Raw genomic sequence first — 57,671 nt, 5'->3', positions numbered from 1 at the left:
ATTTACTAAAATAGTATCTATTTTTTCACTTTTTATCCCATAATAATTACATAATATATTTAATATCCTTATATACTTTACCAATTTAACACTCCTTGATAATAATTATTATCTAAAGTATTGTCCAATACTTTACTTTTTATCCCATTTATAAAAAAATATCTACCAAACTTAGAGTTTAGTAGATATAAAAAAAATATTAATTTATATTTTATTTCTAATTATCTATATTTTGAGCTTTTATATTAATCTTAAGTTCAGTATATTGAGGTTCTTGTCCTGCTACGCTTAAATTATATCTTATAGCTACATCTCCACCTTCTTTATCAACATTCACTTGAAGATCTTTTGTATTAATTTTAAGTTCTAACATTCCATAAGGTGTGTTATAAAGACTTACAGAACTACTATCTCTTTCAAAACTCATTTCTGTAGAAGTAGTACCTTCTCTTTGAAGCTTTACAAAATCTTTACATATTAATAATTTTGTTTTAGTTCCTTCCATGCCAGATATTTCTGTTTCATCATAGCAAGCTTCAAAGCCTTCCTCTGTTATATGAAACTCTCCTGGAGTAACAACTTCTATTGAATCTTGTGAATCATCATTTTGACAACTACTTATAGATATTAATGCTTTCTTTTTCATAAAACTTCTCTCCCATTAATCAACCTTTATCATTAACTTAACTAATTCTTCGTCCTTAGCAGGTTGTACAATTATGGTTTTATCAAATCCACTTTCTTTTCTACCATATTTTATCTCTACCTGTTCTTCATCTTTACCTTTACTATATCTTGCTGAAATTTTTGCAGCAAGTTCTATATCTGATTCTTTAGGCTCTCCCCTTAATATAACCATTGCACCCATATATTTATTAGGGAAAAATACTAAATCATCTTCTTTTAATAATTTTTTTATTTCAGAAGCTTCCACTTCCGTTCTTGCAACTATTATTTTACAATTATCATTCTCTCTTATATGTCTACCATATTTTAATATTTCTAAATCATCTTCTTCTATTTCTTCTACTTTATTCACTAAATCCTTTAGCCTTGCAGCATAATTAGGTTCTGTAAGTTTACATCCACCTGCTGGTGATGGATAATCCTTTATTCCCCATTTTTTAGCTAAATCCATTTGTTCAGTTCTTGATCTACCAGATATTCCTAGTAACCTTTCTCTATCCACTATTCCATCTAACTCCATTTGTGTTGGTTCTAATACCTTTGCACAAAGAGGTCTTAATATCTTATCACTAAATCCTGATTCTTTCTTAACTTCTTCTAAGGCTCTTTTGTTTTGAGACATTGGTCTTTGATTTAAAATTTCTCCAGTTATTATAAAATCAGCATTAAACTTCTTTAATAATTCTCCTGTATATTTCATCATCATAGCATGACAATCTATACAAGGATTCATATTCTTTCCATATCCGTGCTTTGGATTTCTTACCATACCAAAATGTTCTTCTGAAAAATCTACTACCTCTAAAGGTACATCTATTTGAGCGCACATTCTTTTTGCATTTTCTTCATTAAAAAAATATGATTTAAAACATATTGCTATTACTTCTATTCCTTGATCTTTAACAAGCTTTGCTGCTAATATACTATCTAATCCACCTGATACCATGGCTAATGCTCTAGTCATACTATTTCCTCCTAAAATTAGTTATTAAAATAATTATTTTTGCATACAATAACAAAAAGGATATTGTCTATTTAGACATTATCCTTATGGACTAATTAATATTATAACTTTTTGAACCTATCAATACAAGAAAGTATTTTTACCTATAAAGGATTATTTATTATTTTCAATAAGTCCTGATAGTACTTCTCCTATTTTAAATTTAATTTTAATTTTTCCTTTCTTATTTTCTTTATTATCAATCTTCTTTAACTTACCATCGTCTTTTTCTTTTAAATTATTTATTTTAGAATATTCATTTTCAGATAAAACTTTCTTCATAGTTTTTTCTGTTTCATCTATAGCTACTTGTCCATTAGTTACATCTACAAAACATAACGGTGGAAACATAACACACCACCAATTTTGCCCTTGTCCACTTCCTATTATCACTCTATAAGCTTCATATTCTCCTTGTGGTAAAGTTATGTTACCATAATTTTTTACCGGGAAATTTGCCATACCTAAACTACTTTCTACTTTATAGTCATAACCATTATCTTTTATACATTTTTTTGCAATATCCTTTATTTTTTCATCTTCACTTAATAATAAGTTTCTGGATTCAGCTAAAGATTTAGAATTTTTTAATTTAGGTGATATATATTTTATGATTTCATCTCTAACTTTAAGCTTTAAATCTTGGTCTTTATCACTATCACTATTAGCTATTACATGAAATCTTATTAACTTTTCTTTTAATTCTTCTGAAGTAATTATTGACTCTTCTTCTATAAAATTATTTTTAAAATTCTTCAATGGATTAATTATTATAAACAATAATAATATTATTAAACCTATAAATAAAATATACTTTTTTTTCAAAACTAAAACCCCCTTGATATTTTAATTATTAACAAGAAGGTCTTAGTATATTCATATATATTAAAATTTTTAAATAGTTCTAGTTATAAAAACATCTTTATATTTTTTTTTCATATTATCATAACATCTTTGAGCCTTTACCATATCTTCAAAGAAAGCAAAGACAGTAGGCCCACTACCACTCATCATAACCCCTACTGATCCGTTAATCCACATATTTTTTTTGATTCCTCTTATAGTAGGATAATTTCTTAATGTTACATTCTCCAAAATATTTTTCATATTTTCACAGACACCTTTTAAATCATCTTTATCTATATAGTCTATTATTTTTTCAACTTCTACATGCTTGAATACCTTATTTAAATCCAAATCACCATAAACTTCTTTAGTAGAGACCCCAAAAGGAGGTTTTACTAAGACCACTATATTGTCTTTAAAAGATTTCAATGGAGTTATAACTTCTCCTATACCTTCACATAAAGCTGTCCCACCTTTAATACAATAAGGTACATCCGCGCCTATCTTTACTCCTAATTCCATAAGTTTATGTTCATCTATATTCATATCAAATATTTTATTCATCCCTTTTAAAACTGCTGCTGCATCTGTACTGCCACCTGCTAGTCCTGCTGACATAGGTATATTTTTTTCTATATTTATAAAAACACCTTTATTTATATTATATGTTTCTTTAAAAAGCTTGGCTGCTTTATATGCTAAATTTCTTTCATCTGTTGGGACATACGGTTTATTGCATTTTATTATTATTTTATCTTCTCTTATAGGCTTTATGTCTAAAGAATCATAAAGATCTATTGTTTGCATTATCATTTTTAAAAGATGATAGCCATCTTCTTTTCTTTTTCCAATTACGTCTAAAGCTATATTAATTTTTCCATAAGCCTTTATCCTCATTTTATTCTACCTCTCTTTAGCATCTTCTTTGCTATATAATTATATTATGTATTTTTGCTAATTTCAAAACAATACTTTTACTTAATTATAAATACAAAAATATAAAATAAAAACTCTTTTTTATAATATATAACTTTTATAAAAAGAGTTTTTATTTTATGAGAATAAAGGTTACATTAATCACTTATAAACTTTCAATATTTTTATCTTTTATTAAATTTAAAGCCTCTAAATTCTTTAGATATTTTGATAAAGGTTTAAAATCTTCAAAGAATACTATTATAGTATCTCCTTCACTAGCTTTTTTTATTGCATAATCTAAAGCTTCTAATTCATCTAATATTATCTTATATTTACTCTTACTTATTTTTTTACAAAGTCCTAATTCTAATAATCTAGCTACTTCTCCACACTTTCGGCCTCTTTTTTCTCTATCTTCTTTTATATATACATAATCAAAATAATCCCCACTTAATGTTCCTATGCTTTTTATAAAATTATCTTTTCTATCTCCTGGGACTCCTATTACCCCAATTAAATTATTATGATTTAATTTTTTAACTCCATCTAATACCGCTCTATATCCTTCATAGTTATGACCATAATCCAATATTATATTTATTCCATTAATATAGTATTGATTAAACCTTCCCGGATTATCTTTCTCATCACAGGTAAACTCCTTAAGTCCTTTAGCTATTAAACAATAATCTACATTTAAAGCTACTAATGCTGCACAAGCTGCCATAGCATTATATAAATTATAAGTAAGCGCTCCTTTTAAACTTATTTTCACATCATTTATATTACATATCTTGTATATCTTTTTATTATTTTCAACATATATTGCCTCTCCATCTATATATACACCTGGATTTCCACTTTCTATATTTTCTCTTAAGAATTTATTGTTTTTATTTTGTGAAAAGAAAATTTTTTTTGATTTTACTCTATCTAATATACTTAAACTATAAGGATCATCTCCATTTATAACAGCATACCCATCTTTCTTTACCGCTTCTAATACTAAAGATTTTACGAAAGCTAAATCCTCTATATTTTCAATTTCATCTATTCCTAAGTGATCTTCTGTTATATTAGTTATTATCCCAACATCTGCCAAATCATAAGCTAATCCTTTTTTTATCATGCCACCTCTTGCAGTCTCTAAAACTGCAATATCTACATCTTTATTTAAAAGAATTGTTTTTGCACTATCTGCTCCAGTATCATCACCATAATCTATATATTTATTATCTATAGAAATTCCTGAGGTACTTGTCATTCCCACTTTATATCCTTTTTTAGATAATACAAAATTTATAAGCCTTGTAGTTGTAGTTTTTCCATTTGTACCAGTAACAGATATTACAGGTATATTATATGGATTATTATCATACATCATATCAACAATAGATAAAGCTACATCTCTTTTTTCACCCTTACTAGGATACTGATGCATTCTAATTCCTGGTGCCGCATTTACCTCTACAATTATTCCATTTTCTTTTAATGATTTTGAAATATCATTTGTAGATATATCTATTCCACATATATCTAGACCTATAGTTTTTGCAGCTCTAATACATATTTCTTTATTTTCATCACTTATTACATCTGTATAATCTTCTGCAATACCTCCAGTAGATAAATTAGCATTATATCTTAATTTAATTTTTTCACCTTTCAAAGGTACACTAAATATATTTAGCTCTTGCTGTTCTAATATTTTTAGTAGCTCCTCATCTATCTTTACTTTAGTTAAGGGCTTTTCATGATTTTCTCCTCTTTTATCATCTGAATTAAGCTCTTTAATAAGTTCTTTAATAGTTTTTTCACCATCTCCTATTATAAATGGAGGTATTCTTTTTGAAACTGCTACAACTTCATAATTAACTACTAAAACCCTATAGTCTTCCCCAATAAAATATTTTTCTATCATTATATCCTTATATTCTTTTAAAGCCTTATTATAGGCTTTTAAAAGTTCTTTTTGATTTTTTATATTTAATATTACCCCTTTGCCTTTACTTCCAAATTGAGGCTTTAATACTACCGGATATCCTATTTTTTCTGCTATATTTAAAAGATTAATGCTACTATACACCTTTCCACCTTCTGCAACAGGTATACATTGACACTTAAGTAATGATTTTGTAAGCACCTTATCACAAGCTATATCTGCCCCTATGCACTTTGTTTCATAACCTATAGTAGCTCCAAAAACTCTTCCCATCTTTCCATATCCAATTTGATACATACCACTATCGCCTAATTTTAAAACTGGAAGATTTCTTTTCTTAGCTGCTTCACAAATAGCTCTAGTACTAGGTCCTAGTATTTCTTCATTTTTTATTTTCTTTAATATACTAATTCTATCTTCTATATTTATTGGTATATTAGATATTAAACTATTTATAATATCTATAGCTAAATTAGCACAAGCAATACCTAATCTTTCATATTCATATTGGAATATTATATAGTAAATATCACCTTGAATCTCCCTAGCTTTTCCATAAACCACATCTATATCTAAAGAATTTTGTAATCCAATTATTATATGCTCACATACATGTGCTAAATAGGTACCTTCATTTAATCTTTTTACAAATCCACCTTCTTCATCTATTCCACATCTATGTTTTTTAAGCTCTGGTACTATTTTCAAAATATTATAATTAAAATTAGGAATATCCTTTGTTGGTATATCAGAGTATCCTTCTAAATCTATATCTATTCTTATAACTTTTTTGTGAGAATAAATGTTTCTACCTTCAAAGATTTTCTCATTTAATAACCTCATTTATAATCTTTCCTCCTTAAAAGGTCTCTTTTTTAGCAAATCAAATTTATCTCCATTTGTTAATACATGAAGTTTTACATTATGTATACTTAATATGTTTTCTTGATATTGCTCAGAAACATTAGTATAGTTTATACAAGTACCATCTAATATATAAACAGCTCCATTTCCTATAACTTGAACAAACCCCTGTTTATTAACAACTATTGCAGTATCTTCATCTATTCCAATTCCTAATACCTGAGGATTTTGAGCTATACCTGCAAGTAATCTTCCTATTCTTCCTCTTTGAGAAAAATGTTGGTCTATAATAACATTTTTTATCATACCTAGACCAGGTGCCATCTTTAAGGTGCACTTCCTAGGAGATTCATCATCTGGCCCATTTACTATCATAGTATCGCTCATGACAGATGCACCTGCTGATGTTCCAACAAAGTAACATCCCTTTTCACAAACATTAATTATTTCTTCTCCTAAAGGAGTTCCACCTAAAATACTTGTTATCCTTAATTGATCGCCTCCGGTAAAAAATATTATTGAAGCTTCTTTTACCATTTTTATATTTTCTTCTAAGGATCCCTCATCTCTATTTAAAACATCTAATATTTTTATATTCTTTACCCCTAGTTCTGAAAAGATCTTTCTATAACTTTCTCCTACTTCTTTAGGTAATTCAGTAGCTATTGTAGCAATTAAAAAAAGTCCCTTTTCTTTATTAAACTTAGAGCATATAAATTTTAAAATTTCTTTATCTTTTTCTTTATCTTCTGCACCACCTATTATTATTAAATTTCCCTCTGCTTTAGTTTCCAAAATTAATCACCTCTAATCATGCATTTTCTATTTTATCCATAAATGATATTATTATTCACAAACTTTTCCACAGGAATATAATTTAAAATAAAAAAAGCTTAATCCTAAGAAAAAAATATATTTTCTTTCTATAAGATTAAGCTTTATATTTATAATTTTATATTTTTTTGCCTTACAATATAGCTCTACCTGGTATTATTAATTTTTCCCCAGCCTCTATAACATCAGGGTTATCTATATTATTTATATTAACTAAATCTTCTACCGTCGTATTATATTTCTTAGCTAAATTCCATAAAGTATCTCCTTTTTGTACTATATATATAGTTAAAGATGCATTTTTAGTAGGAGATTCTCCCTCCTTTTCCTCTACAAAGGTAACACAAGATTTTTTAGCCATATCAAATATTCTAGCCTTTGCCGCAATAATTGCTTTAATTGCAATTGTATTAGCCTCTATATTGGCTTCCATTGTCTCAATCCAAGCCTTTAAAGTATACTTCATACCTATATTAGCTTCTTTAATATCAATAGTATTACTAAAAGGTATTTCTCCCTCAACTGTACCTATACCTTTTTCTTCATCTGTTGTTTTATAAATAACATTAACCCTAACCATGCCATTAAGGATAACTTTTCCTCTTTCTATTTTCTTATCTAGTGATAATAAGTTGCCACTTACACTAACTATTTGAACTATAGATCCTTCTTCTGGAGGAATAGAAAGATTATCTTTTGCAATACTTTCACTATTACCCTCACCAATCAAAAGACTTATATTTTTGCTATCCTTTTTTAATTCTAATAATCTTGTTGGAGAATAAGCATCTTCTATAAGTTCTATATGTTCTTTAGAAATTACCTTTAAGTCTCCTTCTATAACGGACTCTATATCTATTATTCTATCTTCTCCTAAGTCATCCTTATCTAAAGCATAATTAACTTCATTTTCCCTAAAATTTATTATAGGAATAACATCTAGCTCCGGAGATAACAATTCTTCTTCTTGTGTTAAATATATATCCTCCTCTAAAGACAATATATCTCTTGAATCTGAAGCCCTATATACTATTTCTATTTTACAATAACAAGATATGTTTACTTTTCCATCTATAATCTTAACTTCTTTATTATGAGGTGTCATCATGCATTTAAGGATACTTCCAATTTGAGGTTTATCCATAGGAACTTGCATTTTGCATTTTCCAGACATCTCAATATTTTTTTTATAAATAACTTTATCAAAAACCTCTGTCTTTTTTCTCATCTCAATATCAGCAGAGCCTTCTATTTCCTTTACATATTCAAATTCTTCTGCCTTATAAATATCACATTTAATACTTGGAATAATCTCTATACCTATCTTTCTTTCATTTATTATATTTGAATTAATATGTTCAATTTCACATTCAGCATCGCATATCATTCTATGTTCTGCCCCAACTAAGTCAATATAGTTAGTAAATTTATCATTCCACCCTACACAATGAACTCCTAATCCTTCCTCTTCTCTTGCTAAATAAATTATATTATAGTCAACTTTTCCCTCTACTAAAATTCTATCTTGTTGAACCTCTTTATGAGTCGGTATAACTTTTCCTTGAACATTTAAGATTTCTACTACATCTGGATGAGTATCTGGAATTAAATATTCCCCTCTTATAACAGGATTATTTTCAATTTGTTCAAACAATTGTTCATATTCAATGGTTTCTTTTAACACATCTATATCTGCCAAGCCTATCCCTCCTATACATATATCTACTAATATTTATATAGGACAATTACTAAAAATATGATTACATATTTAAAATATTAATTTTTAAAACTAATCATTGTCGAAAATACTCATTTATTTTTTTATATTATTAAAATTAAATATCTTTTTTTGAAAAAAACTGTTGACACTTATTAAAATTTGTCGTATTATAATATTGGTTATTGACCATATAACCTCTCATAAATTCTCAATACCCTTTTATACCATAGTTGAAAGATGGAAACCCACCATCTTTCTTTTTTTATATAAAAATATAAAAAGAATGGATATTTTAAATATCCATTCTTTTTATTTATCCGATAAAATCTAATTGTACAGTTTTTGTTAATACATCTGAATAACTATATGTCACAGTCCTTTGGGTGTCAGTTTCTAGTCTAACAACAAAAATACTTGGGTAAACACTCTCTAATACTCCATTGTTAACTAGCACCTTTCTTCTACCACCATTAGCTTTAAGAGTAACCTTTTGTCCTAAATGGCTTTCTATGTCTCTCTTTATGGTGGTTAAAGTTTTCATTTTCTCCATTTGAAACACCCTCTTTCCAATTATAATTATATAATCAATTGTCGGTTTTGTCAAATAACTTATTATTTTATCACTTCTAACTATATTTTGTCAATGTTAAGTTTGTATTAATTTTTTGTTAACATAATACTTCTATTTTATTTTTCTCAATAAAAATATATTTATGCATATAAAATTTATCTTTTTATTTATTATTTATAATATAAATTTATCTTTTTATAAATTTATATTATAAATCTTTCTTTAATATTTAAATTAACTTATTTTAATTTCTAAAAAATAAGTTAAAAAGGTATAAAATTTAGAAAAAATGTCTAAATTTTATACCTTTTTAACTTAACTTTTGTAAACTTATCAGAAATCTTATAAATACATTATTTTAAGTTACATAAGGCGATTTAGGATACCCTTCTCTATATTTTCCTCTAGTTTGAAGTCCTCCTATTCCCTTTATTCCAGTTATAGTGTTTTCTATAACCTCAGTTATAGAAACTAACTTATCTATTGTTGTATAAGCTACCTTCTCACAAACAAAAACAGGATCTAAACAATGTATTAATACTCTATTAGGAGAACTTGCATAATTTGCTCCTGCATCTAATATGCTCTCATAACAGGACTGACATGCCCCTGCAAATATTACAAGCTCATCATAACTTGAATTATAATTTCTTAAATTTTTAACTGCTTCTATAAAATATTTAGAATTTCTATAATTATTTAAATTTAAATAATCTCTAGCATTTTTTAAAAGACCATCATGACCTGTTAAAACTACTATATCAGGTTTTATTTCCTTTACTAAATCTACTATCTTATTAGGCTGTTCCTTTTCTACAACAGCCTTACCAACTGCATTAAGATTCATTTGTTTATAAGTTTTTATACATGCATCTAAATATTGTGCATCTCCATCTACATGAAGAATTTTTCCGGGTCTTCCAAATGTCAATTCCTTATCTGCAATTATTTTTTGTCCTTTGGTGTATTTTAATCTTCCCACTTCTCTACTTATCATTACTTTTTTTATTGCCTCATTAACCCTTGCATTAAATATCTTATCCTTAGCACCATTAAATCCTTCATCTACTTCTTCTAAATCATCTACTGTTGAATCTGCTATTATTCTTATATTTATACCTTTCAAAACATAATATACATTATCTTCTTCTTCTCTAATATCAATTATTCTAAAAGTTATATCTTTATCATAAGATTTTCTAACAACTAAGTCTCCAACTTTCATCTTATCCCTCTTAAAATTAAGTAATTCAATATATTATATGTTTTTTTTTCTAAAAAGTTAAAGATATATATATAATTATAAATATATACTAATAACAAATTATAGTTAAAAAAAATAGGTATTTTAAAGAATCCTTTAAAATACCTATATTCTATACTTTTAAGTAAAATTTAAAATGAATTATTATTTTGAGAAATATCTATTTAATAATCCTTTAAATGCCATTCCATGTCTAGCTTCATCTTTACACATTTCATGAACTGTATCATGGATTGCATCTAAATTTAATTGTTTTGCAAGTGTTGCTAATTCTTTTTTACCATTACATGCACCATATTCTGCATCTACTCTCTTTTGTAGATTAATTTTAGTATCAGCATCTACAACTTCTCCTAACATTTCAGCAAATTTAGCTGCATGTTCTGCTTCTTCAAAAGCTATTCTCTTATAAGCTTCAGCTACTTCTGGGTATCCTTCTCTATCAGCTTGTCTTGACATTGCAAGATACATTCCAACTTCTGTACATTCTCCCATAAAGTTAGCTCTTAAGCCTTCTATTACTCTTTCATCTATATCTTTTGCAACTCCGATTCTATGTTCATCAGCCCATACTAAATCAGATGATTGCTCTATAAACTTTTCGCTACCTACTCCACAAACTGGACACTTTTCTGGAGCTTTTTCTCCTTCATAAACATAACCACATACTGAACAAACAAATTTTTTCATAATTAAGCCCTCCTCAAATTTCTGCTTTTAAATTTATCTTTCTTTGAATAAATGTTTATTTTACTTTATGTAATATTTTTAAGGGACTTTATTACTTGTCCCTCATTACATATATTATTATATAATAATTATTATTTGTTATCAAGTATTTTTTTAAAAAAATTAAAAAAAATTAAGGAGTTCTCAAAATCCATAAAAATTTTGAGTAAACTCCTTATTAAAAATTTCTATTTTTCCACATATTTTTTATTAAACTCATCTATAAATGCTAAATAATTATCTTTTTCCTCTATAATCCCCTCTAACTTCTTAACAAAAGTTCCTTGAGCCCAATTTACTTCATTATAATAATATCTATTAGCTAACCTCCAGTATCTTTGCGGAAATAATAAATATGCAAAAATTATCTTATATTCATCATCTCTTAGTTTAGATACATTATTGTAAGAATCTATAATAGCCTTAGCATATTCTAAATTCCAATCCACTCTTTTTAAAACCTTAATCATAAAATTAGAAATATCATAAGATCTTATTTCCCTTTTGCAATAATCAAAATCTATAACATAAACATCTTCATCACTTAAAATTATGTTATGATATGTGAAATCATGATGACAGAAACTCTTATCATTTTCTGTTATATCACATACTTCTAAATATGATGAACTATTTAGTGTTTCTAAAGCTTTTTTACCTAATCCTTTATAAAAATCAACAGATTTTATATAAGCTAAATCGAAATCACTTTTATTAGATTTTTTTCTAATCATATCTCGCATTTTATCTAAAGCCTTTATTCTTTTCTCCATAAGATGAGGCCATCTTCCTAAATCGCTTTTAAGCTTACTATTTTCTGGAGGATTATATCCCTTTGAAGCTTCATGTAATTTAGCCAAAACCTCTGACGCTATTTTAACTTCCTCTATGTTATGAAAATCACATTCTCTTCCATCTATCCATTTAGATAAAGTATATAAATCTTCATTAACTATTGCATAAGGTTCACCATCAGTATTTAATTCAAATCTATCTAAATTCTTAAATCCATTATTTATCAAATGTTCTTTAGCGCCATAAACAAAAAGTAATTTTTGAGCTCCATAATTTAGTCTCTTCAAACACTTTTCTCCATTATTACACTTTATCCAATATACTCCCTTATTAGGTTTTATTGATTCAATCTTTATATTAAATTGTCTTTCTATTTCAAATTCTCTCATCATAGAAATCACCTCCTATATATTTATATGTACAAGCCACTTAAAATATTAACAATTTTTACCTATTGTAAATATAATAAAATATACTTATTTTGAAAGGATTTTATTATGAATATTGCAATTGATGGAAGAGCTGCTGAATTATATAGAGGAACCGGCATAGGCACATATACTTATCAACTATTAAACAATTTAAACCAATTAGATTTTTTAAATGATTATATGATTTTTACCCCTAAAACTTCCTCATTAAATATTAACTTTAAAAAAAATTTCTCTTTATCAAAAGCTAATGAAAATCCCTCATCTAATTTTTGGGAAAAAATAAAGGTTCCAAATATACTTAATAATAATAATGTTGAACTATATCATGTTCCTCAAAACGGTGTAGGACTATCTGAAAATATAGACTGTTTATCAGCTATAACTCTTCATGATATAATCCCTCTTAGAATGCCTGAAACTTGCAGTAATAGGTATTTAAAAATATTTAATGAGGAAATGCCAAAAATAATTGAAAAATGTGATGGAATAATTACAGTTTCACAATTTTCAAAAAATGATATATCAAAAGAATTTAACTTTCCAGAAAATAAAATTTTCGTAACACCCCTAGCGCCTGAAGATATATATAAACCATTAAACAAACAAGATTGTCGTAAAACTTTAAAATCCAAATACGGCATATCCAATGATTTTATACTATATGTTGGTGGATTTAGTCCTAGAAAAAATATATTAGGCTTAATTGAATCCTTTTCACTTTTATTAAAAAAACATAAAAATCATAACCTAAATTTAATTATTTTAGGTTCTCATGGAATCTCATATGAAATATACAAAAAAAGAACAGAAGAATTAAAGGTTTCTGATAAAGTTCTTTTTCCCGGTTTCATTCCTCTTTCAGATATGCCTATATTTTATAACGCCGCAAAAATATTTGTTTATCCTTCATTTTATGAAGGATTTGGTTTACCGCCTTTAGAGGCTATGGCTTGTGGCACCCCCGTTATAACCTCCTCTTTAACTTCTATTCCAGAAGTTGTTGGTGATTGTGCTGTAACAATAGATCCAAATAATATATATGAATTAAAAAATAATATAGAAAGACTTTTAGAAGATAAAAACTTATATAAAGATTTAGTTTTTAAAAGCATTCAACACTCTTCATATTTTAATTGGAAAAATACTGCCTGTTATACAATTGATGCTTATAATTCAATTATTAATTCTTAATAAAAAAAGGTATAAGATTAAATCTTATACCTTTTATTATAGCCCTTCTTATTATATATTTACAATTTTGTATATTATATATATTCATAGAAAAATCTGTCTAAGAATTCTTTTCTACTTTCTTTATGCTGTACTTTATTAAAAAATCTCCAATAATAAACTTCTTCCTCCCAATTTTTTTCTTTTAAATAATAATTTTTTGCTGCCATATAAAAATCTTTTGGATATCTCATAAGTAAATATAATAATTTATATTCTTCTTTATTTAACTTATTAATACTTTCATAGCTACTTAATATATTATAAAATTTTTCATAATCATAATCATAGTTTTTTATACTTTTTATTATCATATTGCTAAGATCTTTAACTCTAAAATCAACTTTACAATAATCAAAATCTATAAAATATACTTCATCTTGTCTAATTAAAATATTATGATGAGCTAAGTCATTATGGCAAAGAACTATTTTCTTATTATCATTTACTATTTTATTTATATCTATAATTTTTAAATAATCAATACAATAGTTTATCTCATCTATATAATAATCAACATTTTCATAAAAAAGATTATCAAATTCATTTTTATAGCTATATCTACTAACTTGCTTTTTAAAATCATTTAAATCTTTTAATGATTCTTTTAAATTAACTTCTAAATTATAGATATCTATATAATCCTTAAAATCTTCATTTCCCTTTATCATATCAAAGAATCCTATAGAACTATTATGAAGATTAGCTAGAGCCTTTGATGAAGCCTCTATATCAACGGGATTTGAAGTAGTACATTCTCTTCCCTCTATTAAATCAATAAGTATATATCTACTACCATTTCTACAAACAAAGTTTTCATCATTTATATTTTTATTTATTTTCATTATGTTTTTATAACTTTTTTCTATAAAATCTAAAGCACAACAAATAAAATTTAATCTTTTACTTCCATAATTAAGTTTTTTCAATATTTTTTTTCCTTTATTAGTTTGAAGTACATAAACACTTCTCACTGGAACTAAATCCTTAACTTCTATATTAAATTCCTTAAATAAATCTGTATTTAGATCATATTCACAAAGATATCTCTTATCTCCATATTTAACCCTTAACAATATATCTCCTCCTTATATTAAACACCTGAAATATTATCTTTCTTTAAGGAAGCCTTAATCTTTTTTATACTTTCATCTTCAGTCCATTTTTTTCTACCCTGTCTTATTTTTTCAAATACTTTCATAGATTCTGAAGGATATACAGTCATTGCTTTAATATAATTTTTACTAATACTATTTAAATTTTCTTTTATTATATAATCATTTATTAAATTATCTAAATTATAATTTATTTTCTTTTTCTTTAATTTATTTATAAGTAAAATTAAGTCTTCCTCTAAACTATTAAAAGAAATTGATTCTATATCCCTTATATATATTTTATTGTTTATCTTATATATGTTATCTAAACTACAATTCCCTAAAATCAGTTCATTTCTTCTCATAGCCCTTTTTATTATTTCTATATAATCAGAATAATTAATAGATTTTATAGCTCCTTCAGCAACTTCTATAACTTTAGGAAATATCTCTAAGTACATTTCTTCTATTCTATTTAAATCCTTTTTATATAATATATTTTTATGTTCTCTTTTTATTCTTCTTATCATTACATTACACCACTCATAATACTTACCTATTGTACTTCCTATACTTAAAGATAATATCTCATCTTCTTCTCTTAACCTTTTATGAAAATCATTTAATATATCTAAATAATCTTCTATATTACAATCCTTTATTAAGTTCCCTCTTACCCCATTATTTTTGATTAAATAAATATCTTTTTTTCTAAAAAAATTTTCAATTATCACATCATTTCACCACCTTAAAATGCTTAAATTCTTCCACAAATTCTTGTCTATATTCAATATCTTCTTTATATTTAATAAGTCTTCTCATAAAATTTTCTTCTTCCCATGGTTGCCTCTCCCAATAATATTGAAGACCTACTTGCCAAAATCCTTGAGAAAATTCCATAAATGCAGACATTAAAGGTATTTCTTCATTAGTAAGCCATCCTGCTTTTAAGTATCCTTCTATTATTAAATTTGCTTTTTTTAAATCCCATTTTCCATCCTTCATAGCTCTTATCATTAAAGAACTTAAATCATGTATATGAGTGTCTAAAATACAATAATCAAAATCAATAATATTTATTTCATCATTTTTATCCACCAAAACATTATGATAAGCATAATCATGATGACAAAAGTTCAGTTTAGTAACTTCTTTATTCATAACTTCATAATAATTATTATTTTTTAAATTTTCTAAAGTTTTATTTATTGAATTTATCTCTCTTGGAATCATAGATAAAAATAATTTATCAAAATCAGACTTGAAAATCTTTTGATGAGCTCTTTTCTCAAAATCTAAAATTTCCTCTCCTCTAACCCTAAAAGTATTAATCCAAGTAAACCATCCAATTCTAGGATTCATATCTTTATTTATTATAAAATTACTACTAAATTTATGAAACTCGCCAAGTTTTTTAGCTGCCCTATATAAATCTATAGGATTATCGTAATTACTTTCTCTTGAATCTATCCAAGGCATTAGATAAGCAAATTTATCATTTATTCTTATAAAATATTCTTCATTAATTGTTTTCATTATTTTAGGTATTTTTTGAAATCCTCTTTTTTGAAGATGTAAAATAGCAGATAAAATAAAATAAAAATGAGGATAATTGTATTTAATAACTTTCAAACAATATTCCTCACCTTTATCATCTCTTAATTTATATATATTTTTCATAGGTTTACTGTCTAAGATTCGTATATTGTAATTATTTTCCACTAGATAAAGTACGTCTTCCACTATCTACCCTCCATCTATTTATTCATTTTATTATATGTTGAATAATGTATTACTGTTACATTCACAATTTCATATAGATTTTAATATTAATAATATATATATAATTTTTTAGGAGTGAATTTTTAATGAAAGTAGCCTTAGATGGAAGAGGCATTAATTGGTATAGAGGTACCGGTATAGGAACTTATACTTTTAACGTATTTAAAAGAATTATAGATAAGGATACAAAGAATTTCTATAATATTTTTTGGTCTGGAGAAAATTATAATAAATTTAAAAGAGATAATACTTCTATATACCTAGCTTCAAATAGACATCAACGTTTTTTTGAAAATAATTATATACCTAGTTTTATAAAAGAAAATAATATAGATTTATATCATATTCCTCAAAACGGTATAGGATTATCTAATAATATAGATTGTAAAAAGATTGTTACTATTCATGATTTAATTCCTTATATTCTTCCAGAAACAGTAGGAAAAGGATATTTAAAAAAGTTCTTAGATTTTATGCCTAAAATTATTGAAAATTCTTCAGCTATAATAACTGTATCAGAGTATTCAAAAAAAGATATAATAAAGTTTTTTCCTAATTTCCCTAAGGATAAAATATTCGTTACACCTCTAGCAGCTGATAAAAAATTTATTCCTTTAGATAAGGATATCTGTAGATTAGATATACAAAAAAAATATAACTTCTCAACACCTTATTTGCTATACATAGGAGGTTTTAGTGCTAGAAAAAATGTTTGTGGTTTAATAAAAGGATTTAAAAATTCTTTAAAATCTCTTAATAAAAAAATCTCTTTAGTTATAGCGGGTTCACTAAAAGATGATGCTAAATCTATAATAGATTTAATAAACAGTTTAGATTTAAAAGACAAAGTTATACTTACAGGATTTATCGAAGATGAATACTTACCTATACTTTATAACGGTTCAGAAGGTTTTATATATCCCTCTTATTATGAAGGATTTGGATTACCACCCTTAGAAGCTATGAGCTGTAAAATACCAGTAATAACATCTAACGTTACATCTATCCCAGAAGTGGTTAAAGATTGTGGAATTTTAATAGATCCTTCTAAAGAGGATTCATTAAGTGAAGCTATAGAAACTATTATAAATAATGAAGATTTTAGAAACTTTATCGCTGAAAAAGGATATAAAAGAAGTAAAGATTTTTCTTGGGATAAAACTGCTGAAAATACATTGTCAGTTTATAAAAATATATTAAAATAAAAAAATATAAATATATTAAAAGGAGAGGTATTTTCAAAGTTATTTTAAATTAATTTTGAAAATACCTCTCATTAAATAATATAATATTTTTCTTAAGTAGATTCTTTATTTATTTCTTCCTCTAATAAAGTAATAAGAGTTTTATAATTTTCATCTTTATTGGTTAGATTCTCCTGAAAGTTTTGCTTTTTATTTATACTTGATGTAATATTAGCAAAACTTTGCCAAAGCTTTCTATACCCTAAAAGTTCTTCTCTATTTTCAATTATTGAATGTTTATAACATTGAGTATTTGCTGGAAAAATACCATACTTAAACATACTCTCAAGTAATACCACTTTATTATTTGTACAGAATTTAAAAAATTCTTTTAATGGCTCATTATTTTTTTTATTATTAATTGAAACAAAATTTACACCTTCTAAATTTACAAATCTATTACCACCAGGCTCAAAAGCTGGTAAAGTCATATAATCCCAATTAACACCTGAGTACTGATCTTTTATTTTTATATAAAATTCTGGAGAACTTATTATAGTTGCGGTATTATTTATATCTTCTTTATTAGTTACTAACTTTTCATCACCTAATGTTTTTATTAATTCTGTTATTTTCCTTACTTTTTCTTTCTTTTCTTCATTAGCTTCTTGTCCTATATTAATTTGATACATTAATGTTGATATAAAATCTCTCTTTTTATCTTCAGGAACATAAAGCATATTGGATTCTCCCTTTGATTTTTCTAATATCTCCTTTCCCTTATTTAAATAGTCATTCCAAGTTACTATATCTTGAGGGTCTATACCATATTTATTAAAAATATCTTTGTTATAGTAAACAATTATAGGATTTGTATCTAATGGATATCCATAATACCCATCATCAAATTTACATTCACTTTTTCTCCATCCATAAATACTATTATCATCACCATTATAAAGTTCAGATAAATTAGAAAAAACCTCTTTATTTTTTTCTCTTAAATTTAAAATTTCATATCCTTTTAAAGTTAATCCATCGTAATTCACTTGCCCATTATTTATATTATTTGTTATTTCTTTTAAATAACTTTCTTTGTCCGTATCCTTTATTTCTATTTTCACCCTAGGATTATTTTCACAAAATATTTGAGCTCTTTCTTTTAAAAACTTACTATAATTTCCATAAGAACAAATTGTATATTCTCCGATTAATCTTTTATTTTTATCATAACCATTACATCCTAATGCAGCAAATAAGACAAAGATAGTAATCATTACTATGCTAAATTTTTTAATCAATATATCACTCCTATAATTTCTATACTTAGTTATTTATTATATCATATTAGCAAAAAATATAGGATAGGCTTATAGCCTATCCTATATAATAAGTTATATTCTTTATGTATATTATCCTCTTGAAAATTTATCATTTCCTTTAGAGTTAAAGTCTTCTTTCCAAGCTTCTTCAGCATATGGTGTAAAATCCTTTGCAAGCTTTTCCAACTTTTCATGGAAATCATCATCCTTTAGCATAGCCTTACCACTTTCATCTGTTGGGTAAGCATTGACCTTCTCTGATATTTCTCTTATTACATCAGGATTATCTATCATCATACAAGGCAATAACATATTTTTATTATATGGTTGTCTTGATCTTAATTCTTTAAATAAAGGGCCTCTAAATATATCTATTAAATCTTTATCTTTTGCATTATCTTTAGCAATATGCGCAAATATACAAGGTTCCACATCCCCATTAGAATTTATATGACAATAAAACTTTCCTGCTATACATCCCCCTACGTAAGGTGCATCATTAAAGAAATCTATTGTAAAATATGGCTTAGTAGTTCTTATTTTTCTTGTTCTTCTTCCAAGTTCAATTCTTTGTTTTGGAGTTAACATATCCTTAACATCTGGTTTATCTCCAACAGGCATATATATAAAATACCAGCTCATCTTTGAACCTTTTTCTATTAACATATCTATAAAATCATCTGATGTTACTGTATCAATATTATGAGTTGAGGTTGCACTTGAAACTCCAAAAGGAATTCCTCTACTTTTTAATAGTTCCATTCCTTCCATTACTTTTTTAAAAGTTCCTTTTCCTCTTCTAGCATCAGTTTCCTTTTCAAATCCTTCTAATGAAAACATAGGCATTATATTACCTAACTTAACTAACTTATCAGCAACTTCCTCTGTAAATAATGATCCATTGGTAAAGGGAACAAACTCTATATCATTATATTTTTCATATATCCTCCACATATAGTCTACAAAGAAAGGTTCACCACCTAATACTATTATAAAATGTATTCCTAAATCCCTTGCTTGTCCTACTATTTTATCTACCTCTTCATACTTTAATCCTTGATCCTTAGGATATGTAGCTGCATAACAACCTTTACATCTTAAATTACATCTCATTGATGGACTTATAAGCAAAACAAATGGTATTTTAGTATCTTCCTTTTCCATCCATTTTGCTCTCTTTGGTATTCCATTCCACACTGCGTTACCAATAAAATTTTGATAAAACATCTTTAAACAATTAGGATTAGTATTTTTTAATACTCCTTGTATAAATTCCTTCACAGAAGGCATTTCATGGTAATACCTTTCTACATCTTCAACCCCTTTTTTAGAATCTTCATCTGTAACTAACTTTTTTGCTAAATAAAATATCCTATCAACATTTTTCTCTGGGTCTTTATCAATTAAGTCATAGATTTTTCTCATAGTTGCCTCTTTTGCAGATTTCTCTAAACTTTCTACAAATTTCATTTTTACTACCCCCCTATAATAGTTATAATTCTTTTGACCTATTATATTTATGTTAACCCTTTAAATTTATTAAGAATAAAGAACTTTATCTTTATTCAAAGCTAACTTATTGGATATTAAGGGTATAGGATTAAAAATAAGATTTAACTATAACCTAACAGTAACCATTCTTAAAATTATTACAATTATTAACTTCTCTAATATTAGCTATATATATGTGCTATTTAAAATATATCTTTTTCTATAACCTTATCCTTAAATCCATTTATTATATTGAAAGAGGCTACTGTTTAGTATGAATAATTGTAATTTTTTGAATAATTATAATATAATTTTATACCAATGAGTCTAAATTTTCCAGTAGTAAAAAATTTTAAGCTATATTATTAACATTTTTTTAATATATGATTATTTAAGTTTTATATTTTTATTTTACAAAATATGTACTATTAATCTATAATAAATTAATATTAACTATGGAAATTGGGAGGAACCTATGCATATTGATTGCTTAAAATCCTTTTATAAGATTGCAACTATAAAAAGCATTTCAAAGGTAGCACTTACATCTCATATATCTCAATCTGCACTAAGTCAGCAAATTTTAAAGCTTGAAAATGAATTGGGTGTAAAATTATTAAAGAGAAGTAATAAAGGTGTAGAACCTACTGATGAAGGTACTATTGTACTTAAATATTGTGAAATAATATTAAAAAATTATGATAAAATGCTAGATAATCTTAATAATATAAGATTAAATAAAAATAAATTTATAATATGCTCTCCATCTACATCTATAAGCTATAATTTATCTTCCATAATAATGGATATTAATTTCAAATATCCTAATTTTTCTTTTGAATTAACAAATTGTAATGATAATAATATTGAATATTTATTATTAAATAATCTTTGCGATATATCATTGTCTTTTAATAATATAAAAAATCCAAATATTATTTGTAAAAAACTTGGAGAAGATAAGCTTATATTTGTATCGAATTCTAACTTAAATTTAACTGAAAATCTAAAAATAGATTTTTTATTTTTGAATAAATTTATACTTCTTTCTGATAATCAAAACTTATTAGATCCTTTAAAAACTTATTTAGAAAATTTAAATTACAATGTTAAAAACTTAAACATAGCCTTTATTGCTAATTCAATAGATGTTGCAAAAAAGGCTTTACAAAATTCTTCTTATATAAGCTTATTACCAAGGATAGGAATAACAGATATTCTTAATGATAAAATCAAAGAAATTTTAATAGATAATATTTCCTTTAAATATGAGCTATATTTATGTTATAAAACAGATTTTTATAAACATAATAAACTACTCATAGATACCTTAGAAGATAAAATTATAAAAGGTATAAAAGACTCTAGATTATAATAATCTAGAGTCCTTTATACTTTTATTATCAATTAGAAGCTTTAAAGTATGGAAGCTTTAAGAGATGTTTTACCAAATAATTAGCTGTTATCCCTATAAAAATACCAGTAATTATTCCCACAGAAGACAATACTGGTAAATATAGCATTACTCCTATATTTTTAACTATTAAAGATGATATTAATAGTTGACCTATATTGTGAAACACAGATCCTGCAGCACTAACCCCTATTATACTTACTTTATTTTTACCTATTTCTTTAACTAATATCATTGCAATAAAACTTAATATTGCTCCTGATGCACTATACATAAGAGAAGATAAATTGCCTCCAAACATAGTTGATAATAATAGTCTTAAAAGTATCACTAAAAATACTTCTCTTTTACTTTCTAAAGTATATAAAGCAACAACCGTTACTAAATTTGCAAGACCTAATTTAGCTCCCGGCGTTACAAAAGGTACTGGAATCATTCCTTCAAAAATATATAAAACTAATGCTTGTGCTACTAATAGTCCTATATAAACCATTTTTGATGTCTTTTTCATTTTTTCACCTCTAATAAGCATTTATTATATCATCATCTTCATTTTGATCACCTTTAATTTCTATCATCAACCTATGAGGAAGACATACCAAGCTATCTCCTCTTTTAGATATGTATCCTGGTGCCATACAAACTTTATCTGGACAATCTGATTCGCTTATAGATATAGATTGATCTTTTACTATAACTTTGTTATATCCAAACTTAGTCTTAATATCAATTATATCTTCTCCTCTATGCTCTGATAAAGGAATCTTTTTATAAACCTTTCCTGCCACTGTTATTTCAGCATAGGTTCTATTATAATTTTTTTTCATTCCAAATCCAAAGATTATTTCTGGAATAAAAGAAATTACCAGTAATGCAATAATAATTATAATATCCCATTTTTTAAACATTTATCTGCCTCACTTTATTAAAATTATTAATTTAATTGTTTTATGTTAACTTAGAAAGTCTATTTTAAATTTTATATGTATTTTTTGTTAATGTCCATAATTAAATATAAATAATAGATAGTTAATAGATATTTATAAAAAATAATTATTTAAATAAAATATTATGCAAATTATCTTTATTGTTATATAATAATGGTAATAAGTTTTTTTAATGTAGTATTAATAATATGATTATCTTAATACATTATTAACATTGTATAATTTTAATGGATAGTTAACAAATTATTAACTTTATTGTAAATTTTAATAATTTATTATTTAAATCGAACAATTTTCTAAGGGGGATTAATTAAAATGAAAAAAAGATTAATATCAGTTATATTACTATCTTCATTAGCTTTTGCAACTATATTAAGTGGTTGTGGTAATAAAGATGCAGCTTCATCAAACAGTTCAGAACTTAAAAACGGTACTTATAAAGTAGAAGCTAAAGATTTCGATGATAAAGGTTGGAAACAATTTGCAGAAATCGAAGTTAAAGATGGAAAAATAGTTAAAGCTGAATATGACTCAGTTAATAAAAAAGATTCAAAACTTCTTAAAAGTCAAGATAAAAGCTATGAAGAAATGATGAAATCAAAGACTGGTACTTCTCCTTCTGAATTTTCAAAAACTTTATCAGAAGAATTAGTTAAAACACAAGAAGTTTCAAAGGTTGAAGCTGTATCAGGAGCAACTCACTCAAGTGACGACTTCAAAAAGTTAGCTCAACAAGCTATTGATAATGCTAAAAAAGGTGATACTGCTGTAACTACTATAGAGTTAAATAAATAGTAAATACTATTATAAAAACCTTAGGTTATCCTAAGGTTTTATTTATATATATTAAAAATATTATTATACTATTTTTTATAAAGTTAATATTAATTTTTTCCTTTTTTTAATATATAATAGACTAATGTAATTTATTAATCTTTAATAATTTTACTTGGGAGGATACTAAATGAAAAAACTTAATAAAATTGCTTCTTTAATGATAATACTAATATTACTATTAAGTTCCACACTTATAAGTTGTAATAAAAAAGAAGATGCAAAAACAAATGAACCACTAAAGAAAACTGACTTTTTTATGGGAACAGTAGTTACTGTATCCTTATATGATAAAAAAGATGAAAAAGTTATAAATGAAGCTTTTGACAGAGTAAAACAAATCGAAAATGAAGTAAGCATTAATAAAGATGGAACAGAACTTGATAAAGTTAATTCCTCTTCTGGATTAAACCCTATAAAAGTAAAAGACGATACCTTCCAAATTACTAAAAAAGGACTTGAATATTCTAAGTTATCTGAAGGTTCTTTTGATATAACAATAGGTCCTATTGTTAAGCTTTGGAGTATAGGTCTTCCAGAAGCTAAGGTTCCTACTGATGAAGAAATAAAAAATAATTTAAATTTAGTAGGCTATAAAGATCTTGATATAAACGAATCTGATAAATCAATATTCTTAAAAAGAAAGGGAATGATGATAGACCTTGGTGGTATTGCTAAAGGTTATACTGCTGATGAAATAGCAAAGGTTCTAACTAATCATGGTGTAAAAGATGCAATAATAGATCTTGGTGGTAATATATATGCCTTAGGAAATAATCCAAATGGCGCTGACTGGAAAATAGGAATACAAAATCCTATAGCATCTCGTGGAGATATTGTTGGCTATATAAAGGTTTCTAATAAGTCTGTCGTTACCTCAGGAATATATGAAAGATTTATAGAAAAAGATGGCAAAAAATATCATCATATTTTAAGTCCTTTTAATGGCTATCCTTATGAAAATGAATTAGCTGGGATTACTATTGTAAGTGATAAGTCAATTGATGGAGATGCTCTTTCAACTACTGTTTTCTCTAAAGGTTTAAAAGAAGGATTATCATTTGTTGAAAGTATGCCAAATATAGATGCAATATTTATAACTAAAAATAATGAAATTTATATAACTAGTGGTTTAAAAGAAAACTTTGTTATTAAAAATGAAGATTTTAAACTTATGAATTAAAACTAAAACACTATAGAATCTTTAAATTATAATTAAATTCTATAGTGTTTTTAATATTTTCTTTTATTAAGATATTCTACTAGTTAAGCTTTCTTTATTTTTTTCTGTTTCAAATAAAAAATTGGCTAATATTATGCTTGTAATACCTGAAATAAATTTCGATATTATATAAATAACTAATATATCCTTTGCCTGTGAAGAAACAAATCCCATCTGTCCTCCTAATACAAATGCTCCACTAACACTAAAAGCTGTACATATTAATTTTCCCTTTTCATTCATTGAAGAAAATTCACCAAAAACTATAATATTTGATGCTAAACTTCCTATTAAAGCTCCTATAGAACAAGTATCAAGCCCTACAACACTACCTATTTTTTCAAATTGTTTTTTAAATATCTTTTTTAATACTTCTAACATAGGATAAGCACCTGCCATTACAAGGGCGATTCTACCTACAACTGCTAAAGATTCATTAATAGGCATTAATCCATTAACGCTTTCAATTCCTACAATTGATGAAACACCTTGAATTATAAGTCCTATAATACTTAAAATCACAATTAACTTTCCAAAGATTGAAAAACCTAATATAAGCTTTTCTGGAATTTTTATTATCCCTATTGATAATAAAATTGAAATAAGAATTATAGGAATTAGATTTAACATTAATGTATTAAGGTTTATATCCATTAAAATTCCTGCTACTAATGCTCCTATTGGAATAGTAATTATTCCACACATAATTCCTTTTGCAAATATATTATGGTCATCTTTTTTAATTATTCCAATAGCTAAGGGAATAGAAAAACTTATAGTAGCTCCTAATGTAGATGCAATTATAACTCCTGTAAACTTAGCCATTTGAGGAGATAAAGCTAGAGATTGTGAGAGCTGAAAAGCACCCATATCTATTGCTAATATCATAGATGAAAATATTGATGGATCTAAATTTAATGCTATTCCTATAGGAGTTAAAACAAATGATAGTATCTTTGCTAAGAGAGGAGATATTGAAAATATTCCAACCATGGCTATAGCTAATGGCCCCATGGCTTTAAGCCCCTCTTCAAACTTATTTCCTAAATTAAATTTATTTCCTATTATATAGTCTATTGCACCTATTACAAAGAAAAAGGCTATAATTCCTAATATTATTTTGTCCATTTTGTCCTCCTAATTTAAATTCCCATAAATATTTTATAATATATTTAATTTATATGATATATTTTAATAATCATATTTAAGTTATTTTTACAATATATTAATTGTAACAAGTAGTTTTAGAGGTATAATTATGTTTAAAAATGATATTGAAATAATTGGAATATCCTCTCAAGAAAAAATTAATAAACTTAATTATGATTTTTCTTTCATAAACTATGAAAACAATCATATTTTTATAAATAAAAAATATCACTCAATAGATAAACTAGTAAAAGTTTCTATATCATTAGAACCTTATCTAGAAAACTCCATATATATAAAAGATAAGACTATTATATTAATAGAAGGGAATAAAATATATAATATTGAATATCGAGATCAGAAACATAAAAAATTAAATTTTAGTATTTCTTTACCGCTTTCAATTTCATTTCAAATACCATTAAGTAAATTTAAATTAGATACTTACAATATTAACTTAGTAGATGCTTTATATAAACCTTTATCTGGAAGAATTATTTTTGAAAATTTAACTTACTTAGTTACCTTAAATGATAAAAACAGTTCATTTAAGAAAAAAATATCAGATAAACCAATACATAAAAATCAAGAGGATACAAAAGTCTCTAAGGAGATAATGAAAATAACAACTAAAAGCGAAAATGAATTATTAAAGAATGTAGATCTTTTTGAAGAATTTTTATAATAGGAGGTTTTCTATGAAACTTTGTATTGATGGTTTCGCTGCTTCTAATCTTCCAGGAACTAATATTTTTTCTTACTCTAAAGAAATAATAACTCTTATAAACTCTAAAGATACAATTAATCCTTATATATTATGGGATAGATTTCCCTTAAGTTTTTATTGGGATAGGTTAGAAAACACAAAGTTTGTTCCATTAAAATTAGATAGACTTTCAAATGATTATTCTTCCATTGAAAAATTTATAGAATCTAATAATATAGATATTTTTCATTCACCTAATGATGGATTTAGTATACCAAAAAATAAATGCTGTCAATATATAACTACAATTCATTCTTTATATCCAATAATTTATAAAGATAATGTAGATGAAAAGTACCTTAATAAATTTACTAAAATGGTACCTTATGCTATAGAAAAAAGCGATAAAGTAATTGCAATTTCCCCTATTGTAAAAAGAGATTTAATAAAACATTTTAATGTTCCAGAAGATAAAATAAAAATAGTATATCCAAAATGTAGTGAGATTTTTGTTCCTAAAGAAGATAAATTTTGCAAAGGATTTATTAAACGTCACTATAATATTGATTATCCTTATATTTTATATGTAGGAAGCATAATCTCAAAAAAGAAATTAGATAGTGTAATTAATATCTTAAAAGAAAGTAAGAAAAAAATTAAAGATTTAAAACTTGTAGTTATTGGTGATATATCTGGCAAAAGAGAATCTTATTATTTGAAAATTAAAGAACTAATTGCATCCTATAATTTAGAAGACTCAGTAAATTTTTTAGGAATAATAAAACAAACTCATTTACCTATTTTTTATAAATCATCTGTGTGTGTAATTGATCTTGATGAATACAATTCTTATCCTCTTTCAGCTGTGGAAGCTATTAACTCTGGTGCAATTGTTGTAGTTAATAAAACAGAAATAAATGTTAAAGTATTAAACAAGTGCGCTGTATACTGTGATTTATCACAAATTAATATATTAGCAGATTTTATAGAAGGAATTTATTCTAATTATGATTATAGAGAAAAGATTTTATCAATGATAGAAAAGCCTATTTCCTCCTCTGATGAAAATATTTTATCTATTTATGATTAAAAATGAATATAATTTTCTTATTTATAAATTAATAAGCTATGAATTTAAATTTTTAAATTCATAGCTATTTTTTTATAATTATAGTTTCTATTAATCTCTTATAAACTTCATTTCATAATTAATAGAACTATATTTCATGAAAATCTAAATTTATTGCATTATGATTTATAATATGTCTTTGGACTTCTACTATTTTTGTATTAATATTAGTTCCTTCCACATTTATAATAAGTTTTGCATAATCTCCATTTCTTCTAAGAAACTTGTCCACTTCATTTCCCTTTAAATATATAGGAGTAAAATTTCCATCTAATCTTCTAACCATGCCTGTACATAATCCTTTGTTTCTAAACTTTCTAGTTTTTATTTTTAAATCTCTTAACTTTGCATCTAAACTTCTCATTTTACCTCTCCTTAGATTATTTTTATATTACATTATATTTTTATTTTTTAAATTTATTCTTTATTTATTTTTATTTTTTAAATACATTAATAGGAATATTTTATATAATTTTCATTTATATTTTTCAATTCAAAGAATTTAATTAATTTTCTGTCAATTGTAAACAAACTGTTAAAATTAGCCTTTAAAGCCCTTAAACACTTTAATTTACTTTTCTTTAAGCTAAAATAGTATTAAGAGTTATAAAAGGAGATGATGCATATTATGTGGGAGAAAGCCTCTATTCCTTAGCTTATTTAAGAATTACTAATATAATATGTATATGTTTATCTTAAATGCTATGGGATAAATAAATAATGATTTTAAAGAAAAGAGGGATTTATATGTCACAATTAGCAGTTGAGATACAAGAAAGAAAATCAAATGAAACAGGAAAAAAAGTAAGAAAACATGGAGAAATACCAGGTATAGTATATGGAGAATTTTTAAAAGAAAATATTCCTGTAAAGGTTGAACCTAGAAACTTTTATAAACTATTAAAAAAATCCTCTAAAGGTGAAATAATTCAATTAAAATTTAAACATAAAATGGCTCCATGCGTTATTAAGCAAATTCAAAAGAATAACATTACCGGAGAAGTAATTCATGTAGATTTTCAATATGTTAAGAAAAATGAAGTTATAAAATTAAGTATTCCTATAACTTATTTAGGTTGTGATAATCTTGAGCTAAAGAGATTAATTTTAACAACTTCTTTTAACGATATTGAGGTTGAAGGTGTAGTAGAAAACATACCAGAAGGTATAGAAATTAATGTTGGTACTCTAAATTATGATGATAAAATATTAGCCAAAGATATAAAGCTTCCTGAAGGAGTAAAACTAATAACCGATCCTGAAACTATTTTAGCTGTTATAGGAGCTTAGTTTTAAAATTATCATTCTTTATTGTTTAAAGAAGAAAAATTCCTACAATTTATTTTTAGAAATTTTTGTAGGAATTTTTATTTTATGCTATTAATATATTAATATATATTATTTACCTAAATTTATAAATTTATTAAGAGGTGATATTATGAGTAACAATTTAGGAATAAAGCTAAATAAGCAATATGGAAAAGTTATGAAAAAATTTAGAAAATATGAAACTAAAAGGTCAAAAGAAGATAATAATGACTTTTATTTAGATGATGATGAATTTACAGTTTCAAATTTAGAAGATGAAGATTTACAAGAAAAATCATGTCCATTAAAATCCTTTGTTTTAAAAGCTAAATCCATAAAATTTAATAAAAAGGCTTGTATGTTTGGTTTAGGTGTAATTACTGGGGTTATAATTAGTAATCTTTTAACAAAAGATAAATAAAATTTTTCATAAAAAATTCCTACAAAGCTATTGCAGGAATTTTTTTATTTTATTAAAAGTTTTTATACTATAAAAATTTTATTTATTATTATATCATTTATATTTATCACCTAAAAATTTAACATCCAAATCTTAATTATCTCTCTCATTAAATTCTTAATTTTATCATAGTCAAATATTTAATTATTTCTCTTTTAATAAATATGATGTATACATAAAACTGAATATGAAATACTAAAATTGAGGTGATATTTATGAATGGAAATGCTGGAATAAGATTAAAAAAAGATTATGATTCTATTATGAAAAAATTTAGAAGATATGAAACTAGAAAAAATTTTAAGAAAAATCTAAACTCTAATGATTTTTTTGATATTTTTAATAATTGTTGTGAATCAAATAATGAAAATAACCACTTTGATTCATCCGATGATTATATAAAAGATAAAAATATTTTCTATCCTAAAACTAAATGTCATTCTTCTAAAACTTTTTCTAAAAAATTGTTTATGTTAGGAATGGGAATGACTTTAGGTTTTATAGCTTCTAAATATTATTATAAAAACAAATATTATTTTAAAATAAATCATTAAAAGCTTCATTTGTAAATAATATTTTTTAAATTAAAAAACACTATCAAAAATTTTATTTTAATATATGTTTTGATAGTGTTTGTTTCAATCTTAATAATATTAATCATTAAATATAAATTAATTATATTCTTACTAGTATACTATTTATTTCATTACTTATATTTAATCTTTCTTCATATATCCATTGAAAGTCAAATTCTAAATTAAATACTTTACAAAAAGAATAATAAATATTTATTCTTTGATAGTAATTTTCTAAATCTTCAAGATTTCCAGTATAGCATATAGGTTTTGATATATTATCTTGTTTAACTATAAAAAGTTCATCTATATACTCCAAAAATTGTTCCATTAATTCATCCTTAGATACATCAAAAGGTATTTTTAATAAATCCCATTGAATATCTTGATTAAGTTTATATCCCTTTATCCTATCTAAAATTATTAAATATTCACTTATATCCATTTTTCTATAATAATCTAACTTTTCTTTTCTAGCACTCCATAAAGCTAATTTCTCCCTTAAACTAAGACTTTCTATTTTTAGTATAGCTTCAGATGGACCTATTACAGCTTCTTTTATAACTTCATCATCATCTTCTAATTTTTCTCTTATAAAATTGCTATTATTACCTAAAGCTTTAACATATCCTGTATCATATATTCCTTTTCTTCCAGCTCTTCCTGCTATTTGTTTAACTTCTTGTGACTTTAAAAACCTAACTTCATTTCCATCAAATTTTTTAATATCCAAAAATATAATTCTTTTAATAGGTAAATTTACTCCCATACCTATAGCATCTGTAGTTATTAGTATTTTATTTTCTTTATTTATGAAAGCTTCATATTGCTTTTTTCTAACCTCTGGAGGTAAATCTCCATATATGATGCTAGTTTTTATATTCATGTTTGAATAGTCCTTGGCAAGTTCTAAAACCTTTTTCTTAGAAAATACCACTAATGCATCGCCCTCTGAAGCATCCTTATAATTAAATCCTTTATCTTCTATTTCTAGAGGAATACTTCTTTTATATATTTCAATTTCATACTCTTCCTTGCAATCTTCTAAGATTTTTATTAAAAGATTCTTTGCATTTAAAGCTCCACATATATGGATTTCATTACATCTTAAACCTAAAAGTGCTCTACTCCAAGCAGCACCTCTTTGATCATCATCAATCATTTGAATCTCATCAATAACTGCAATATCATATTCCTTATTTATATTTAATCTTTCTATTGTACAAGAAGTATGAGTTGCATTATTCTTTATTATTTCCTCTTCACCTGTTAAAAGATCACATACTATTCCTTCATTATTAAGCTTTTCAAAATTCTCTAAGGCTAAAATTCTTAAAGGTGATAGATAAATACCTTCCCTAGCTTTTTTTAATCTTTCTATGGCATTATAGGTTTTCCCTGTGTTTGTATCTCCTAAATGTATATAAAATTTTCTTTTTATAGCTCTTGCCATTTTATATTCATCCTTAGGATTATCAGGAAAAACTCTCTTAAATTCTTTTGCTATTAATTTAGGAATGTGCTTTGTTATAAGTAAACTTAAAATTCCAGAGTTTAAAAGTACGTTATAGTTTCTTCTCACTACATCATAATAATCAAAATCTGTATTATTTTTTTTATTATAATCATCTAAAAGTTTTTTTCCTATATATTCTAAAAGATCATTATATCTTTCATAAATCATTGAAAAATCTTTAAATCCTTCTTTATCCATGTCCTTTAAAATAATTATTTTCTTTCTAACTGAAGATTCATGTTCATGCAATGCTGAAACCTTAGAATTATAAACAATTTCTTCTATTTGATTTATTTGCCCCTTTAATTTTTTAAACTCTCTTTGCATAACATTCTTCTTCATCTACATACCTCCAAATATTTTCTCTTTTATTTAAATTAAGCCCATAATATCATATTATAAAAACTAATTCATTAAAAATTTAGTTTAAATTAAATATAATATTATGAGCTTTAAATCTCTTTCTTTTAATTTAATGATTTTTTATAGATATAATAAGCTCCTTTTGCAGCTGAAACCTCTTCATCTATAAAACCGTCTACATTTATATTATTTTTTAAACATTCCTCAAAAGTTTCCCTTAAAACCTTTGCCTTTTTTATTACCCCACCAACTAAACCTATGTAACAACTATTAAAATTAAGTTTTTTGTATACATTTTCAGTAGTTTTTGCTAAGTCTTTTCCTTCTTTAATAAGAATCTCCTTTGCAATAGGATCTCCCTCTTCTCCAAGCTTTGCTATTATAGGAGTTATCTTAGCAATTTCATCTTTGCTCGAAGAATATACAAATTCTACTATTTCATCTACAGAATTAATATTTAAATCTTTCATTATTAGTTTAGACATATTAGACTTTTCCAAGGAATTATCTTGCTCAAAAATCATTCTTTTTATACCATCTATTGCTATTTTATATCCACTTCCTTCATCACCTAAAAGATGACCCCAGCCTCCACATCTAAAGCTTTTATTTTCTCTTATTCCAAAAGCAATAGATCCAGTTCCTGCAATAGTTAATATTCCATCTTCACCTTTTAAAATAGCTCGTAAAGCTAATTCTCCATCATTCATAACTACAGAATCTAAGGAAAGTTTATTTTTTATTTCTTCTCCTATTATGTTTGCATTATTTCCTACTTCTGATCCTGCTATACCTAAATATAGACCCTCTACTCCTTCTATACCAAATTTATCTGTTAAGTCACTAATTGAACTTAAGATATTTTTTAATGCCTCTTCTCTTCCATTAAGTAAATTTGCATAACCTTTTAAGGATACCCCTAATTTTTCACCGTTTAAATTATATGCTACAGCTTCAGTTTTTGTACCTCCGCCATCTACTCCAATAATGTACTTCATATAAATTCTCCTTATCCCCTAAATTTAATAAAACTTTATAGTTATATAAAACTTATTATTTTACTTATATTTTACCATATATTATTTCTTTATTTAAGATAGTCTAAATACATTTCTAATATAATATACTACATATATTACATTTAATTATAATACTTTTTAATTACTCTTAAATATTAATATAATAAATATTAACTTTTGGTAAAAAATAATATGTTTTACTAAAAAAGCACCTGCACATTAAATAATGTACAGGTGCTTTAAAATATATATACTCTTAATATCTTTATTACTAAACCTAAATCTATTCATATTACTCTTCAAGTTTTACATTTATATCAACATATTTTTTATTTCTATAAACTTGTAATTTTAATGTATCTCCAGCGTTATGTTCTTCTTTTATCTTATTTAATTCTTCAGTAGTTTTAACTCTCTTTCCATCTACTTTAGTAATTAAATCTCCAGCTTGTAGACCTGCTTTTTCTGCTGGACTAAATTCTGATACAGCTACTACATATACTCCCTCTACTAAATCGTTAGCTTTAGCTGTATTTTCATCAACATTTCTTACACTTATTCCTAATTTTAATATTGGTTTTGAAAGATCTCCTAATCTTTCTTTTACCTCATCAATAGGAATTGCAAATCCAATACCTTCAACATCTTGTCCTGTCTTCTTCGCAGTATTTATTCCAATTACTTGTCCTTTACTATTAACTAATGGTCCACCACTATTTCCTGGGTTAATAGCTGCATCTGTTTGAATAAATGTAACTTTTTTACCATTCATATCTATAACTCTATTAGGTGAACTTACAATACCTTTTGTTACTGAACCTGCAAATTCTTTTCCTAAAGGATTTCCAATAGCTATAACTTCATCACCAGCTTGAAGTGTTGATGAATCGCCAAGTTCTGCAACTCCTGGTACCTCAACATCATCAGTTATTTTAATTACTGCTAAATCTTGTTCCGCATCATAATTTACTATTTTAGCATTAACTTCTTTTCCGTTATCAAAAGTTACTTTTACTTGATTTGCACCTTTTATAACATGATAATTAGTTACTATATATCCTTTATCATTAATTATAAATCCAGTTCCTACACCTTCTTGTTCTTGTATTGAAAAATTTCCTTGTACTAAACTTTTAGTTGATACTGTAACTACTGCAGGTTCAACTTTTTTTACTACCTCTGGTATAGTTAATGCGCCTTCTGTTGATGACATAAATTTTGGTGGGTTTGATTGTACATTGCTATTAGAAGTTATATTATTTTGTTGTAGTTTATCTTTATTAAAATAATATATTCCAGCAGCTCCTACTCCACCACCAATCATGGCACAGATTAATCCTGCTGCAACAAATGATGCTACTTTTTTCATTCCATTACTCCTTTTCTTATTATTTTTTCTTTGTGGCTCTTTAGTTGTCCATACTCCCTCTTCATTTTCATCTTTGCTTTCTTCTACTATAATAAAATCTGGTTGTTTTTCTTCTTTAATGTTTTCATCCTTTGAAGCTTGATTATTTATATTATCATTTATGTTATTATTTTCATTATTCATAATTAGTACCTCCTAAACATTACTCTATAAAAAATTTATTTTGTTTTCTTTCTACATTTTCTATATTATTCTTAGATTGTTACAGTTCAATGTCAAAAAGTAAACATATTTGTATATTTTATGTTAATAAAATTAAATAAAATTTAATTATACAAATTAAATCAGAATAAATCTCATTTAATATAATAAAATTAATATTTATTAACAAATAGTTAATTAAAGAATTTATTTAAAATTTACTTTAATTCATAATATCTTATATATAATCTACTAAAAAAATAAACTATCTCAAAAATGAGATAGTCGTAATATCTAAAATATATTATATTAAATTTTAAGTAGCCTTTTTAGAATTTATATATTTTTTGCACATCTGTCTTATTGCAGTAGATATATCTTCACTTTTTTCTAAAGAAACTATATCACTACTACTATCAATATCTACTATGTCTAAATCATCTTTGTTAGTAGTTAAATTCTCAAGGTCTTTTTGCTTAGATGAAAATTTACTATTATTAATTATAGTTAAATATTTATCTCCTATTAATCCTTCCTGTTGAGACTTGCTATTACCATTTATGACATTAAATAATTCATTTTTATATGCTGAAATATAGTTATTTCTTGTTCTTAATATTTTAAATTCTTTTTTATCATCTTCATTTATATTGTTTAGATAACCTGTTGGATCTTTTATTAAATTCATATTATATAAAAGTTTTGTTAAGCCCACATAAGAACCCGCTTTTAATATTCCCTGTCCAAAAGCTTTATTTTTATATTCTTTTATAAAATCTGAATCTTTAAATTGATTTTCATTTATAGGATTTATAAGAACCATTCCCTCTACATATTTAGGGAAAATCTTAGCAAAGTTAGTCATAACTAAAGTGCCGTATCCTTCTCCAACTAAAATCACTTGACTATTAATACCAAGCTTTTTTAATACCATTCTTAAATCTCTAGCCTGCTGCTCTGGGGATTTATTTTTATCTAAATCATTTAATCCATAGCCTGTTCTATTATAGAAAAACATTCTACAGTTACCCTCTTTTTCCAATATATCTGCTACCTTTTTCCACTGATTAAAAGGGACTCCCATATCTCCATCAAAAATAACAGTTATATCTCCTTTGCCCATTACTTTATAATGATATTTGTTACCATCAACTCTTACAAATTTATTTTTATCAATAATTCTTCCATCTTCTATCTTACAAGATATAAATTCATATAAAAACCCTATAATTAGTATAGAACCTATAACTAATAAAATATATTTAATAATATCAAAAGGTTTTATATCTCTTTTAATCTTTGTTTTGTGAAAACTATTAGAATACGGTAGTAACTTCATTTAATCCTCCTTAGCGTTCACCTAATTTAAGATTTGGCTTAGCATTTAAATCTAGAGAAGATATATTACCCTTTACAAGTTCAAAATACCCTGCACTTCCAATCATTGCTGCATTATCTGTACAAAGTATTGGTGACGGGAATAGTACCTTAATTCCATTTTTCCCAGCCTCTACTGTTAACTTCTCTCTTAAAGCAGAATTAGAAGCTACTCCTCCTGCTATAGCTATTTTATCAAGATTTCTTCTTTTACAAGTAGTTAAGACATTCTCTGTTAACACATCAATAACTGCTTCTTGAAAAGATGCTGCTACATCTGCTTTATTTATAATTTCACCTGTCATATTCATTTTATTTAAATAGTTTAATACTGATGATTTAACTCCACTAAAAGAAAAATCTAAAGTATTATCATGAAAATTAGCTCTTGGAAACTTAATAGCATTTTTATTTCCCTCTTTTGAAAGTTTATCTATTTTAGGCCCACCTGGATATCCAAGTCCTATAGCTCTTGCTACTTTATCAAAAGCTTCTCCTGCCGCGTCATCTCTTGTTTCTCCTAAAACTTCAAATTTTCCATAATCCATTACATGAACTATAAAAGTATGACCACCTGAAACAACTAAACATACAAAAGGTGGTTTTAAATCTTTATGTTCTATAAAGTTAGCACAGATATGTCCTTCTATATGATTAACTCCTATTAAAGGTTTGTTTAAAGAATAAGCTAATCCTTTTGCATATTGAAGTCCTACTAAAAGTGCTCCTACAAGTCCTGGGCCATATGTAACTGCTACAGCATCTATATCATCTAAAGTTATTCCAGCCTCTAAAATAGCCTCTTCTACTACTGGATTTATAGCCTCTATATGTTTCCTAGATGCTACCTCTGGCACTACTCCACCAAATTTTGTATGTATATCAATTTGTGATGAAATTATATTAGAAAGAACTTTTCTACCATTAACCACTACAGCTGCAGAAGTTTCATCACAACTACTTTCTATCGCTAATATTATTTTATCCTTCATTTATATCCCTCATTCTAATGTTTTAATCATAAGTTATTATACTTTATACGAAAATGTTAATCAATGCAAATTAATATATAATAGTGTAAAATTAAAGTATTATTACATTATAAATCTTATAGTTGTTAAAGTTTTTAAAGGAGTTTTTTATGAAAAAATGTTATGCCAAAGTAATAGTTGAAGGTTCTCCTATAACTAAATCCAATTTTAAATTATTCAATACCCAAGGTAGAGCAATACTACCTTATAATACAGGAAAGTATTACGACAGATATGCAATTTATGAAGAGGAAATTGCATTAAAAGCTAGAAGTCAAAACCCTGATATAGTGTTAGATGAAGCTCTTATCGCTATATTAAAAGTATATTATAAAAGTGAAAAACGCCATCCAGATACTAATAACGTAACGAAAAGCATTTTTGATGGTATAGAAAAAAGTGGGCTTATAATTAATGATGCCCAAATTAGAAGAATAATAATAGAAGAATTTTATGATAAAGAAAATCCACGATTTGAACTTGAACTTTTTGGAGAAAGTTCCTATAAAATCAACTATGAGGTATTAGAAAAAGCTTCAAAGGATGAAAAAATAACCTATTGTCCTCCTCCTAATACAAAAGGAAAATTAAATAAAAACACTAAAAATACTAAAAACAAAACCGACTCTTTAACCATTTGTTCTATATGCGGTAAAAAAATTAAGAATAATGATTTTATTACAGGAGATAAAGGTAGAACCATAATTTGCAAATCTTGTTTAGGTAAAATGTTATAATTTTTAAAATTTTTTAATATAAAAATTTTTAACTTAGTAAACTATAGTTAATAACTTTAGTTTACTAAGTATTTAACTTATAAATCACCTATTTTTTATTATATTACTTTTTAATAATTTTATATAATCAGGATTTGTTCCACAACACCCACCAATTATAGTAGCTCCTAAACCTTTTATTTTCTTCATATCATCTATAAAATCATCTTTTTTATAATCGTATTTAAGATTACCTTTTATTATTTTAGGAGTACCTAAATTAGGTCTACATATTATTTTATATGGAGAATACTTTTCAAGTTCCTCTATTATACTAAACATTGATTTAGGTCCTCTACAACAATTGGATCCCAATGCCACTATATTATTAAAATTTCTTACTTTACTTATAATTTCCTTTATATTTTCACCAGAATATAGTAAGTCTTCTTCATTAAAAGTAAAACTTAAAATTATAGGTTTATTGATTTTATTAAATTGCTCTAATGCTATTAAAGTTTCTTCCAATCTATACTGAGTTTCTAAATATATATAGTCAACATCTTTAAAATCTATAATATTAAAAGCTTTTAAATATATATTTCTCATATCCTTTTTTTTAGCTGAAGCACTTAATGGACCAAAATCTAATGCTATTTTTATATTTGGATTTTCAGCTTTAATATCCTTTATTAAATTAATAACATTTTCTAATACTTTTTTAAAAAGTTCTTCTTTATTTTCATATAAAAGAGAAAGAATTGTAAATGTATTAGTAGATATTATTTCTGCACCAGCTTTTATATAAGATGTATGAATGCTTTTTACTATTTCCTTATTCTCTATATTAGCAAATAATATGTTATTATAGTCTATTCCTTTATTCTTTAGTTCTGTTCCCATTGCACCATCTACTATATATAATCTATCTTCCATAAAACTCCTCTTTCTTATAAAATTATATATAATAATTATATACTAAAAAATATTTTAAGATAAGGTGATAAAATTGAAATTTCTTTGTATAGGTGATAGCTTAACCTTTGGCTATGGACTTTATAAAAATCAATGTTGGGTTGATTTATTAAACATAAATACATCTCATAAATTTATAAATAAAGGCTGTAATGGAGACACAACTTCTGGCATGCTCTCAAGATTCTCTAAAGAATTAGAAAAAGACTCTTTTGATGGAATATTTATAATGGGAGGAAGTAACGATTTACTTAGCGGCAGACATTTAAATTATATAGAAGATAACTTAATTTTAATGGTAAATGAAGCTTTAGAAAAGAATTTAAAGGTTTTTCTTTTAATCCCACCCTTATTTTTTCCTCCCTTAGCTAAAAAACTTTGGTCTTCTAATATTGATTATGAAAATTCAAATAAAAATATAAAACTATTAAAAGAAAATTTAACAAAAAAATTTTTAAATAATAACCATATTAAGATATTAGATTTATCCTCCATAATACCTAACTTTGAAAGTTATTACTTAGATGGCATACATCTAACATATGAATCTAATAAGCTTATATTTAATAATATAATTACGACTTTATAAAATAAATATTTTTAATTAAAAAAAGACTTTCCCTAAATATAAAAATACTATTTAAGGAAAGTCTTAATTTACTCTTGTATTTTTATTACATATTTATATTATAATATTACATCTCTTGGTTTTTCACCTTTTTTAAAGATAATTTCTCCCTTTGAAATACTTTGAGTTGGACATACATTAGCACATAAATGACATCCTACACATTTATCTTTATTTAAAAGAGGTTTTCTATTTTCTTCATCCCATTCTATAGCTTGATGAGCTCCATCATAGCAAGAAATATAACATCTTCCACAGCCTACACAGCTTTTCTCATCAAACTTAGGATAAACAACATATCCCCTATCTAAGTCTTCTGCTGGGATTATATTTTTAATAGCTAATCCTACCATATCTTCTAACTTTTCAAATCCTCTTTCATCCATAAAATGTGATATACCACTTATCATATCTTCTACTATTCTATATCCATATTGCATTACTGCTGTAGTAACTTGTAAGTTACTTGAACCTAATAATATAAATTCTAAAGCATCTTCCCAAGTTTCTATTCCACCAATACCACTTATAGGAATATTCTTTAACTTCTCATTTTTTGCAAGTTCATATATAAATCTTAAAGCAATAGGTTTTACAGCCTTTCCTGAGTATCCTGATACAGAAGATTTTCCATTAATAATTGGTAAAGCTGTCATTTTATCAAAATCTATATCTGTAATACTTTTTATTGTATTAATAGTTGCAAGGGCATCTGCTCCCCCTTCTATAGAAGCTATTGCTGGTACTGACATATCCCCTATATTAGGAGTCATCTTCGCTAATATTGGAAGATGAGTTCCTCTTCTTACTGCCTCACAGTACTTTTTAACTAATTCAGGATTTTGACCTACATCTGATCCCATATCATGACTTGTCATTTGAGGACATGAAAAATTACACTCTATCATATCGGACCCTGCTTCTGTTACTAATCTTGCAAGATCTTCCCATTCCTTTTCATTTTGTCCCATAATTGAAGCAACAACTACCTTAGTTGGATAATTCTCTTTTAATCTTCTCAAAGCATCTAAATTATCCTCTAATGAATGCTCTGCTATTTGTTCCATATTTTTAAATCCAACAAAAGATGTTGACTCTTTTCTTAAATTTGTAAAACGAGGTGATACCTCATTAGGCTTAAAGAATCCTATTGTTTTAAATACAACTCCACCCCAACCTACATCAAAACATTTTGCACACATTTCATAACAGTTTCCAACTGGAGATGATGATAGGAAAAATGGATTTTCACATTTTACTCCACAAAATTCTATTGATAAATCTTTAGTTTTCATTATCTAGCACCTTCCTTCTCTAAATAATTAGCTATAACTTCAGCAGCTTCTTTTCCTTCTTTTAAAGCATAAACTACTGTTTTATCTCCTTCAGCTACATCACCTGAAGCAAAAATGCCTTCAATATTTGTTTTATAATTATCTGTAATAATTATTCCTTTTTCATTTACTTTTAAGTTTTCTATATTTTCTAAACTTTCTACTTCCTGTCCTATTGCAAATATAACATTGTCAGCTGGAAGCTCTATTTCAGAGTCATCAAACATACCTACTGCTTTAAATCTAGTTACCTTATTATTTTCACCAATTATTTCAGCTGGCTTAAATCCTGTAAATATAGGTATATTTAAATCTTGAAGATATTTTAAACTATCTCTTTCTGCTGGCATATTTTCAATTTTTCTTCTATATACTATTTTTACATCTTCTATTCCTAGGTTTTTAGCTGTTGTTGCACAATCAACTGCAACATCTCCTCCACCTATTACTATTACATGGTCTCCTATTTCTACTTTTCCATTAATATTAACCTCAGATAGGAAATCGGTTCCCTTTAATACTCCAGAAAGCTCAGCTCCCTTTATATCTACATTCTTACTATTTTGCATACCTACAGAAATTAATATGGCTTTAAATCCGTCCTTTTTTAAATCCCCTATTTTAATATCTTTTCCTAACTTACAATTGGTCTTAAATTCTACACCTAATTTTTTTATATAGCCAATCTCATTTTCAACAACAACTTGTGGTAATCTATCTTCTGGAATTCCGTAAGTTAGCCATCCACCTAGCTTTTCTTTGCCTTCAAAAACTGTTACTTTATATCCAAATTGAGCTAACTTTGTAGCAGCCGCTAATCCACTTGGACCTGAGCCTATAACAGCTACTTTTTCCTTTTTAGCTTCAACTTTATCTAAAACTTCCATTCCTAAAACGCTTTCATAATCAGTTAAATATCTTTGAAGCTTAGCTATTTCTATTGGTTTATCTATACCTGTTCTACTACAAGCACCTTCACAATACTTAGCTGTTGGGCATATTCTTGCACAAACTCCACCAAGTATATTATTTTCTCTTATTGTTTCCACAGCACCTTTTAAATTTCTAAAACGTAGTGAACGAATAAATTTTGCTGGATTTGTTCCTACTGGACATGCTTTAGAACATGGTGCATCATGGCATAACAAACATCTTGCTGATTCCTCTATTGCAAATGATGGCAAAATTATTTCTTCTTTAAACTTCTTCAATGATTTAACATTTCTTCCCAAAATAACCCCTCCTGTAAAAATTAATACTGTTTACGTTTACATTATATCAATAAAAAAAGCTAGTTGTCTAACGCCATTTCTTCTAATTTTATCTAAATTTCTAAATAATATCTATTTTTAAAGATTGTTGTTATTTTTTTAACAGTTTATCGCCAAAATTCTCTATTTTTCTATATACTTTAATAACTTTATTTTATAAAATTAAAAAGTATTTATATATATATCTAAAAAACTTTATTGTAGTATATAAACTTACAATAAAGTTTTTTATTATTTTATTTTATTTTTTAAATATTCAGAAGCTCTTCTACCGGCTGCAAATCCTTCTAATGTAGTATCATCTGCAAAGCTATAGGCATGAATAGTATTTCCACAAGCATATATTCCTTCTCTATTAGTTTCATAGAATTCATTTACTTTTGCGCCAAATGTTCTTTTAGATATTTCTACATTAGCTTTTTTAGCTAAATCATTTTCCGGCATCCATCCTACAGATAATAATAAACTATCACAGTGAATTTTTTCACAACTTCCATCTATTATCTCTCCCTTTTCATTTAGCTTTGCTAAAGTTACTCCTTCTATTCTTTCTTTTCCCGTTACCTCTGTAACTATTGTAGAAAATTGTACTGGAATATTGAATTGATCTACTATAGCTCTTATACCCTCTCTATTAGCTTTTAAATTAGAAGATGATTCAACTATAGCCTTGATTTTAGCCCCCTCTAAAACAAGCCTTCTTGCAATAATAAGGGAAATATCTGATGTTCCAACCATTACTACTTCTTTTCCTGGAAGATATCCATGAATATTTACAAATCTTTGAGCTGTGCCTACAGTGTAAATTCCTGCAAATTTATTTGTTGCTATATTTATGTTTCCTGTAAATTTTTCTCTACTTCCATTAGCTAAAATAATAGTTTCTCCTTTAATATCAACTATTCCTTCATCTGGATTAACATAAGTTACAATTTTATCCTTATTTAAATCTAAAACCATTGAATTTAATTTATATTCTATTTCTAATTCATTTATTCTATCCATTAATAGCTGAGCATATTCTGGCCCTGTTACTGGAGAACTTAAAACTTTTTTACCAAAACCATTATGTATACATTGGTTTAATGTTCCTCCTAAACTTTCTTCTCTTTCTAGGAGTAAAACTTTATCTATTCCATTTTCTTTAGCGGCGATAGCTGCTGCCATTCCAGCTGTTCCTCCACCTATTACCACTATATTATATTTTAACAAAATTATCACTCCACTCTTAAAAAATCTACACAATGACATTTTATCACATCACTATAATTGCTAAAAGCCTTAATTGATTTAGTAAAGCTTATTATAAATCTACTAAAACTATTTTATTTTAATAGAAAAAGTTAAATATAATTAATTATTAATTTTTTGTAGATAATATAAATATCCATTAATTTTTCTTTAAAGAAAGGAGATTTTTATATGACTAATAAAAAGAGTAAAAATAAAAAAAATAATAAAAAGCATATAAATCACAATCCAGTAATTGAAAGTGTAAAAGCTAATTTTGGAGAACCTAAAGCTAAAATATACGATCCTAATGATTTTAAAATTTAAATATTATATTATTTAGATTGTAGTATTTTAAGACTTCATAATTTAAAACCTATCATTTTTCTATAAAAATTTATAAAGGACTTATTTAATTTTTATAATAAATAAGTCCTTTATATAATCTTTTTAAATTTTTATATTTATATTTTATTATTTTCTTTAATGTATTTTTTATTTGTAAATTAAGTATTATAGCTACTTTTATAAATATAATAGTAGATTATTTTTCTTCTTTAAATATTCTAAAAAGATCTTTAAATTTTAGACGATTTCCATTATGAAGTATTGCCACTGAATATACTTTTTGTGTAAATATAATTAAAATCACTATAAATACAACAATTATAGCTAATGAAGCTAAAGTTTCACTTATTGGTATATTGTTTGAAACTAACATTGCTGGCACATAAAATGGTGATGCAAAAGGTATAAATGTTGCAAGTTTAACCATTAAAGGTGCATTACTAGATAATGCTATTATTGCTATATAAAATCCTACAACTCCTAACATTGATACTGGCATCATAGCCATATTTAAATCTTCCACTTTACTTATTGTAGATCCAGCTAAAGAATTGCATAAAGCATAAACTGTATATCCTAAAATAAAAAATAATATTATAAACAATACATCTAATGGTGATACTGATGAAAAAATAGCAGATAAGTTTATTGTAGTAGCTGAACTATTAATAAACTTTTTGACCAGTATTCCACTAACACTATATGATAATAGAGATATAATTATAATTGATAAAAACTGTATTAAAGCAAGAACTCCCATAGCCACACATTTTCCAACTATAAGTTCTGCTGGCTTTAAAGATGTTAAAAGCAGCTCCATGACTCTTGAAGTTTTTTCAGAAACTATTGAGCTAGCTACCCAATATCCATAAAAATATATAATATAAAATAATATTATTGATATTACTGTTGGAAGTATCATTTTTGCTATTTTTTCTTCTATACTGTTTTCTTTTTCACCTGCTACTATAAGTTTATTTTCAATAGGTCTTTTTATTTCTTTTATTTCATTAGGTGAGATACCTAAACTTTCTAATTTTGATGATTCTAAAACAGAATTTAAACTTGACATAAATATGTCTGCATCTTTATTTGTCACTAAATCTTTTTTAGGTGGCTTAACTAAAGTTAAAGTATAATTATTATCATTTTTATCAATTTCCACATAGACTTCACTATTTTCTGTATTCTCAATTTTTTCATTTAAAACTTTATCACTTTCTTTAGTCTCTTTAAATGTAATATCAGGGAAAATAGCTTTCATACTATCTAAAAAATTTAAATTAGAATTATTTTTATAATAAACTTCTTTTATTTTAACTTCATTTTTTATTGTTTTTTCACTTTTATTACTATTAGAGTTTATTGCAGGTATTATATTTATAAGTGATACTCCTATAAATACCATAACCATAATTATAATAGTAGATATCTTATAAGATTTAGTTTTCATAAGTTGCACTATAGTAAAATTAAATACTTTAGTAAAATTTTTTAAATTCATATTAATTACCTACCTTTTCTATAAATATTTCATGTAAGGTAGGCTCTCTAAGTTCAAACTTTATAATAGAAACTTCTCTTTTTAATAACAATTTTAAAAACTCATTAGCTTCCTTTTCATCTTTTATCTTAAATATATATTCTTCTATATTTTTATCTACAAGTGTCATATTACTCTCTTTAATAATATTTGAAATGTCACCATCACATTTTAATATAAGATTACTCCTACCATAACTTTTCTTTATATCTGATAAATTTCCTTTAAGCACAGTTTTTCCATGATCTAGTATAACTAAACTTGTACAAAATTCTTCAATAGTACTCATTTGGTGACTAGACATTATAATATATTTTTTCTTTTCTATCTCTTCTTTTATTATTTCCTTAAATAAATCTGTATTTACAGGGTCAAGTCCACTTAAAGGCTCATCTAAAATTAAAATATCAGGATCTGATATTAATGCTGCTATAAATTGAACTTTTTGTTGATTTCCCTTTGAAAGTTGCTCTGCTTTTTTGTTTTTGTGTTCAGTTATTTGAAGTTTTTCAAGCCAATAATCAATTCTTTTTTTTGCTTCCTTTTTAGATACTCCTTTAAGCTCTGCAAAATAAATTAATTGATCTATTATAGTAGATTTATTATAGATTCCCCTTTCTTCTGCAAGATACCCTGTAGAAATTTTATTTGGGCTATATTTTTCTCCATTCCAAGTAATATTTCCTCCATCTTTTTTAAGCATTCCGAGCATCATACGAATTGTAGTTGTTTTTCCCGCTCCATTAGTCCCCAATAATCCAAATACCCCTGGCTCATCCATAGCAAAGCTTAAATCATCAACTGCTATAAAATCTCCATATCTCTTTACTAAATTTGATACTTTAATAGCCATTTTTAATGTCATTCCCCCTTAAATGTTAAAAAATCATAATAATAAATATAATTTTTTAATATTATAAATCTTATTTATATAATATAATATTATATTTTATCATATAAATATCATATTTTTCCATGTATTTCTTATTAAGATTTACTTAAATACTAAGCAATATATTAAATTTACCTTATATATATTTTTTAGAATTGCTATTATAAGATTATATCCATACACAAAATAATTTTATTTAACTATTTAATATATTAAAAAATATTATAAATATATTTTTTACTTATACCACTTTATATTCTAGTAAAAATAAAAAAGAGTGATTAAATCACTCTATCTAAGTTAATTTATTTTTATAATAAATAATATAAACTAAATTTTTTAATTTAATATTATAAACCAAAAGCTTTTTTTACGTTTTTACTATAACTTCTACTTACTGGAATATCTTCATCATTTCCCTTTACCTTTATTAAATATGTACTATTTACATAAGGTAAAATTTTAGTTACATAATCTAAATTTACTATATAATTTCTATGACACCTTATAAAATTAAAGTCTTCTACCCTTTTTATTATTTGATAAAAGGTTTCTTCTATTATATATTCCTCATCCTTTGTTATTATGTAAGTATTTCCATCCTTTAAAACGAAATATAAAATTTTGTATAAATCTATTAATATTAAACTATTATTTTTTTTCACTGGTATTTTATTTACTTTTTTAATTCTTCCTATAGACTTATTATTTTCTTTTTCAAGAAGTCTATCTAAAGTCATTTCTATTCTATTTTTAGAAAAAGGCTTTAATATATAATCTTTAGCTTCTATTTCAAAAGCTTTCGTTGCATATTTATCATAAGCTGTAACAAAAACTACATTTATATCCTCACTTATTTCTTTTATCTGCTCTGCAGCAATAAATCCATTAAAATCCGGCATTGATATATCTAAAAATACCACATCAGGATTAAGTTCATTCATATCATCTATAGCAGTTTTAGCACTTGTGTACTTTCCAATTACTTCTACCTCTTCATGTTGAGTAAGCACGTACTCTAATTCATCTATGGCAATTTTTTCGTCATCGATTATAACCACTTTTAACATTTAACTATCCCCTTATTAAAAAATTGTTTTAATAGCATCTATTAAAGCTTCATCATTAAAAGGTTTTTGCATATAGAAATCAACTAACTCTAAGATATTATTATCATGTTTTATACCTGTTATTAAAAATATCTTTATTTTTTTATTCTCTTCTCTTAGTATCTTGCAAACATTTTCCCCTAAAATGTCAGGAAGCTTTGAATCAATTATTAAAACATCTATATTTTCATTTTGTATAATATCTAAAGCCTTATGTCCATTTTCTGCTTCCAGTATTTTTATCTTCTCTTCAAATTCCTCTTCAAGTATCTCTTTAATTAAAAGCCTTGAAAACTTTTCATCATCTGTTACTAAAATATTTATCATTTATATCTCCTAACTTATTCTGATATTATCTTAAATTTTATAGATATATCATCTAAATCATACTTTAAACAGTAATTACATTGTTCAGTCTGTTTTTCTACCAAACTAATAAAGTCACTTTTTAGATATAATTTATTAAAATATTTATTTAAAGATTCATTAAATATTATATCTACATCAAGTTTGACTATATTATTAATATTTCTTAAGTAAATATATATATTACTATCTAATTGCTTTAATATATTAGATCTAAATCCCAAAAAAATAATATTTGCAATTAACCCTTTAGGAATTACTATTTCATCTAAGCAATCTATGCAGACTTTAATGTCCCTATCAAACCTAATATTTTCTATATTTATATAATTTTCTACACTTTCTATCTCTTCAGAAGCTAAAATATTGTATTCTTTTTTAAATAATAGATAATTTAATATATTTGAAAAGCTAACTAATAAATCTCCTGCATTCTTAGGATCTACCCTACAATAATATTTTATTGTATTAATAGAGTTAAATATAAAATGAGCCTTATCATCTAATATTTCTATATCCTCTTTTATTTTTAAAATTCCATCATTAATTTTCTTTTCTTTCACATAAATTTTTACAACTAAAACTAATGAAATTATACTTATTATAATCAACATAGTTTTATTAAAAATCCCATTTAAAATTATTATTAAAGATGCTAAATTTAAAATTATTAAAAACCAAAGTTCTTTTTGTTTTGCACAAAAAGAACTTTTTCTATTTATGCACTTCATAATCTTCATATATTATATTTTCTTTTCCATATAAGTATTCTGGATCACCATAAATCACAGTTTTACTTTTATATGCATTTTCTTTTACATCTTTAATCTTTTCAATAATTTCCGTTGATTTTAAATCTATTTTTTCTTCATTATCTTTAACAGTATTAACTATATATTTACTTATTTTATCTCCAAACTCAATTGATGACTTTTCAATTTTATTTTTCTTAATTTTATTGTCCTTATCTAAAACATTAGAAATAGTATTAATAGCAGTTCCACTGCCTCTTATAATTATCTCCGTTGATAATCCAAGTATTTCCCCCATAAAAGTACACACTTTTCCTAATTTAATCATATTGCCTCACCTCTTAATGGTTTTACAATCTTTAATCCTTTTGAAATAATTTTAAAGTTTAATTCATTACTTTCAACTATTTCACCATCTATATTCACTATAAGTTTTTCTTTGCTAGATACTAAAATTGATTTTCCTTTTAAATAATCTATTTCTTCAACAGAATATGTATGTTCACCTTTAATTACTTTTTTTAAACTTTTTAACAACTTAAAAATTGATACTTGTTTTATAAGATAAATTTCAAATAATCCATCATCAATTTTAGCAAAAGGTGCTATAGGTATTCCCCCTCCGTAATATTTCCCATTAGCTACTGCTAAAAGTAAGATTCTGTCTTTTATTAATTTATCGTCAATTTTTATTTCTATATTTATAGGCTTAAATTTAAATATTGTAGTTATAATGGATATAAAATATGCCATAGGTCCTGATATAAATTTTTTCTTTTTATAAAATTTAGAATTATTAACTACATTAGCATCAAATCCTATAGATGAAATATTTACAAAGAATCTAGTATTTACCTTGGCTAAATCTATAATTTTATCTTCTCCATTTATAGTATTAAATAATATATTATCATCATCTAAATTTTTAACTATTGTTCTTATAAAATCATTTCCAGAACCAGCTGGAATTATTGCCAAACTACTATTAGAATTAATTATACCATTTAAAATTTCATTTAATGTCCCATCTCCACCTATAGAATATACTCTATACTGTGATTTTTTAGTATATTCTTTAACTATCTCTGTAGCATGACCTTTATATTTTGTTATTTCTATAATATATTTTTCATCTCTTTCATTAAATATTTCTTTTATATTTTCTACATATTTTAATGTTTTTCCTTTACCTGCCATTGGATTTATAATAAATAAGTGATTCATAAATGTCTAAATTCTCCTAAACTTATTAAAACTTGTTTAAAATTATAATAATATAATAATATTTTTTATTCAATTGATTAAAATAAAAAACTCTCTAGTAAACATTGTCAAAATACATACTAAAGAGTTCTTTATATTATGAAACATAAAATTATAATATTATTTTATAATTTTATTGTATTACTAGCATTATTCATAACTTCCACGATAGTATACATATTAGTTATTTCACCAATTGCAAGCTTATCTTTTAATCCATAAAAATCTAGGCAAGTACCACAACATAATATTTCTACACCTTTTTCTTTTAATGTGTTTAATGATTCTACTGTTTCTTCTCCTTCAATTGCTAATTTTACCCCTCCATTAACCATTAAAAGATGTGTAGGTAATTTATCACTTTCAGAAAGAGCATATAAATAGCTTTTCATTAAAGTTGTTCCTAACTTATCATCACCACTTCCAAACTTATCAGATCCTAATAAAACAATAAAATTGTTTTTGTTATTATTTTTTTCTTCTGCTTCACCATTTTTTTCTAATTGTATTTTAAAAATTCCATTTTCCTCAATAACACTAGATTTCAAACCATTAGATGATGCTAACTTTAATACATTATTCTTTGCTATCTCATTATCTACTAATACTTCTGCCTTACCTTTCTCAATTGAAGTGAAATACTTTTTAGTGTTAATAACTGGTTGAGGACAAGCCAATCCTCTGCAATCTATTATATCCATAACACTTCCCCCTTTATTTAATAAAATATTATACTATTTAAATTATAACACCATATTACAATTATTAATACACTCTATAGATATTAACTATTATTAATCTTCTTTTTTAATTGTTATTGATTTTCAATTCGTTTGATTTATTTTTTAGATTATAATATAATTTAAACCATCAAATTAATATACTAAATAAAATGGAGGTACTTCTATGGACATAAAAGGTAGTTTAAGCAAAATGTCTAATTTTATAACACAAAAATTAGATAAAAATGCTTTACTTAGAACAGGATTTTTATTGCTTACACTAATATCCTTAACCTTAAAAAGTATTTATTTTCTTGGATTTTCCCTAAGTAAAAGTGCTTATAATTTTAATTTCTATTTAGGTTATGAAAATGCTAAACCTTATTTACTATTTTATATAGCTTTTATAGGATTATTTTTAAGCTTTTATTTTCTTTTTAAAGGTAAAGGTAGATATATATATTTGCTTATTATAAATATAGTTATTACATTCCTTATAATAGTGGATATTTGGTATTTTAGAGGCTTTTATACTATGCCTTCTATATTAATAGTAACTCAGACTGCAAATCTTGATAATATGAGTGGTGCTATTTTTTCAATGATTAGTAGTTTTGACTTCTTATTTATAATAGATTTTATAATTTTAATTATTTATCTAGTTATATTTAGGAAAGCATTTAAAAAAGTAAAAACAAATTTTATTGGCTTTATAGTAACTTTTTTACTTTGTTTAGTATACGTTGGATATATTCCCTTCAATTTATATGTCTTAAAGAATGAAAACGTACAAAATGGGTGGTTATTTGGAAACTATGATCCAACTGATACTGCTAAATTCTTTTCACCAGTTGGATATCATATAATAGATGCAATAAGCGTTTATAAAGATTCAAAACCTCTTAATTTAACTGAACAGGATAAAAAAGAAATAGATAAATATTATGAATTAAAAAATGAAAATTTACCGGATAATGAGTATAAAGGTATCTTTAAAGGTAAAAATTTAATTGTACTTCAAGTAGAATCTTTAGAAAGCTTTGTTATAGGACAATCTGTTCAAGGACAAGAAATTACTCCAAATATAAATAGAATTTTAAAGAATTCTCTTTATTTTCCTAATATTTTTGAGCAGGTTAATGAAGGTACAAGCTCCGACTCAGATTTAATGGTTCATACTTCAATGTTTCCAATTACAAAGGGTAGTACTTTCTTTAGATATCCAAATACAACCTATAACTCATCACCTAAAATATTAGCAAAGGAAGGATATACATCTGCTGCTATGCATCCTGATAAAGGTAGTTTTTGGAATGTAGCTAATGCATTAAAAGGTGGAATAGGATTTGAACAATTCTACGATTCTCATGATTGTGTACAAGATGAAATAATCGGTCTTGGATTAAGTGATAGAAGCTTTTTAAAGCAATCTGCTGAAAGAATGAAAACTTTAAAGCAACCTTTCTATAGTTTTGTTGTAACTTTAACTAGCCATGGTCCTTTTGATTTACCAGAAGAATATAATGAATTAAAGCTTACTGGTGAATTGAATGATAATGTCTTAGGTGGTTATTTTAAAAGCATAAATTATACTGATAAACAAATAGGAATGTTTTTAGATATGTTAGACAAAGAAGGTCTTTTAGATAATACAGTTGTAGCAATTGAAGGAGATCATACAGGAGTTCATAAATATTATAATGATAAAGTAGAAACTTTAAAAAATCCTGAATCTTGGTGGTTAGATGATGGTAATCATGTTGTTCCTTTAATTATTTATTCAAAAGACTTAAATGAAGGTAAAAAATTTGACGTAATAGGTGGTCAAATTGATATAATGCCAACTTTACTTTACTCCTTAGGAATAAATAATGATGAATACTTTAATACAGCCTTAGGTAGACCTCTTTTAAATACAAACCGTTCTTTTGCTATTGTAAAAGGAAAGTTTAAGGGAACTCCACCAGTACCAGAAGCGGATCAAAAAAGTTTCCTTGAAATCAATGAACTATCTGAAAAAATGATAAAATCTAACTACTTTAAAAATGTTAGAGGTATGAATTAACATAAAAGTAACTATTAAATTTATTGTTCTTCTTTCAAAAAATACTATAAAATCAATATAATAAAAAGGAAGTGAATAATTATAATTCACTTCCTTTTTAAAGTTAAAATATTTATACAGTTTATATTAATTGTTATTAATAAAAAATTTATTCCATCTATCTACAAAATCTCCATTAGCCCATTCTGCCATAATAATACTCTCATCCTTATTAAGCTTTATTTTACTTAAAGGTTCTCCTGTTATCTTTCCTTTTAATATCTGATATATATATATATATTCTTTATTAGCAATTAATATTATTCTTCCATTAGGAGAAGTATATGCATCTATTGCTGATGGAAGGATATCCTTAATAGTATTCCAAGTAACATATAGCCTATCGTAATTTACTAACTTTTTAGGTGGTAGATATTCTATGTTAAAATCTCTCTGTTCATTATCTAACCCTTCAGCCTTCCCTTTTAAAATCCAATGTCCATTCTTCCTAATCATTGTATAATTTTCATAGTTTAAATTATCATTATTAAATTTTACCTTTTGCTCTTCGGGAAGTAAATTTATTGATAAGTCATAAGAATCTTTAAAAGCCTTTTTCGCATTGTCTCCTAATAAAGTTCCTATATCAATTCCATTACTAACCTGAAGATTATCTACAGGTAGCATTTTATAAGAGTTATATTTTCCTTTAAAGTCATCTCCTGTATAATATTCTGTAGCTATATAGTCATTTCCAACAAACATAATTTCTTCATAATGATTTATGTTTTCTTTATTATTAAATTCATTATTATATTTATTTTCACCATTCTTTTTTTCTTTAGCTTCTGGAAATTCATATAACTTTCCATCCTTTTTATTTTCCTCTACTTTTACTTCCCAAAATCCTTTCATTCTAGGTAATAAAATATTTTCTCTCTCATGTATATCATTAAGCTTTCCATTAGAAAAAGAAATCCATAAAGTTCTATATTTAACATTAGAATAAGTGCCATCTTCATTTACAGTTCTTGGTGTTTTTAACCCTAAGTATAATCCTGTAGGCATATCATAAGATGTGTCTACTACTTTATCCTGTTCCTTTACATCATTATTTATTTTATTGGTATCAGCTTTTTCACTTTCATTAGATACTTTTTTTACCCAATAAATAACTCCATTATAAAATAAGTAACCTTCTTTGTCGTTACTTAAAACTAATTCGCAAAATCCATTACCAGAATCAGAAATTAAAACTGCCTCTACCTCTTTATCTTCTATATTATATTTATTTATATCAGCCTTATATTCATGTAAAAAATAATACTTAGAATTTACTACCTTTAGTTTATATTTAGGCATTGTAAAATAAATTTCACCAATTCTCACCACATCTTCTCCAAAGGATACATTACTATTAATTAGTTTATCTGACTCTTTTTTATCTGCAATTCTTTCATCAATTATTTGATATTTATATATATTCCAAATCCCTGTTATAGCATTGTTTTTTACTTCAGGAGGTACTATTTTTCTTCCGGTATCTTCTATCTTTTTACATCCAATTAGATTTATAAAAGTAAAAATTATTATAATACTGATGATAAATATTCCCTTTAACTTTTTTATCATATTTTATCTAACCTCTATTCTTTGTTATAGGTAGCATAACTATAACTTCTGTTCCTTGATTTATAACACTTTTTATTTTAAAATTACCATTATGATATTTAATAATTTCATCACAAATAGATAATCCTATACCATTTTGAGATTTTGAATTTTTACCCTTATAAAACTTTTCTTTTACCTTTGGTAATTCTTCCTCTGAAATACCACATCCATTATCTTTTATTACTATATTTATATAATTATCATTCTTATAAACCTTAAAAAAAACAGCTCCATTTTCCTCTGTAAATTTAAAAGCATTATCTAATATATTGATAAATACTTGCTTTAATCTATCACCATCACCAGTTATATTAGGTAAATTTTCTTCAAATTCTACCTTAAAACTAATTTTTTCTCTTTCAGCTCTTAATGAAAAATATACATTTATATATTGAAGTAATTCATTTAAGTTAATTTCTTCATCTTTAAACTGTATTTTGCCAGATATAAGCTTTGAAAAATCTAGTAATTCTTCAACCATCGCTGCTAATCTATCAGTTTCTTTTTCAATTATATCAAATCCAGTTTTAAGCATTTCTTTATCTGTAAAATCATTATTTAAAGTTATAGCCCATCCTTTTATAGCTGTTAAAGGGGTTCTTAATTCATGTGATACAGATGATATAAACTCATTTTTTAAATTCTCTCTTTTTAATATTTCCTCAGCCATATAATCTAGAGTTTCTGCTAATTTACCTATTTCATCTTCTTTAAATTTATGATTTGTTCTAACAGTTAAATCTCCCTTAGCCATCTTTTCTGCTACTTTAGTAACAGATTTTATAGGATTTATTATTCCCTTAGCTAGAAAATAACTTAACATTATACTTATAATCATTACCATAATGCCTATTATAGTAAAGACTATAGTTATGCTTCTTACAGATTTATTTACCTCTTTTAAAGATGTAATATACCTTAAAACTCCAACTACTTTATCTCCAGATTTTAAAGGATATGCTACAGATAATACTTCATTGCTATCATAACTAACCTTTCCAATCCATCTTCCCTGTTGTGCCTTTAAGGCCTTTTTTACATCTGAAGTTTCTACAAAATCATTCTCTTTAACACCTAAAGAATCTAATAACAGTTTACCGTGAGAGTCAATTATTTGAACTTGAGCATTAGTTTGCTTCCAAAATACATCTACATTATCATAAATATTTTCAACTAATGATGATGATGAAAAATATCTATCATAAAAATTGGCTGATACTTTAATTTGATTTACTAACAATGCTTCAGTACTATCATAAAAATATCTTTGAATAAATATTATAAATAACACTTCTAAAAGCATTATTGTAGAAAAAATTATAAGCAAAAAATTAATAATTAATTTTGTTTTTATGCTCTTCATTCTCCAACCTATTTTCTCCATCTATACCCTGTTCCCCAAACTGTTTCTATATATTTTGGTTCTGATGCATTATCCTCTATCTTAGCTCTAAGTCTTCTTATATTAACATCTACAATTTTAGGATCTCCAAAAAAATCTATTCCCCATACTAAGTTTAAGAGTTCATCTCTACTAAAAGCCTTCCCTGGATTCTCCATAAATATCTTCATAAGTAAAAATTCCTTTGGCGTAACATCTATTTCAGTATCATTTTTATATAATAATTGAGAGTATAAATCTAATATAAATTTTCCATTCTCTATTTTATTATTATCGCCATTTATTCCATCAATTCTTCTTAGTAAAGCCTTAACTCTTAAAGTAACCTCTATAGGATTGAATGGTTTTATAACATAATCATCTGCCCCATATTCAAGTCCCATTATTTTGTCCATATCTTGACCCTTAGCTGTAAGCATTATTATTCCCATTTTAGGAAATTCCTTTCTAAGCCTTTCACAGACTTGAAATCCATCTATTCCTGGAAGCATAATATCTAAAATAGCTACATCTGGTTTTTCCAATAAAGCTTTTCTTATACCATCTTCTCCATTATCAGACTCAATTACAATAAAATTATTTCTTTCAAAATTTATTTTTAAAAAAGCTCTTATGCTATCTTCATCTTCTACTAATAATATCTTGCTCATAAGTATAAATACCTCCTATTTATAAAATGAAAGTTATTAAAACTAGCATCACCTTATATTTTATAATATAAAATTAGAGAAGTTAATAGTTTATTTTACCTCTATTAACTTCTCTTCATTGTCTATTTTTTATTTTAAAGTTTTAAATTCATATCCTAAAGATTTTAAATAATTTATTACATCTTGAAGAGCTTCTGCTGTAGTTTCTTTACCATAAGTATCATGCATTAAAACTACTAATCTATCAGGCTCTCCGTTTTTTTCATTTACTTCAGTCTTAACTCTCTCTGCTAATTGTACAGGTGTTCTTTTTTTGCCTTCTGCATCCCCTGTTAAAGAGTTCCAATCAATATATAAATATCCCTTTTCCTTAAGAACCTTATCTACTTCTTTAGTTCCTTTCCAAGACATATGACCTCCTGGAAATCTAATAACTCTTGAATGGAAGTTTTCTCCTAAAACATCTCTCATCATTTGATCATTTTTCTCTACTTCGCCCATGAAATTTTCTACATTAACTACTCTTCCTGGATATAATTTTTTATAATTATGAGTTACTGTATGATTTGCTATTGCATGTCCTTCTTTAATAGTTCTTTTTAAAAGCTCTTTAGATTCATCTCTATCTAAAGAATTTCCTACAATAAAGAAAGTTCCCTTAATTTCATTTTCTTTTAATATATCTAAAATCTTCGGTGTAACAGTAGTAGATGGACCATCATCAAAAGTTAAAAATGCTATTTTCTTTCCGTCTACTTTATATTTACCTTTTGTTAATACATCTTCTACTTCTGTTGCATCATAAGCATACTTATCCCCTTCAACAGTAACATTAGAACCTTTTATTATTTCATCAGGTTTTGGTTCCTCTTTTTTTATATTCTCTGCAGCTAAATTCTCTTCTTGAGATTTTTTTTCTACAGTTTGTATATCTTTCTTATTTTTATTTATAGCAAATTTTGCTACACCAAATATAGCTACTAAAATTAAAAAACAAAGCACTATTAAAGTTCTTCTTTTTCTATTTCTTTGCCTTATATATGTATTCTTTTTCTTATTCATTATTTACCTCCCTAAAGCTTGTCTCACATATTAATAATATGTCATTTAATTTCATAATTTGTTACAAAAACATAAAATTTATATGGAAAATTAATAACATAATTAAATTATATAAATATATAAAAAAACACCAGTAAAAATTACTGATGCAAATATCAAATTGGCTCCGCAGAGAGGATTCGAACCTCCAACCTATCGGTTAACAGCCGAGTGCTCCACCATTGAGCTACTGCGGAATATATTTAGTTCAGAGTGTTCTCTGAAAATTGCACATAAGTTTTATTGGTCAAGCCCTCGATCTATTAGTATCAGTCAACTGAACATGTTACCATGCTTACATCTCTGACCTATCAACCT

56 protein-coding genes and 1 tRNA gene (1 of these 57 running past the window's edge) are annotated in these 57,671 nt (G+C 25.4%); 14 read left to right on the top strand and 43 right to left on the bottom strand.

Features of this window, described 5'->3' with window-relative positions:
• From BUA70_RS07560 to BUA70_RS07505, 12 genes are all read right to left on the bottom strand, one after another.
• Positions 1 to 84, bottom strand: partial view of a hypothetical protein gene (locus BUA70_RS07560; protein ID WP_072895775.1) — the 5' portion only. 201 nt of this gene lie to the left of the window's left edge; the window shows 84 of its 285 coding nt (coding positions 1–84); it begins with the start codon at positions 82 to 84; its stop codon lies off the left edge, out of view.
• Between the two features lie 133 nt (positions 85 to 217).
• The gene (locus BUA70_RS07555) at positions 218 to 646 is read right to left on the bottom strand and encodes a YwiB family protein (RefSeq protein WP_072895774.1); all 429 of its coding nucleotides are present in this window, start codon (positions 644 to 646) and stop codon (positions 218 to 220) included.
• A gap of 15 nt (positions 647 to 661) precedes the next feature.
• On the bottom strand, positions 662 to 1,651 hold the full coding sequence (locus BUA70_RS07550; protein ID WP_072895773.1) for a DUF814 domain-containing protein: 990 nt from the start codon (positions 1,649 to 1,651) through the stop codon (positions 662 to 664).
• A 153-nt stretch (positions 1,652 to 1,804) separates the two neighbouring features.
• Positions 1,805 to 2,515: a stage II sporulation protein R gene (gene spoIIR / locus BUA70_RS07545; protein WP_072895772.1), complete on the bottom strand. Its 711-nt coding sequence runs from the start codon at positions 2,513 to 2,515 to the stop codon at positions 1,805 to 1,807.
• A gap of 69 nt (positions 2,516 to 2,584) precedes the next feature.
• Positions 2,585 to 3,433 (bottom strand): 4-(cytidine 5'-diphospho)-2-C-methyl-D-erythritol kinase, encoded by an 849-nt coding sequence (ispE, locus tag BUA70_RS07540; protein WP_072895771.1) that lies wholly within the window; start codon positions 3,431 to 3,433, stop codon positions 2,585 to 2,587.
• A 184-nt stretch (positions 3,434 to 3,617) separates the two neighbouring features.
• Positions 3,618 to 6,239, bottom strand: coding sequence for a cyanophycin synthetase (cphA, locus tag BUA70_RS07535; protein WP_072895768.1), 2,622 nt, complete (start codon positions 6,237 to 6,239; stop codon positions 3,618 to 3,620).
• Positions 6,240 to 7,055, bottom strand: coding sequence for a cyanophycinase (locus BUA70_RS07530; RefSeq protein WP_072895766.1), 816 nt, complete (start codon positions 7,053 to 7,055; stop codon positions 6,240 to 6,242).
• 172 nt (positions 7,056 to 7,227) lie between these two features.
• Positions 7,228 to 8,793, bottom strand: coding sequence for a DUF3794 and LysM peptidoglycan-binding domain-containing protein (locus tag BUA70_RS07525; protein WP_072895763.1), 1,566 nt, complete (start codon positions 8,791 to 8,793; stop codon positions 7,228 to 7,230).
• Between the two features lie 334 nt (positions 8,794 to 9,127).
• On the bottom strand, positions 9,128 to 9,364 hold the full coding sequence (locus tag BUA70_RS07520) for a Veg family protein (RefSeq protein WP_072895761.1): 237 nt from the start codon (positions 9,362 to 9,364) through the stop codon (positions 9,128 to 9,130).
• Between the two features lie 379 nt (positions 9,365 to 9,743).
• On the bottom strand, positions 9,744 to 10,610 hold the full coding sequence (yabG, locus tag BUA70_RS07515; protein ID WP_072895758.1) for a sporulation peptidase YabG: 867 nt from the start codon (positions 10,608 to 10,610) through the stop codon (positions 9,744 to 9,746).
• A gap of 183 nt (positions 10,611 to 10,793) precedes the next feature.
• Complete coding sequence (locus BUA70_RS07510; protein ID WP_072895753.1) at positions 10,794 to 11,339, bottom strand: NADH peroxidase; 546 nt, start codon at positions 11,337 to 11,339, stop codon at positions 10,794 to 10,796.
• 227 nt (positions 11,340 to 11,566) lie between these two features.
• Complete coding sequence (locus BUA70_RS07505; protein ID WP_072895750.1) at positions 11,567 to 12,565, bottom strand: CotS family spore coat protein; 999 nt, start codon at positions 12,563 to 12,565, stop codon at positions 11,567 to 11,569.
• 105 nt (positions 12,566 to 12,670) lie between these two features.
• Here BUA70_RS07505 and BUA70_RS07500 point away from each other — a divergent pair, with 105 nt between their 5' ends.
• Entirely contained in the window at positions 12,671 to 13,798 is a 1,128-nt protein-coding gene (locus tag BUA70_RS07500) for a glycosyltransferase family 4 protein (RefSeq protein ID WP_072895746.1), read from the top strand.
• Between the two features lie 74 nt (positions 13,799 to 13,872).
• Here the strand turns inward: BUA70_RS07500 and BUA70_RS07495 are convergent, their stop codons facing one another.
• Genes BUA70_RS07495 through BUA70_RS07485 form a run of 3 tightly spaced genes read right to left on the bottom strand, consistent with a single transcriptional unit; the run spans position 13,873 to position 16,677 of the window.
• Positions 13,873 to 14,913, bottom strand: coding sequence for a CotS family spore coat protein (locus BUA70_RS07495; protein ID WP_072895743.1), 1,041 nt, complete (start codon positions 14,911 to 14,913; stop codon positions 13,873 to 13,875).
• Positions 14,914 to 14,930: 17 nt separating this feature from the next.
• Positions 14,931 to 15,668, bottom strand: coding sequence for a hypothetical protein (locus BUA70_RS07490; RefSeq protein ID WP_072895740.1), 738 nt, complete (start codon positions 15,666 to 15,668; stop codon positions 14,931 to 14,933).
• A gap of 1 nt (position 15,669) precedes the next feature.
• Positions 15,670 to 16,677: a CotS family spore coat protein gene (locus BUA70_RS07485; RefSeq protein ID WP_242977304.1), complete on the bottom strand. Its 1,008-nt coding sequence runs from the start codon at positions 16,675 to 16,677 to the stop codon at positions 15,670 to 15,672.
• Between the two features lie 125 nt (positions 16,678 to 16,802).
• Here BUA70_RS07485 and BUA70_RS07480 point away from each other — a divergent pair, with 125 nt between their 5' ends.
• The gene (locus BUA70_RS07480) at positions 16,803 to 17,921 is read left to right on the top strand and encodes a glycosyltransferase family 4 protein (RefSeq protein WP_072895733.1); all 1,119 of its coding nucleotides are present in this window, start codon (positions 16,803 to 16,805) and stop codon (positions 17,919 to 17,921) included.
• Positions 17,922 to 18,013: 92 nt separating this feature from the next.
• Here BUA70_RS07480 and BUA70_RS07475 read toward each other — a convergent pair whose 3' ends face one another.
• Both BUA70_RS07475 and BUA70_RS07470 read right to left on the bottom strand, forming a co-directional pair.
• Positions 18,014 to 19,201: an ABC transporter substrate-binding protein gene (locus BUA70_RS07475; protein WP_072895730.1), complete on the bottom strand. Its 1,188-nt coding sequence runs from the start codon at positions 19,199 to 19,201 to the stop codon at positions 18,014 to 18,016.
• Positions 19,202 to 19,312: 111 nt separating this feature from the next.
• Positions 19,313 to 20,692, bottom strand: coding sequence for a radical SAM/SPASM domain-containing protein (locus BUA70_RS07470; protein WP_072895727.1), 1,380 nt, complete (start codon positions 20,690 to 20,692; stop codon positions 19,313 to 19,315).
• A gap of 496 nt (positions 20,693 to 21,188) precedes the next feature.
• Here BUA70_RS07470 and BUA70_RS07465 point away from each other — a divergent pair, with 496 nt between their 5' ends.
• Complete coding sequence (locus tag BUA70_RS07465) at positions 21,189 to 22,088, top strand: LysR family transcriptional regulator (RefSeq protein ID WP_072895724.1); 900 nt, start codon at positions 21,189 to 21,191, stop codon at positions 22,086 to 22,088.
• A gap of 28 nt (positions 22,089 to 22,116) precedes the next feature.
• Here BUA70_RS07465 and BUA70_RS07460 read toward each other — a convergent pair whose 3' ends face one another.
• Entirely contained in the window at positions 22,117 to 22,638 is a 522-nt protein-coding gene (locus BUA70_RS07460) for a Gx transporter family protein (protein ID WP_072895839.1), read from the bottom strand.
• Positions 22,639 to 22,648: 10 nt separating this feature from the next.
• Positions 22,649 to 23,035 carry a NusG domain II-containing protein gene (locus tag BUA70_RS07455; RefSeq protein ID WP_072895720.1) on the bottom strand — a complete coding sequence of 129 codons (387 nt, stop codon included), beginning with the start codon at positions 23,033 to 23,035 and terminating at the stop codon, positions 22,649 to 22,651.
• 354 nt (positions 23,036 to 23,389) lie between these two features.
• Between BUA70_RS07455 and BUA70_RS07450 the strand changes: the two genes are divergently transcribed.
• Positions 23,390 to 23,869 (top strand): FMN-binding protein, encoded by a 480-nt coding sequence (locus BUA70_RS07450; protein ID WP_072895717.1) that lies wholly within the window; start codon positions 23,390 to 23,392, stop codon positions 23,867 to 23,869.
• A gap of 169 nt (positions 23,870 to 24,038) precedes the next feature.
• A complete protein-coding gene (locus tag BUA70_RS07445) occupies positions 24,039 to 25,091 on the top strand; it encodes an FAD:protein FMN transferase (protein ID WP_072895713.1) in 1,053 nt (350 codons plus the stop codon).
• A gap of 66 nt (positions 25,092 to 25,157) precedes the next feature.
• On the opposite strand, the gene eutH is transcribed toward BUA70_RS07445, so the two are convergent.
• Complete coding sequence (gene eutH, locus BUA70_RS07440) at positions 25,158 to 26,258, bottom strand: ethanolamine utilization protein EutH (protein WP_072895709.1); 1,101 nt, start codon at positions 26,256 to 26,258, stop codon at positions 25,158 to 25,160.
• Between the two features lie 130 nt (positions 26,259 to 26,388).
• Here eutH and BUA70_RS07435 point away from each other — a divergent pair, with 130 nt between their 5' ends.
• On the top strand, positions 26,389 to 26,964 hold the full coding sequence (locus tag BUA70_RS07435; protein WP_072895706.1) for a hypothetical protein: 576 nt from the start codon (positions 26,389 to 26,391) through the stop codon (positions 26,962 to 26,964).
• Positions 26,965 to 26,977: 13 nt separating this feature from the next.
• Positions 26,978 to 28,075 (top strand): glycosyltransferase, encoded by a 1,098-nt coding sequence (locus BUA70_RS07430; protein WP_072895703.1) that lies wholly within the window; start codon positions 26,978 to 26,980, stop codon positions 28,073 to 28,075.
• Between the two features lie 127 nt (positions 28,076 to 28,202).
• Here BUA70_RS07430 and BUA70_RS07425 read toward each other — a convergent pair whose 3' ends face one another.
• Positions 28,203 to 28,478: a hypothetical protein gene (locus BUA70_RS07425; RefSeq protein ID WP_072895700.1), complete on the bottom strand. Its 276-nt coding sequence runs from the start codon at positions 28,476 to 28,478 to the stop codon at positions 28,203 to 28,205.
• Between the two features lie 383 nt (positions 28,479 to 28,861).
• Between BUA70_RS07425 and BUA70_RS07420 the strand changes: the two genes are divergently transcribed.
• The 3 genes from BUA70_RS07420 (at position 28,862) to BUA70_RS07410 (ending at position 30,436) form a co-directional block, all read left to right on the top strand.
• On the top strand, positions 28,862 to 29,404 hold the full coding sequence (locus BUA70_RS07420; protein ID WP_072895697.1) for a 50S ribosomal protein L25: 543 nt from the start codon (positions 28,862 to 28,864) through the stop codon (positions 29,402 to 29,404).
• Positions 29,405 to 29,552: 148 nt separating this feature from the next.
• On the top strand, positions 29,553 to 29,843 hold the full coding sequence (locus BUA70_RS07415) for a hypothetical protein (RefSeq protein ID WP_072895694.1): 291 nt from the start codon (positions 29,553 to 29,555) through the stop codon (positions 29,841 to 29,843).
• Positions 29,844 to 30,097: 254 nt separating this feature from the next.
• Entirely contained in the window at positions 30,098 to 30,436 is a 339-nt protein-coding gene (locus BUA70_RS07410) for a hypothetical protein (protein ID WP_072895691.1), read from the top strand.
• A gap of 121 nt (positions 30,437 to 30,557) precedes the next feature.
• Here the strand turns inward: BUA70_RS07410 and BUA70_RS07405 are convergent, their stop codons facing one another.
• The 5 genes from BUA70_RS07405 to tsaD all read right to left on the bottom strand — a co-directional run bounded on the left by BUA70_RS07405 (position 30,558) and on the right by tsaD (position 37,294).
• Complete coding sequence (locus tag BUA70_RS07405) at positions 30,558 to 32,315, bottom strand: helicase-related protein (protein WP_072895689.1); 1,758 nt, start codon at positions 32,313 to 32,315, stop codon at positions 30,558 to 30,560.
• A 125-nt stretch (positions 32,316 to 32,440) separates the two neighbouring features.
• Entirely contained in the window at positions 32,441 to 33,334 is an 894-nt protein-coding gene (locus BUA70_RS07400) for an N-acetylglucosamine kinase (protein WP_072895686.1), read from the bottom strand.
• Between the two features lie 313 nt (positions 33,335 to 33,647).
• Positions 33,648 to 34,907 (bottom strand): S1C family serine protease, encoded by a 1,260-nt coding sequence (locus tag BUA70_RS07395; protein ID WP_111944799.1) that lies wholly within the window; start codon positions 34,905 to 34,907, stop codon positions 33,648 to 33,650.
• 334 nt (positions 34,908 to 35,241) lie between these two features.
• Positions 35,242 to 36,264, bottom strand: coding sequence for an alpha/beta fold hydrolase (locus BUA70_RS07390; protein WP_072895680.1), 1,023 nt, complete (start codon positions 36,262 to 36,264; stop codon positions 35,242 to 35,244).
• Between the two features lie 10 nt (positions 36,265 to 36,274).
• Positions 36,275 to 37,294, bottom strand: a complete 1,020-nt coding sequence (tsaD, locus tag BUA70_RS07385) for a tRNA (adenosine(37)-N6)-threonylcarbamoyltransferase complex transferase subunit TsaD (RefSeq protein ID WP_072895677.1) — start codon at positions 37,292 to 37,294, stop codon at positions 36,275 to 36,277.
• 149 nt (positions 37,295 to 37,443) lie between these two features.
• Between tsaD and BUA70_RS07380 the strand changes: the two genes are divergently transcribed.
• Positions 37,444 to 38,070 (top strand): RusA family crossover junction endodeoxyribonuclease, encoded by a 627-nt coding sequence (locus BUA70_RS07380; RefSeq protein ID WP_072895673.1) that lies wholly within the window; start codon positions 37,444 to 37,446, stop codon positions 38,068 to 38,070.
• Between the two features lie 84 nt (positions 38,071 to 38,154).
• On the opposite strand, the gene BUA70_RS07375 is transcribed toward BUA70_RS07380, so the two are convergent.
• A complete protein-coding gene (locus tag BUA70_RS07375; protein ID WP_072895670.1) occupies positions 38,155 to 38,985 on the bottom strand; it encodes a homocysteine S-methyltransferase family protein in 831 nt (276 codons plus the stop codon).
• A 73-nt stretch (positions 38,986 to 39,058) separates the two neighbouring features.
• Here BUA70_RS07375 and BUA70_RS07370 point away from each other — a divergent pair, with 73 nt between their 5' ends.
• Complete coding sequence (locus BUA70_RS07370) at positions 39,059 to 39,613, top strand: GDSL-type esterase/lipase family protein (protein WP_072895667.1); 555 nt, start codon at positions 39,059 to 39,061, stop codon at positions 39,611 to 39,613.
• Positions 39,614 to 39,711: 98 nt separating this feature from the next.
• On the opposite strand, the gene preA is transcribed toward BUA70_RS07370, so the two are convergent.
• The 3 genes from preA to BUA70_RS07355 all read right to left on the bottom strand — a co-directional run bounded on the left by preA (position 39,712) and on the right by BUA70_RS07355 (position 43,478).
• Positions 39,712 to 40,947, bottom strand: coding sequence for an NAD-dependent dihydropyrimidine dehydrogenase subunit PreA (gene preA / locus BUA70_RS07365; RefSeq protein WP_072895664.1), 1,236 nt, complete (start codon positions 40,945 to 40,947; stop codon positions 39,712 to 39,714).
• Entirely contained in the window at positions 40,947 to 42,218 is a 1,272-nt protein-coding gene (locus BUA70_RS07360; protein WP_072895658.1) for an NAD(P)-dependent oxidoreductase, read from the bottom strand. Before BUA70_RS07360 ends, preA begins: the two co-directional genes overlap by 1 nt.
• Before the next feature lie 270 nt (positions 42,219 to 42,488).
• Complete coding sequence (locus tag BUA70_RS07355; protein ID WP_242977336.1) at positions 42,489 to 43,478, bottom strand: NAD(P)/FAD-dependent oxidoreductase; 990 nt, start codon at positions 43,476 to 43,478, stop codon at positions 42,489 to 42,491.
• Positions 43,479 to 43,679: 201 nt separating this feature from the next.
• On the opposite strand from BUA70_RS07355, the gene BUA70_RS13290 reads away from it, so the two are divergent.
• Complete coding sequence (locus BUA70_RS13290; RefSeq protein WP_278337197.1) at positions 43,680 to 43,814, top strand: CPC_1213 family protein; 135 nt, start codon at positions 43,680 to 43,682, stop codon at positions 43,812 to 43,814.
• Between the two features lie 217 nt (positions 43,815 to 44,031).
• Here BUA70_RS13290 and BUA70_RS07350 read toward each other — a convergent pair whose 3' ends face one another.
• From BUA70_RS07350 to yedF, 8 genes are all read right to left on the bottom strand, one after another.
• Entirely contained in the window at positions 44,032 to 45,339 is a 1,308-nt protein-coding gene (locus BUA70_RS07350) for an ABC transporter permease (protein WP_072895650.1), read from the bottom strand.
• Position 45,340: 1 nt separating this feature from the next.
• Positions 45,341 to 46,231, bottom strand: a complete 891-nt coding sequence (locus tag BUA70_RS07345; RefSeq protein ID WP_072895647.1) for an ABC transporter ATP-binding protein — start codon at positions 46,229 to 46,231, stop codon at positions 45,341 to 45,343.
• Positions 46,232 to 46,620: 389 nt separating this feature from the next.
• A complete protein-coding gene (locus tag BUA70_RS07340) occupies positions 46,621 to 47,340 on the bottom strand; it encodes a LytR/AlgR family response regulator transcription factor (protein ID WP_072895643.1) in 720 nt (239 codons plus the stop codon).
• A gap of 15 nt (positions 47,341 to 47,355) precedes the next feature.
• Positions 47,356 to 47,706, bottom strand: a complete 351-nt coding sequence (locus tag BUA70_RS07335) for a response regulator (RefSeq protein WP_072895641.1) — start codon at positions 47,704 to 47,706, stop codon at positions 47,356 to 47,358.
• A 14-nt stretch (positions 47,707 to 47,720) separates the two neighbouring features.
• Positions 47,721 to 48,485 (bottom strand): histidine kinase, encoded by a 765-nt coding sequence (locus tag BUA70_RS07330; RefSeq protein WP_072895638.1) that lies wholly within the window; start codon positions 48,483 to 48,485, stop codon positions 47,721 to 47,723.
• Positions 48,460 to 48,825, bottom strand: a complete 366-nt coding sequence (locus tag BUA70_RS07325; protein ID WP_072895634.1) for a hypothetical protein — start codon at positions 48,823 to 48,825, stop codon at positions 48,460 to 48,462. The genes BUA70_RS07330 and BUA70_RS07325 overlap by 26 nt, the downstream gene beginning before the upstream one ends.
• A complete protein-coding gene (locus BUA70_RS07320) occupies positions 48,822 to 49,721 on the bottom strand; it encodes a diacylglycerol/lipid kinase family protein (RefSeq protein WP_072895631.1) in 900 nt (299 codons plus the stop codon). The genes BUA70_RS07325 and BUA70_RS07320 overlap by 4 nt, the downstream gene beginning before the upstream one ends.
• A gap of 164 nt (positions 49,722 to 49,885) precedes the next feature.
• Positions 49,886 to 50,461, bottom strand: coding sequence for a sulfurtransferase-like selenium metabolism protein YedF (gene yedF, locus BUA70_RS07315; RefSeq protein WP_072895627.1), 576 nt, complete (start codon positions 50,459 to 50,461; stop codon positions 49,886 to 49,888).
• 205 nt (positions 50,462 to 50,666) lie between these two features.
• Between yedF and BUA70_RS07310 the strand changes: the two genes are divergently transcribed.
• A complete protein-coding gene (locus BUA70_RS07310; protein ID WP_072895624.1) occupies positions 50,667 to 52,547 on the top strand; it encodes an LTA synthase family protein in 1,881 nt (626 codons plus the stop codon).
• A 126-nt stretch (positions 52,548 to 52,673) separates the two neighbouring features.
• Here the strand turns inward: BUA70_RS07310 and BUA70_RS07305 are convergent, their stop codons facing one another.
• The 5 genes from BUA70_RS07305 to BUA70_RS07285 all read right to left on the bottom strand — a co-directional run bounded on the left by BUA70_RS07305 (position 52,674) and on the right by BUA70_RS07285 (position 57,550).
• Positions 52,674 to 54,158: a hypothetical protein gene (locus BUA70_RS07305; protein WP_072895620.1), complete on the bottom strand. Its 1,485-nt coding sequence runs from the start codon at positions 54,156 to 54,158 to the stop codon at positions 52,674 to 52,676.
• A gap of 7 nt (positions 54,159 to 54,165) precedes the next feature.
• Positions 54,166 to 55,563, bottom strand: coding sequence for a sensor histidine kinase (locus BUA70_RS07300; RefSeq protein WP_072895835.1), 1,398 nt, complete (start codon positions 55,561 to 55,563; stop codon positions 54,166 to 54,168).
• Positions 55,564 to 55,571: 8 nt separating this feature from the next.
• Positions 55,572 to 56,252: a response regulator transcription factor gene (locus BUA70_RS07295; protein WP_072895617.1), complete on the bottom strand. Its 681-nt coding sequence runs from the start codon at positions 56,250 to 56,252 to the stop codon at positions 55,572 to 55,574.
• Positions 56,253 to 56,381: 129 nt separating this feature from the next.
• Complete coding sequence (locus tag BUA70_RS07290) at positions 56,382 to 57,314, bottom strand: polysaccharide deacetylase family protein (RefSeq protein WP_083573484.1); 933 nt, start codon at positions 57,312 to 57,314, stop codon at positions 56,382 to 56,384.
• Positions 57,315 to 57,475: 161 nt separating this feature from the next.
• Positions 57,476 to 57,550 (bottom strand) — tRNA-Asn (locus BUA70_RS07285).
• Positions 57,551 to 57,671: the final 121 nt, after the last annotated feature.

This window comes from Clostridium fallax (assembly GCF_900129365.1).
In the GTDB taxonomy this organism is placed as follows: Bacteria; Bacillota; Clostridia; order Clostridiales; family Clostridiaceae; genus Clostridium_AH; species Clostridium_AH fallax.
Note: the sequence above shows the minus strand (reverse complement) of the source record. Positions and strands in the feature narration are given on the sequence as shown.

Coding starts and splice junctions, on each gene's coding strand:
- BUA70_RS07445 (WP_072895713.1), top strand. CDS start 24,039: ATGAAAAAACTTAATAAAATTGCTTCTTTAATGATAATACTAATATTA.
- BUA70_RS07380 (WP_072895673.1), top strand. CDS start 37,444: ATGAAAAAATGTTATGCCAAAGTAATAGTTGAAGGTTCTCCTATAACT.
- BUA70_RS07415 (WP_072895694.1), top strand. CDS start 29,553: ATGAGTAACAATTTAGGAATAAAGCTAAATAAGCAATATGGAAAAGTT.
- cphA (WP_072895768.1), bottom strand. CDS start 6,239: ATGAGGTTATTAAATGAGAAAATCTTTGAAGGTAGAAACATTTATTCT.
- BUA70_RS13290 (WP_278337197.1), top strand. CDS start 43,680: ATGACTAATAAAAAGAGTAAAAATAAAAAAAATAATAAAAAGCATATA.
- BUA70_RS07465 (WP_072895724.1), top strand. CDS start 21,189: ATGCATATTGATTGCTTAAAATCCTTTTATAAGATTGCAACTATAAAA.
- BUA70_RS07420 (WP_072895697.1), top strand. CDS start 28,862: ATGTCACAATTAGCAGTTGAGATACAAGAAAGAAAATCAAATGAAACA.
- BUA70_RS07320 (WP_072895631.1), bottom strand. CDS start 49,721: ATGAATCACTTATTTATTATAAATCCAATGGCAGGTAAAGGAAAAACA.
- BUA70_RS07345 (WP_072895647.1), bottom strand. CDS start 46,231: ATGGCTATTAAAGTATCAAATTTAGTAAAGAGATATGGAGATTTTATA.
- BUA70_RS07550 (WP_072895773.1), bottom strand. CDS start 1,651: ATGACTAGAGCATTAGCCATGGTATCAGGTGGATTAGATAGTATATTA.
- BUA70_RS07395 (WP_111944799.1), bottom strand. CDS start 34,907: ATGAATAATGAAAATAATAACATAAATGATAATATAAATAATCAAGCT.
- BUA70_RS07290 (WP_083573484.1), bottom strand. CDS start 57,314: ATGAATAAGAAAAAGAATACATATATAAGGCAAAGAAATAGAAAAAGA.
- eutH (WP_072895709.1), bottom strand. CDS start 26,258: ATGGACAAAATAATATTAGGAATTATAGCCTTTTTCTTTGTAATAGGT.
- yedF (WP_072895627.1), bottom strand. CDS start 50,461: ATGGATATAATAGATTGCAGAGGATTGGCTTGTCCTCAACCAGTTATT.
- BUA70_RS07405 (WP_072895689.1), bottom strand. CDS start 32,315: ATGAAGAAGAATGTTATGCAAAGAGAGTTTAAAAAATTAAAGGGGCAA.
- BUA70_RS07310 (WP_072895624.1), top strand. CDS start 50,667: ATGGACATAAAAGGTAGTTTAAGCAAAATGTCTAATTTTATAACACAA.
- ispE (WP_072895771.1), bottom strand. CDS start 3,433: ATGAGGATAAAGGCTTATGGAAAAATTAATATAGCTTTAGACGTAATT.
- BUA70_RS07295 (WP_072895617.1), bottom strand. CDS start 56,252: ATGAGCAAGATATTATTAGTAGAAGATGAAGATAGCATAAGAGCTTTT.
- BUA70_RS07410 (WP_072895691.1), top strand. CDS start 30,098: ATGAATGGAAATGCTGGAATAAGATTAAAAAAAGATTATGATTCTATT.
- BUA70_RS07350 (WP_072895650.1), bottom strand. CDS start 45,339: ATGAATTTAAAAAATTTTACTAAAGTATTTAATTTTACTATAGTGCAA.
- BUA70_RS07450 (WP_072895717.1), top strand. CDS start 23,390: ATGAAAAAAAGATTAATATCAGTTATATTACTATCTTCATTAGCTTTT.
- BUA70_RS07455 (WP_072895720.1), bottom strand. CDS start 23,035: ATGTTTAAAAAATGGGATATTATAATTATTATTGCATTACTGGTAATT.
- BUA70_RS07470 (WP_072895727.1), bottom strand. CDS start 20,692: ATGAAATTTGTAGAAAGTTTAGAGAAATCTGCAAAAGAGGCAACTATG.
- BUA70_RS07335 (WP_072895641.1), bottom strand. CDS start 47,706: ATGATAAATATTTTAGTAACAGATGATGAAAAGTTTTCAAGGCTTTTA.
- BUA70_RS07435 (WP_072895706.1), top strand. CDS start 26,389: ATGTTTAAAAATGATATTGAAATAATTGGAATATCCTCTCAAGAAAAA.
- preA (WP_072895664.1), bottom strand. CDS start 40,947: ATGAAAACTAAAGATTTATCAATAGAATTTTGTGGAGTAAAATGTGAA.
- tsaD (WP_072895677.1), bottom strand. CDS start 37,294: ATGAAGGATAAAATAATATTAGCGATAGAAAGTAGTTGTGATGAAACT.
- BUA70_RS07500 (WP_072895746.1), top strand. CDS start 12,671: ATGAATATTGCAATTGATGGAAGAGCTGCTGAATTATATAGAGGAACC.
- BUA70_RS07330 (WP_072895638.1), bottom strand. CDS start 48,485: ATGAAGATTATGAAGTGCATAAATAGAAAAAGTTCTTTTTGTGCAAAA.
- BUA70_RS07425 (WP_072895700.1), bottom strand. CDS start 28,478: ATGAGAAGTTTAGATGCAAAGTTAAGAGATTTAAAAATAAAAACTAGA.
- BUA70_RS07300 (WP_072895835.1), bottom strand. CDS start 55,563: ATGAAGAGCATAAAAACAAAATTAATTATTAATTTTTTGCTTATAATT.
- BUA70_RS07390 (WP_072895680.1), bottom strand. CDS start 36,264: ATGAAGTTACTACCGTATTCTAATAGTTTTCACAAAACAAAGATTAAA.
- BUA70_RS07375 (WP_072895670.1), bottom strand. CDS start 38,985: ATGGAAGATAGATTATATATAGTAGATGGTGCAATGGGAACAGAACTA.
- BUA70_RS07480 (WP_072895733.1), top strand. CDS start 16,803: ATGAAAGTAGCCTTAGATGGAAGAGGCATTAATTGGTATAGAGGTACC.
- BUA70_RS07430 (WP_072895703.1), top strand. CDS start 26,978: ATGAAACTTTGTATTGATGGTTTCGCTGCTTCTAATCTTCCAGGAACT.
- BUA70_RS07505 (WP_072895750.1), bottom strand. CDS start 12,565: ATGATGAGAGAATTTGAAATAGAAAGACAATTTAATATAAAGATTGAA.
- BUA70_RS07510 (WP_072895753.1), bottom strand. CDS start 11,339: ATGAAAAAATTTGTTTGTTCAGTATGTGGTTATGTTTATGAAGGAGAA.
- yabG (WP_072895758.1), bottom strand. CDS start 10,610: ATGAAAGTTGGAGACTTAGTTGTTAGAAAATCTTATGATAAAGATATA.
- BUA70_RS07555 (WP_072895774.1), bottom strand. CDS start 646: ATGAAAAAGAAAGCATTAATATCTATAAGTAGTTGTCAAAATGATGAT.
- BUA70_RS07340 (WP_072895643.1), bottom strand. CDS start 47,340: ATGTTAAAAGTGGTTATAATCGATGACGAAAAAATTGCCATAGATGAA.
- BUA70_RS07325 (WP_072895634.1), bottom strand. CDS start 48,825: ATGATTAAATTAGGAAAAGTGTGTACTTTTATGGGGGAAATACTTGGA.
- BUA70_RS07400 (WP_072895686.1), bottom strand. CDS start 33,334: ATGAAGTACATTATTGGAGTAGATGGCGGAGGTACAAAAACTGAAGCT.
- BUA70_RS07520 (WP_072895761.1), bottom strand. CDS start 9,364: ATGGAGAAAATGAAAACTTTAACCACCATAAAGAGAGACATAGAAAGC.
- BUA70_RS07460 (WP_072895839.1), bottom strand. CDS start 22,638: ATGAAAAAGACATCAAAAATGGTTTATATAGGACTATTAGTAGCACAA.
- BUA70_RS07305 (WP_072895620.1), bottom strand. CDS start 54,158: ATGATAAAAAAGTTAAAGGGAATATTTATCATCAGTATTATAATAATT.